This is a genomic window from Nocardioides sp. (assembly GCF_025964975.1).
GTDB lineage: Bacteria > Actinomycetota > Actinomycetes > Propionibacteriales > Nocardioidaceae > Nocardioides.
The window spans coordinates 1-56660 of record NZ_JAOPXV010000152.1 but is presented as its reverse complement, the minus strand read 5'-3'; the positions used below and the strand labels follow the sequence as shown (position 1 = coordinate 56660).

The 56660-nt window shown below is 69.9% G+C and carries 53 protein-coding genes and 3 pseudogenes (1 of these 56 running past the window's edge); 21 read left to right on the top strand and 35 right to left on the bottom strand.

Going from position 1 to position 56660, the window contains the following annotated elements:
- Nucleotides 1–1967, top strand: the 3' portion of a protein-coding gene (locus JWN68_RS11915; protein WP_297739006.1) for an Ig-like domain repeat protein. Its footprint begins 859 nt before the window's first position; the window shows 1967 of its 2826 coding nt (coding positions 860–2826); its start codon lies beyond the left edge, outside the window; it ends in the stop codon at nucleotides 1965–1967.
- Between the two features lie 82 nt (nucleotides 1968–2049).
- Here the strand turns inward: JWN68_RS11915 and JWN68_RS11910 are convergent, their stop codons facing one another.
- Entirely contained in the window at nucleotides 2050–2880 is an 831-nt protein-coding gene (locus JWN68_RS11910) for a resuscitation-promoting factor (RefSeq protein WP_297739003.1), read from the bottom strand.
- Nucleotides 2881–3270: 390 nt separating this feature from the next.
- On the bottom strand, nucleotides 3271–4227 hold the full coding sequence (locus JWN68_RS11905; protein WP_297739000.1) for a proline iminopeptidase-family hydrolase: 957 nt from the start codon (nucleotides 4225–4227) through the stop codon (nucleotides 3271–3273).
- 81 nt (nucleotides 4228–4308) lie between these two features.
- Here JWN68_RS11905 and JWN68_RS19340 point away from each other — a divergent pair.
- Nucleotides 4309–4614 (top strand): annotated as a pseudogene (locus tag JWN68_RS19340) (alpha/beta fold hydrolase); the annotation flags it as partial.
- 428 nt (nucleotides 4615–5042) lie between these two features.
- Here the strand turns inward: JWN68_RS19340 and JWN68_RS19335 are convergent.
- Nucleotides 5043–5459 carry a rhodanese-like domain-containing protein gene (locus JWN68_RS19335; RefSeq protein WP_366519797.1) on the bottom strand — a complete coding sequence of 139 codons (417 nt, stop codon included), beginning with the start codon at nucleotides 5457–5459 and terminating at the stop codon, nucleotides 5043–5045.
- An 87-nt stretch (nucleotides 5460–5546) separates the two neighbouring features.
- Here JWN68_RS19335 and JWN68_RS19330 point away from each other — a divergent pair.
- A pseudogene (locus JWN68_RS19330) lies at nucleotides 5547–5882 on the top strand (peptide-methionine (R)-S-oxide reductase); the annotation flags it as partial.
- A 51-nt stretch (nucleotides 5883–5933) separates the two neighbouring features.
- On the opposite strand, the gene JWN68_RS11900 reads toward JWN68_RS19330, so the two are convergent.
- From JWN68_RS11900 to JWN68_RS11855, 10 genes and pseudogenes are all read right to left on the bottom strand, one after another.
- Entirely contained in the window at nucleotides 5934–6068 is a 135-nt protein-coding gene (locus tag JWN68_RS11900; RefSeq protein WP_297738997.1) for a hypothetical protein, read from the bottom strand.
- A gap of 74 nt (nucleotides 6069–6142) precedes the next feature.
- Nucleotides 6143–6571 (bottom strand): hypothetical protein, encoded by a 429-nt coding sequence (locus JWN68_RS11895; RefSeq protein WP_297738994.1) that lies wholly within the window; start codon nucleotides 6569–6571, stop codon nucleotides 6143–6145.
- Between the two features lie 4 nt (nucleotides 6572–6575).
- The gene (locus JWN68_RS11890; protein WP_297738991.1) at nucleotides 6576–7001 is read right to left on the bottom strand and encodes a sigma-70 family RNA polymerase sigma factor; all 426 of its coding nucleotides are present in this window, start codon (nucleotides 6999–7001) and stop codon (nucleotides 6576–6578) included.
- A gap of 110 nt (nucleotides 7002–7111) precedes the next feature.
- Nucleotides 7112–7762, bottom strand: a complete 651-nt coding sequence (locus tag JWN68_RS11885; protein ID WP_297738988.1) for a response regulator transcription factor — start codon at nucleotides 7760–7762, stop codon at nucleotides 7112–7114.
- The gene (locus tag JWN68_RS11880) at nucleotides 7759–9039 is read right to left on the bottom strand and encodes a sensor histidine kinase (protein ID WP_297738985.1); all 1281 of its coding nucleotides are present in this window, start codon (nucleotides 9037–9039) and stop codon (nucleotides 7759–7761) included. Before JWN68_RS11880 ends, JWN68_RS11885 begins: the two co-directional genes overlap by 4 nt.
- A gap of 2 nt (nucleotides 9040–9041) precedes the next feature.
- Nucleotides 9042–9482, bottom strand: a complete 441-nt coding sequence (locus JWN68_RS11875; protein WP_297738982.1) for a hypothetical protein — start codon at nucleotides 9480–9482, stop codon at nucleotides 9042–9044.
- A gap of 157 nt (nucleotides 9483–9639) precedes the next feature.
- Nucleotides 9640–10677 (bottom strand): NAD(P)-dependent alcohol dehydrogenase, encoded by a 1038-nt coding sequence (locus JWN68_RS11870; RefSeq protein WP_297738979.1) that lies wholly within the window; start codon nucleotides 10675–10677, stop codon nucleotides 9640–9642.
- Nucleotides 10678–10764: 87 nt separating this feature from the next.
- The gene (locus tag JWN68_RS11865; protein WP_297738976.1) at nucleotides 10765–11226 is read right to left on the bottom strand and encodes a MerR family transcriptional regulator; all 462 of its coding nucleotides are present in this window, start codon (nucleotides 11224–11226) and stop codon (nucleotides 10765–10767) included.
- A 44-nt stretch (nucleotides 11227–11270) separates the two neighbouring features.
- A pseudogene (gene pepN / locus JWN68_RS11860) lies at nucleotides 11271–13289 on the bottom strand (aminopeptidase N); the annotation flags it as partial.
- Between the two features lie 12 nt (nucleotides 13290–13301).
- Entirely contained in the window at nucleotides 13302–13697 is a 396-nt protein-coding gene (locus JWN68_RS11855) for a hypothetical protein (RefSeq protein WP_297738973.1), read from the bottom strand.
- A gap of 330 nt (nucleotides 13698–14027) precedes the next feature.
- On the opposite strand from JWN68_RS11855, the gene JWN68_RS11850 reads away from it, so the two are divergent.
- From JWN68_RS11850 to JWN68_RS11840, 3 genes are all read left to right on the top strand, one after another.
- Entirely contained in the window at nucleotides 14028–14378 is a 351-nt protein-coding gene (locus JWN68_RS11850) for a YciI family protein (RefSeq protein ID WP_297738972.1), read from the top strand.
- Between the two features lie 45 nt (nucleotides 14379–14423).
- Nucleotides 14424–15698 carry a sigma-70 family RNA polymerase sigma factor gene (locus JWN68_RS11845; RefSeq protein ID WP_297738969.1) on the top strand — a complete coding sequence of 425 codons (1275 nt, stop codon included), beginning with the start codon at nucleotides 14424–14426 and terminating at the stop codon, nucleotides 15696–15698.
- A 223-nt stretch (nucleotides 15699–15921) separates the two neighbouring features.
- Nucleotides 15922–16152, top strand: coding sequence for a hypothetical protein (locus JWN68_RS11840; protein ID WP_297738966.1), 231 nt, complete (start codon nucleotides 15922–15924; stop codon nucleotides 16150–16152).
- 69 nt (nucleotides 16153–16221) lie between these two features.
- Here JWN68_RS11840 and JWN68_RS11835 read toward each other — a convergent pair whose 3' ends face one another.
- Nucleotides 16222–16962, bottom strand: a complete 741-nt coding sequence (locus tag JWN68_RS11835) for an aldolase/citrate lyase family protein (protein ID WP_297738965.1) — start codon at nucleotides 16960–16962, stop codon at nucleotides 16222–16224.
- Between the two features lie 75 nt (nucleotides 16963–17037).
- Here JWN68_RS11835 and JWN68_RS11830 point away from each other — a divergent pair, with 75 nt between their 5' ends.
- From JWN68_RS11830 to JWN68_RS11820, 3 genes are read left to right on the top strand one after another with little or no spacing between them, the layout of a single operon-like run.
- Nucleotides 17038–17379: a metalloregulator ArsR/SmtB family transcription factor gene (locus JWN68_RS11830; RefSeq protein ID WP_297738963.1), complete on the top strand. Its 342-nt coding sequence runs from the start codon at nucleotides 17038–17040 to the stop codon at nucleotides 17377–17379.
- Between the two features lie 2 nt (nucleotides 17380–17381).
- Entirely contained in the window at nucleotides 17382–17888 is a 507-nt protein-coding gene (locus JWN68_RS11825) for an SRPBCC family protein (RefSeq protein ID WP_297738959.1), read from the top strand.
- 52 nt (nucleotides 17889–17940) lie between these two features.
- Nucleotides 17941–18654: a hemolysin III family protein gene (locus JWN68_RS11820; protein WP_297738956.1), complete on the top strand. Its 714-nt coding sequence runs from the start codon at nucleotides 17941–17943 to the stop codon at nucleotides 18652–18654.
- Between the two features lie 9 nt (nucleotides 18655–18663).
- On the opposite strand, the gene JWN68_RS11815 is transcribed toward JWN68_RS11820, so the two are convergent.
- Entirely contained in the window at nucleotides 18664–19215 is a 552-nt protein-coding gene (locus JWN68_RS11815) for a class F sortase (protein WP_297738953.1), read from the bottom strand.
- Between the two features lie 76 nt (nucleotides 19216–19291).
- Nucleotides 19292–20770 carry a hypothetical protein gene (locus tag JWN68_RS11810; RefSeq protein ID WP_297738950.1) on the bottom strand — a complete coding sequence of 493 codons (1479 nt, stop codon included), beginning with the start codon at nucleotides 20768–20770 and terminating at the stop codon, nucleotides 19292–19294.
- A gap of 322 nt (nucleotides 20771–21092) precedes the next feature.
- Here JWN68_RS11810 and JWN68_RS11805 point away from each other — a divergent pair, with 322 nt between their 5' ends.
- Entirely contained in the window at nucleotides 21093–22235 is a 1143-nt protein-coding gene (locus JWN68_RS11805) for an aminotransferase class I/II-fold pyridoxal phosphate-dependent enzyme (RefSeq protein WP_297738947.1), read from the top strand.
- A gap of 30 nt (nucleotides 22236–22265) precedes the next feature.
- Nucleotides 22266–23456: a nucleotide sugar dehydrogenase gene (locus JWN68_RS11800; RefSeq protein WP_297738944.1), complete on the top strand. Its 1191-nt coding sequence runs from the start codon at nucleotides 22266–22268 to the stop codon at nucleotides 23454–23456.
- A 103-nt stretch (nucleotides 23457–23559) separates the two neighbouring features.
- On the opposite strand, the gene JWN68_RS11795 is transcribed toward JWN68_RS11800, so the two are convergent.
- The 5 genes from JWN68_RS11795 to JWN68_RS11775 all read right to left on the bottom strand — a co-directional run bounded on the left by JWN68_RS11795 (nucleotide 23560) and on the right by JWN68_RS11775 (nucleotide 30205).
- Nucleotides 23560–25053, bottom strand: coding sequence for a glycosyltransferase (locus tag JWN68_RS11795; RefSeq protein WP_297738942.1), 1494 nt, complete (start codon nucleotides 25051–25053; stop codon nucleotides 23560–23562).
- Complete coding sequence (locus tag JWN68_RS11790) at nucleotides 25050–26759, bottom strand: hypothetical protein (protein WP_297738939.1); 1710 nt, start codon at nucleotides 26757–26759, stop codon at nucleotides 25050–25052. Before JWN68_RS11790 ends, JWN68_RS11795 begins: the two co-directional genes overlap by 4 nt.
- Nucleotides 26756–27715 carry a hypothetical protein gene (locus tag JWN68_RS11785; protein ID WP_297738936.1) on the bottom strand — a complete coding sequence of 320 codons (960 nt, stop codon included), beginning with the start codon at nucleotides 27713–27715 and terminating at the stop codon, nucleotides 26756–26758. Before JWN68_RS11785 ends, JWN68_RS11790 begins: the two co-directional genes overlap by 4 nt.
- Nucleotides 27715–28779, bottom strand: coding sequence for a sulfotransferase family protein (locus JWN68_RS11780; protein ID WP_297738933.1), 1065 nt, complete (start codon nucleotides 28777–28779; stop codon nucleotides 27715–27717). The genes JWN68_RS11785 and JWN68_RS11780 overlap by 1 nt, the downstream gene beginning before the upstream one ends.
- Before the next feature lie 61 nt (nucleotides 28780–28840).
- Nucleotides 28841–30205, bottom strand: a complete 1365-nt coding sequence (locus JWN68_RS11775; protein WP_297738930.1) for a GH1 family beta-glucosidase — start codon at nucleotides 30203–30205, stop codon at nucleotides 28841–28843.
- Nucleotides 30206–30366: 161 nt separating this feature from the next.
- Here JWN68_RS11775 and JWN68_RS11770 point away from each other — a divergent pair, with 161 nt between their 5' ends.
- The 3 genes from JWN68_RS11770 to JWN68_RS11760 are packed head-to-tail and all read left to right on the top strand — an operon-like array spanning nucleotide 30367 to nucleotide 32281.
- Nucleotides 30367–30963: a hypothetical protein gene (locus JWN68_RS11770; RefSeq protein ID WP_297738927.1), complete on the top strand. Its 597-nt coding sequence runs from the start codon at nucleotides 30367–30369 to the stop codon at nucleotides 30961–30963.
- Complete coding sequence (locus JWN68_RS11765) at nucleotides 30960–31382, top strand: hypothetical protein (protein WP_297738924.1); 423 nt, start codon at nucleotides 30960–30962, stop codon at nucleotides 31380–31382. The genes JWN68_RS11770 and JWN68_RS11765 overlap by 4 nt, the downstream gene beginning before the upstream one ends.
- Complete coding sequence (locus JWN68_RS11760) at nucleotides 31379–32281, top strand: hypothetical protein (protein WP_297738921.1); 903 nt, start codon at nucleotides 31379–31381, stop codon at nucleotides 32279–32281. Before JWN68_RS11765 ends, JWN68_RS11760 begins: the two co-directional genes overlap by 4 nt.
- 1 nt (nucleotide 32282) lies before the next feature.
- On the opposite strand, the gene JWN68_RS11755 is transcribed toward JWN68_RS11760, so the two are convergent.
- Entirely contained in the window at nucleotides 32283–33206 is a 924-nt protein-coding gene (locus tag JWN68_RS11755; RefSeq protein WP_297738916.1) for a hypothetical protein, read from the bottom strand.
- 17 nt (nucleotides 33207–33223) lie between these two features.
- Here JWN68_RS11755 and JWN68_RS11750 point away from each other — a divergent pair, with 17 nt between their 5' ends.
- A complete protein-coding gene (locus tag JWN68_RS11750; RefSeq protein ID WP_297738913.1) occupies nucleotides 33224–33949 on the top strand; it encodes a pirin family protein in 726 nt (241 codons plus the stop codon).
- Here JWN68_RS11750 and JWN68_RS11745 read toward each other — a convergent pair.
- Nucleotides 33939–34829 carry a diacylglycerol kinase family protein gene (locus JWN68_RS11745; RefSeq protein WP_297738910.1) on the bottom strand — a complete coding sequence of 297 codons (891 nt, stop codon included), beginning with the start codon at nucleotides 34827–34829 and terminating at the stop codon, nucleotides 33939–33941. The two genes, JWN68_RS11750 and JWN68_RS11745, sit on opposite strands and share 11 nt — an antisense overlap.
- A complete protein-coding gene (locus JWN68_RS11740) occupies nucleotides 34830–36401 on the bottom strand; it encodes an FAD-binding oxidoreductase (protein WP_297738907.1) in 1572 nt (523 codons plus the stop codon).
- Nucleotides 36402–36418: 17 nt separating this feature from the next.
- Here JWN68_RS11740 and JWN68_RS11735 point away from each other — a divergent pair, with 17 nt between their 5' ends.
- Nucleotides 36419–36997, top strand: a complete 579-nt coding sequence (locus JWN68_RS11735; protein ID WP_297738903.1) for a TetR/AcrR family transcriptional regulator — start codon at nucleotides 36419–36421, stop codon at nucleotides 36995–36997.
- Nucleotides 36994–38541: a glycerol-3-phosphate dehydrogenase/oxidase gene (locus JWN68_RS11730; RefSeq protein ID WP_297738900.1), complete on the top strand. Its 1548-nt coding sequence runs from the start codon at nucleotides 36994–36996 to the stop codon at nucleotides 38539–38541. Before JWN68_RS11735 ends, JWN68_RS11730 begins: the two co-directional genes overlap by 4 nt.
- On the opposite strand, the gene JWN68_RS11725 is transcribed toward JWN68_RS11730, so the two are convergent.
- A complete protein-coding gene (locus JWN68_RS11725) occupies nucleotides 38491–38961 on the bottom strand; it encodes a hypothetical protein (RefSeq protein WP_297738897.1) in 471 nt (156 codons plus the stop codon). The genes JWN68_RS11730 and JWN68_RS11725 overlap by 51 nt on opposite strands.
- A gap of 20 nt (nucleotides 38962–38981) precedes the next feature.
- The gene (locus tag JWN68_RS11720) at nucleotides 38982–40421 is read right to left on the bottom strand and encodes an NAD-dependent succinate-semialdehyde dehydrogenase (RefSeq protein ID WP_297738895.1); all 1440 of its coding nucleotides are present in this window, start codon (nucleotides 40419–40421) and stop codon (nucleotides 38982–38984) included.
- A gap of 571 nt (nucleotides 40422–40992) precedes the next feature.
- Between JWN68_RS11720 and JWN68_RS11715 the strand changes: the two genes are divergently transcribed.
- On the top strand, nucleotides 40993–41562 hold the full coding sequence (locus JWN68_RS11715) for a YceI family protein (protein ID WP_297738893.1): 570 nt from the start codon (nucleotides 40993–40995) through the stop codon (nucleotides 41560–41562).
- Between the two features lie 106 nt (nucleotides 41563–41668).
- Here the strand turns inward: JWN68_RS11715 and JWN68_RS11710 are convergent, their stop codons facing one another.
- Nucleotides 41669–43444 (bottom strand): DEAD/DEAH box helicase, encoded by a 1776-nt coding sequence (locus JWN68_RS11710; RefSeq protein WP_297738891.1) that lies wholly within the window; start codon nucleotides 43442–43444, stop codon nucleotides 41669–41671.
- 112 nt (nucleotides 43445–43556) lie between these two features.
- On the opposite strand from JWN68_RS11710, the gene JWN68_RS11705 reads away from it, so the two are divergent.
- On the top strand, nucleotides 43557–44471 hold the full coding sequence (locus JWN68_RS11705) for a GNAT family N-acetyltransferase (RefSeq protein ID WP_297738889.1): 915 nt from the start codon (nucleotides 43557–43559) through the stop codon (nucleotides 44469–44471).
- A 52-nt stretch (nucleotides 44472–44523) separates the two neighbouring features.
- Here JWN68_RS11705 and JWN68_RS11700 read toward each other — a convergent pair whose 3' ends face one another.
- The 4 genes from JWN68_RS11700 to JWN68_RS11685 are packed head-to-tail and all read right to left on the bottom strand — an operon-like array spanning nucleotide 44524 to nucleotide 51557.
- The gene (locus JWN68_RS11700) at nucleotides 44524–47610 is read right to left on the bottom strand and encodes an FtsX-like permease family protein (RefSeq protein WP_297738887.1); all 3087 of its coding nucleotides are present in this window, start codon (nucleotides 47608–47610) and stop codon (nucleotides 44524–44526) included.
- Nucleotides 47610–49949: a hypothetical protein gene (locus JWN68_RS11695; protein ID WP_297738885.1), complete on the bottom strand. Its 2340-nt coding sequence runs from the start codon at nucleotides 49947–49949 to the stop codon at nucleotides 47610–47612. The genes JWN68_RS11700 and JWN68_RS11695 overlap by 1 nt, the downstream gene beginning before the upstream one ends.
- Nucleotides 49946–50602, bottom strand: coding sequence for an ABC transporter ATP-binding protein (locus tag JWN68_RS11690; RefSeq protein WP_297738884.1), 657 nt, complete (start codon nucleotides 50600–50602; stop codon nucleotides 49946–49948). The genes JWN68_RS11695 and JWN68_RS11690 overlap by 4 nt, the downstream gene beginning before the upstream one ends.
- 52 nt (nucleotides 50603–50654) lie before the next feature.
- The gene (locus JWN68_RS11685) at nucleotides 50655–51557 is read right to left on the bottom strand and encodes an ABC transporter ATP-binding protein (RefSeq protein WP_297738882.1); all 903 of its coding nucleotides are present in this window, start codon (nucleotides 51555–51557) and stop codon (nucleotides 50655–50657) included.
- A gap of 69 nt (nucleotides 51558–51626) precedes the next feature.
- On the opposite strand from JWN68_RS11685, the gene JWN68_RS11680 reads away from it, so the two are divergent.
- Together JWN68_RS11680 and JWN68_RS11675 are read left to right on the top strand one after the other, a co-directional pair.
- Nucleotides 51627–52313 carry a response regulator transcription factor gene (locus JWN68_RS11680; RefSeq protein WP_297738880.1) on the top strand — a complete coding sequence of 229 codons (687 nt, stop codon included), beginning with the start codon at nucleotides 51627–51629 and terminating at the stop codon, nucleotides 52311–52313.
- A gap of 57 nt (nucleotides 52314–52370) precedes the next feature.
- Nucleotides 52371–53867 carry an SDR family NAD(P)-dependent oxidoreductase gene (locus JWN68_RS11675; protein ID WP_297738878.1) on the top strand — a complete coding sequence of 499 codons (1497 nt, stop codon included), beginning with the start codon at nucleotides 52371–52373 and terminating at the stop codon, nucleotides 53865–53867.
- Here the strand turns inward: JWN68_RS11675 and JWN68_RS11670 are convergent.
- The 4 genes from JWN68_RS11670 to JWN68_RS11655 form a co-directional block, all read right to left on the bottom strand.
- On the bottom strand, nucleotides 53825–54466 hold the full coding sequence (locus JWN68_RS11670) for a hypothetical protein (RefSeq protein WP_297738876.1): 642 nt from the start codon (nucleotides 54464–54466) through the stop codon (nucleotides 53825–53827). The genes JWN68_RS11675 and JWN68_RS11670 overlap by 43 nt on opposite strands.
- Before the next feature lie 42 nt (nucleotides 54467–54508).
- Nucleotides 54509–54922, bottom strand: coding sequence for an antitoxin (locus JWN68_RS11665; RefSeq protein ID WP_297738875.1), 414 nt, complete (start codon nucleotides 54920–54922; stop codon nucleotides 54509–54511).
- Nucleotides 54923–55119: 197 nt separating this feature from the next.
- Nucleotides 55120–55770, bottom strand: a complete 651-nt coding sequence (locus tag JWN68_RS11660) for a CE1759 family FMN reductase (protein ID WP_297738873.1) — start codon at nucleotides 55768–55770, stop codon at nucleotides 55120–55122.
- Nucleotides 55767–56660: CE1758 family FMN-dependent luciferase-like monooxygenase (locus JWN68_RS11655; RefSeq protein ID WP_297738871.1), on the bottom strand; the 894-nt coding region annotated here is incomplete at its 5' end. The genes JWN68_RS11660 and JWN68_RS11655, both read right to left, overlap by 4 nt.

Below are 56660 nucleotides of genomic sequence, written 5' to 3'. Positions count from 1 at the left end.
TCGTCACCAACCGCAACAGCGACAACGTGTCGGTGATCGACCTGAGCGACAACTCCGTCGACGGCACCGTCGCGGTCGGTGACTTCCCGGTGTCGGTCGAGGTCGATCCGACCACCAACCGCGCGTACGTCGCGAGCGGCGACAACAATCTCACGGTGATCGCGCTGCTCACCACGCAGGAGATCACCTTCACCTCGCTCCAGCCGGCCGAGCCGGTCGTCGGCACGACGTACACGGCGACTGCCACCGGTGGGGGCTCGGGCAATCCCGTGACCTTCAGCACCGCCAGCACCGCGTGCACCGTGACGCCCGAAGGCGTGGTGACCTTCGAGCACGTCGGCGAGTGCAAGGTCGATGCGGACCAGGCCGGCAACAACAGCTACTTCGCCGCCCCGACCGTGAGCCAGACCATGACCGTCGGGAAGGCCCCTCAGGCCATCACCTTCACCTCCCAGCCGCCGTCGCCCGCAGTGGTGAGCGGGAGCTACACCGTCGAGACCACTGGTGGTGGTTCCGGGCAGCCGGTCACCCTCTCGATCGACGAGGCGACGACCAACGACGCCTGCTCGCTGGTCGGTGACGTGGTCAGCTTCGATCACGCCGGAAGCTGCGTGATCGAGGCAGATCAGCTCGGCAGCCCCGACTACGACGGCGCTCCGCCGGCGTACCAGCAGGTCGACGTCGTCCGTGAGACGACCACCGCCGTGGTGACGCTGTCGAACAGCAACGTCGTCTACGGCCAACCGGCGACGGCCACGGTCCGGGTGGGCGACGTCCGGGACGGCTCGGTGCAGTTCACCCTCGACGGCTCTCCGATCGGCGAACCCGTCGTCACGGCCGCAGACGGCACCGCCACCAGCTCCGAGCTGACTCGCTCCACGCTCGCGGTCGGCTCCCACCCCGTCGGAGCGGTCTTCACGCCCACCGACACCAACCGCTATGCCACCTCCAGCGCCACCCCCGTGACGCTGACGGTCAGCAAGGCAGCGACCACCTCCACGGTGAAGGTCACCGGCAACGTCGTCACCGCGGGCGTAGCTCCGGTCGCACCCGGCGCCGGCGACCCCTCCGGCACCGTGCGGTTCTACGTCGGCGGATCCGAGGTCGGGAGCGCGAGCCTCTCGGGAGGTACGGCGACCCTGACCTACGAGGTTCCTGCCGGCAGCACCCGCGAGGTCTCGGCGGTCTACGCCGGCGATGCCTCCTTCTCCGGCTCCTCAGCGTCCACCGCTCGTCGTGACCCGACGATCACCGCAACGGTGTCGAGCAGCAAGGCTCGTCAGAACGGGTGGTACGCCGCCCCGGTGACCGTCACCTTCTCCTGCACCGAGTCCGGCGCACCACTGACCGAGGCCTGCCCGGGCCCGGTCACCCTGTCCGCCAACGCGGCCGGCCAGTCGGTCACTCGCACGATCATGGCGACCGACGGTGGTGCTGCCACCGCGACGGTGAGCGTCGACATCGACGCCGTCCGGCCCACGGTGCGACTGACGAAGGTCCGGGCCGGGGCGACGTACTTCGCCCACGGGCCCGTCGCCGGTTGTCGCGCGACCGATCGCCTCTCCGGGGTCGCCACCTGCAAGGTGACTCGCAAGACCCAGGGCCACCGGGTGATCTACCGGGCTGTGGCGACCGATCAGGCAGGCAACACCAGCACCACTCGCCTGGTCGCCCGGACGACCGACCTGTCCATCCGCGGCGCGGCCATGGAGAAGGGCCACTTCGTGGTCCACCGTGGCCGTACCTACACGGTGCTGGTCAAGTCGGCGACGCGTCCCAGCTATGTCTTCGCCGCGTACACGCCGCAACGCCCAGCCGGCGGCGGCGTCCCCTTCAAGCGCATCGGCAAGGACACCTGGGCCCTCGGCGTGACCTTCGAGCACGCCATGCGCCACCACACCTGGTGGAACATCGGCGTCCGCGTCGGGCCACGCATGATCGTCACGACCGTGAAGGTCGTGCGCTGACCGTCGACTAGCAACGCAACCGCCCCTGTCTCGCTTCGATGCGGGTCAGGGGCGGTGGTGCGTCCGGGTCAGCGGACCTGGCTCAGAGCAGGCGACCGCAGTTGGGCCACGGGGAGCGGCCTCGCGAGGTGTAGAGCAGCTTGGCGCGGTAGGTCTGCTCCTCGGCGGATGCGTGGTGCGGCATACCGGACCCACCGACGCTGTTCCAGGTCCCGACGCTGAACTGGTAGAGGCCGTAGTAGCCGGCCGGGTTGACGGCGCGGGGGTTGCCCCCGGACTCGCACCGCGCGAGGGCGGCCCAGTTGAGGCCGTCGGCTCCTGGGACTGACCACGGCTCGCGACCGACGAGGACCCTGCGGGACCGGGGCTCACGGACGACCTTGCGAGCCACGACGCGGAACGTCACCGGCTCACCGTTGTGGAGGGTTCGTACGGCGACGACCTGCCGGACACCGGGGCGGCCCTCGCGGACCACCTTGCGGCGACCGGGAGCGAGCTCGGTGGTGGGGACCTCGACCGTTCCGGCGGGGACCTTTGCGGTGCGCGTCTTGCGCTGCTTCTCGACGTCGACCAAGCGAACGGTGTCGCCGTCGCGGACCCGCTTGGCGCTCGCGTCGACGACCAGCCGACCGTCCCGGACGACCTTGACCAGGTCGTTGCCGTCGACCGGGACGCCGGCGCGCTTGACCAGGCGGGTGGGCCAGACGCGCGGGGCGACGGCGATCTCGACGGGGGGCTGGGTGGCGACCTTCAGCCGGACGGACACGGGAGAGGCGGCGTCGGAGTAGTTCTCGGTCGCCTCCTGCGCGCTGGCAGCCCCGGGGGCGAGGGTGAGCGCCAGGACGGCCGCTGTGGTGCCCGCGGCGAGCTGACGGAAACGGGCTGGGAGAACGCTGGTGGTTGCTGGGCGCACGCGCAAAGGACCTCACGTAGTTCGGGGCGCCGTCGGGGGCGCTCGGACGCGACAGCCACGGGGGTGGACCGTCGAGGCCGCAGGGTGCAACGCCTCACATGGGGTAGGCGCCTCTCGGGGAGGGCACACCAACGACCCCTTCACCACAACATGAGGTCGGCGCCGAAGTCGAATCGGGCCCAGCCGTATTGGGCGTCGAGGGATGGCGCTTCCCCCAGTCCCCGTGTCAGTCACGTGCCTAGACAGGCGTCCTCGGCCCATATCAACAGTGCGTGACACATCGCCGATCCAGCCTGCTGCCGACATCGGCCTGGTCCTTGGGGACGGGTGGGCTCGTTGAGCCAGTCGTGGGGCGTGACCATGTCTCACCTAGCCGCGAATACCCGCGCCTCAGAGTGACTGAAGGAACTGGATCAACCCCGGGAAGTAGTGCTGAGGGTCGTCGAACTGCGCGAGGTGGCTGCCGTCCGGGCAGTGCAGGTAGCGCCCCTGCGGGAGCTGCTCCGACATCCATCGCATGTGCTCGGGATCCATGGTGTCGTGGGCGGCGCCGATGACCAGCGTCGGCACGTCGATGTCCGCCAGGTCGCCGGAGCGGTCCCAGGTCTCCAGGGTGCCGCTCATCCCGAGCTCGCTGGGGCCTTGCATCGGCACGTAGATCGCGGGGTTGATGTGCGCGAAGCACCGGTTGACCGGGTCGGGCCACTCCCCCACTGGCAGTCGGCAGACGTGCAGTGCGTAGTGGTGCTCCGTCAGCAGCTGCTCGTAGCGCGGGTCGTGGGTGGTGCCTTCGGCCTCGAACCGCTTGATCTCGGCCAGCACGTCCTGGTCCATCGCCGGCATCAGGACGTCGGTGGCGTACTGGTTGTAGAGCGGCGAGCTCGACATCATGTTCGAGATCACCAGGCCCTTCAGCTTGTCCGGGTGGCGCACGGCGTACTCCATCGCCAACAGTCCGCCCCACGACTGCCCAAGAAGCACCAGGTTGCTGCTGTCCAGCTCAAGCGCCTGTCGGACCTGCTCCACCTCGTCGACGAACCGGTCGAGGTCCCACAACTGCGGGGCGTCGGGCTGGTCGCTGCGGAAGGACCCGAGCTGGTCGTAGTAGTAGTACTCGATACCGGCCGCGGGGAACCACGCGTCGAAGGACTCGTACTGCTCGCCACTTGCCCCCGGGCCGCCGTGGAGCAACAGCACCTTCAGGTCCGGGTTCGTGCCGACCCGCTTGGTCCACACGCGGAACTCGCCGACCGGCGTGCTGATGGGCACCAGGCGTGAGCCGCCGGAGATGGCGTCGCGCGGGTCCCACGATGACGTGTCGAAGTACGAGGCCGGTGAAGAGTCCATGGTCGCAACCTACTCCGGTGCGGTTCCGCGGATCGCGGGCGCCGCACCCCCTTGCCGGGCCGCTGTGCCTACGCTGCCCTGGTGGCGGAGCTCGACGGGATCTGGTGGTCGACCACGGGTGATGGACCCGTGGTGGTGGTACCACGCCTCAACATCGACTGGACTGCGGTGGACCTGTCGGCGATACGGGATCGGTTCCGGATGGTGACAGTGGCACCGCGAGGCTTCGGCCCGAGCGCTCGACCCGGCTCATATGCCGGAGAGGGATTCGCCCGCGACATCGAGCGGGTGCTGAACCACCTTGATGTCGAGTCCTACGCAGCGTTCGGATACTCCATGAGCGGGGTGATGGCCGCTCAACTAGCAGTAGGCGACCCACGGGTCACAGCCGTCGCCTGCGGCGGGTTTCCGCTCACCGCCGACCTCAGCCGGATGGGGCACCGGGTGCGCGCTCGCAACGCAGAGGCACGTCGAGACCCGGACACGTGGACCGAGGTGGTCGCGGCCTTCGACCCGGACGCCGAAGTCGCGTTCTGGGACGCTGTGGGGCGCCTGCCTCGTGCGTCCCTGGCCGAGCTTCCGTGTCCTGTGCGCGCGTGGTGGGGCGAGCTGGACGACAACCTTGCCTCGCTCATGTCGCCCCACGAGCTGCAACGAGACCTCAACGCACGCCATGTCGCGTACGACGTGGTGCCCGCGCTCGACCACGATGGAATGCTGCACCGTCTCGGCCTCGTGCTGCCGAGCATCGCTTCCTGTCTCGAGATCGATTCAGCGAGAAGCGCGGCTCAGCCTCGTGAATGCAGCCCCGGCGGTCACCCACGAACGTCAGGCCGCCCGTCGAACAGGGGCAGTCCGGCCCGTATCCAACCCTCGACGCCATCGATCACGTCAGTCGCGTCCACGCCCAACCGACGAAGGTCCGCTGCAGCGAACGACGAGCTGTATCCCTGTCGACAGATCACGATGACTGACGGCCTGGCGCGCGCTTCGGGGATGCAGTGTTCGCTGGTGGGGTCCAACCGCCACTCCAGCACGGTGCGGTCGATGACCACGACACCTGGCAGGTCACCCTGACACTCTCGTTGGGAATCAGTCCTGGTGTCCACGAGCAAGGCGCCAGCCTCCTGCGCGCCGCGCGCCTCAACTGGCCCGAGTCGGGACAACCCCGTCCGCGCCCGCGCAAGAGCGGCGCCAACCCGACTTTGGTCCAGGCTCAACGCAATGGTCATGCGGCCCTCCTCACTGGTACACCGCTCGTACCCCGGGAGGGCCTGCCGAATGCCTGCCACTCGGGCCTCGGTCCCTAGGCTGTTCCCATGTTCAAGCGGCGCTCGCGACCCCGGCCCCAGCTGGTGCGCACCGACGCCGAGTGGCAGACGAGCCTGGGACCAGAGGCCTATCGTGTGCTCCGCCGGTCGGGTACGGAGTCCCCGGGGAGCAGCCAATATGCGCACCTGCCAGCTGATGCAGACGGCGTCTACCGGTGCGCGGTCTCGGACTCGGCGACGCGCGATGCTGTGCTGGTTCGCACCGACTTCAAGCTGCTGTTTCCGCGCCGCGAGGCCAGGTGTGCGCGCTGCGGCGGCCACCTGGGGCACGTCTTCGCCGACGGTCCCGTGCCCACCGGCCAGCGTTGGTGCATCAACGGCGCTGCGCTCACGCTCGACGAAGGTTTGCCGGAACCGACCGATCCGCACGTGCAGTCAGCGCACGAAGCCGTCGAGCTCCAACGACTCCTTGGCCTGCCCCTCGTCGGTCATCTCCTCACTGGCCAACGTGGCGTCCACCTCGAGCTCGAGGACCGGGGTCGGGTCGCACGAGGCCCGGGTGACACTCACCGTGCCGGTGCTGCCCGAGCCGCTGACAACCTCGTTGCCGTCCGGGGCGCCCTCCGTGTCGGCGATGAAAACGGTCAGGGAAGTGACTCCGAGGAACCGTCAGCGTTCTCGATGGGCAGCGTGAACGTGCGCGGCTGCTGGAGCTTCTTCACGTCGGCCTCGATGAGCACGAAGGGCTGGACCACCTGCTCCCCCTCGATGAGGATCGGGCTGGAGAGGTAGACCCGGCTCAGGTTCCCTCCACCGGCTCCGCCACCCGCTGGAGCGGGCGGGTCACAGCTGACCGTCACGACACCCTCACGACCATCGTCCGAGCCACCCATCGACACTGCGGCGTCGCCACCGACCGCGGCTGCGGCGACCGCGGTGCCAGCAGCGGCACCGAGCCGACGGCGCCGACGTCGTGCACCTATGCGCTTCTCGACCCGGTTGAGCGCGTCCTGCGGCGGGCGCAGGGCGGAGTCGAGCCGCTCGTACCCGTCCTTGATCTGTTCCTCGGTCATCGCGTCATCCCTCTCGTGTGGTCAGCAGTCCGCGGCCGCGTGCGTGCTCGCGCAGGCGCTCGGTGCCTCGGGACAGGTGGCTCTTGACGGATCCCTCCGAGCCGCTCATCCGCTCGGCGATCCCCCGCACGTCGAGGTCCTCGACGTGCCGAAGGGCCAGCGCCGTGCGCTGGCGTGGGGACAGGCTGGACAGCGCCTCGACGAGCCACGGGGCCATGCCGTCCAGATCCTCGACGGGCGCGGCCACCTCCGGCCCGGCTGTGGAGCGCGGCAGCTCCCGGCGCAGCCGGCGGATGCGGTCGATGTTGAGCCGGACCATCACCGTGCGGGCATAGGCCGCCGGTGTGTCGTACGTCGTCCGCTCCCATCGCTCGCCCATTCGCGCCAACGTCTCCTGGGTGAGGTCCCAGGCTCTCGTCGAGTCGTCCACCCGGCCCCTTTCCTGTCGCAACCATCTCCCCGTCGCCCTCTTGACGAGGAGCCGCCCGAGAACGTTGAGGGCAGCCCCGAACGAAGCCGTCCTCGTGCGCGCCGAATGGTTCAGAGTTGGTGTCGTTGAGCCCAGAGTGCTGCCTGGGTGCGGTCGTTGACACCGATGCGTTGGAACACCGAGGTGAGATGGGCCTTGACGGTGCGTTCGGTGATGCCGAGCCGCGTGGCGATCTGCTTGTTGAGCAGGCCGTCGACGACCAGGAGGAGGACCTGCTTCTCCCGGGGGGACAGCTCGACATGGTCGGAGTCCGTGCGTGAGCGAAGCAGCAGCCGGGCAGCCTTGGGGTCGAGCGGTGACTCGCCGCGCGCCACGGCGCGGATGCCGTCGAGCAGGTCACGCGGCTCGGCGTCCTTGAGCAGGTAGCCCACCGCCCCGGCGTCGATGGCAGCGACGATCCGGCTGGCGTCGGAGAAGGACGTCAGCACCAGCACCTCGGCGCCGAGCTCTTCGTCCACGATCCGGCGGGTGGCTTCCACGCCGTCGACACCAGGCATCTGCAGATCCATCAGGACGACGTCCGGACGGTGCTCGCGCACCAGGTCGATGGCGCTTTGACCATCAGCCGCCACCCCCACCACGGTGAGGTCGTCGGCGTTCTCGATCAGTCCGCTCAGGCCACGGCGCACCACCGCGTGGTCGTCGACGATCACCACACGAGTGACGGGGCCGTCCCGACCGGCGCTGGGCGGGTCGGTCATGACGCCGGAACCTCGAGGCGGACAGTCGCGCCAGACCCCGGTGTCGAGGTCACGACCAGGGTCCCGCCGGCGTCGCGGACGAGGCTGTTGAGGCCGCGGAGCCCGAGGTGCCCTGCCGACTGCGCAGCGGCGGGGTCGAACCCGGTGCCGTCATCGACCACTTCAAGAATCAGGTGATCGGCCTCGCGGCGTACGGTCACCGACATCCGCTCGGCGCGGGCGTGGCGAGCGACGTTGCGAACCGCCTCCTGAGCGACCCGCCAGACGAGGGCAACTGCAGTCTCCGAGGCCTCGTCCTCACCTGTGACGTCGAGGTCGACCTGAGTGCCGGTCGAGACCACGGGCGCGACCAGGTCGGTGAGCGCCGCAGCGAGGCCCTCGGTGTGCAGGTCAGGGGGATAGATCTCCACCAGCAGCGACCGCAGCGCACGCATGCTCGCGCGGAGCGATCGGCTGACCTCCTCCAGCTCGTCAGCCATCGGTGCGTCCACGCCGGCCCGCGATGAGATGGTCGACAGCGCGTACGACGAGCCGGCCAGGTCCTGCACCACGCCGTCGTGCAGGTCCCGCGCGATCCGGACCCGCTCGGCGTCAGAGGCCTGGATGGCGGACTGCAGCAGCACCTCACGTTCCTGGCCCGACCGGGCGACCCTGCGGGTCAGCAGCAGCATCAGCGGAGTGGTGATGAGTACGAGCGCCAGCAGTGCCCCGACGGTGATGGGACGGAACCGGTCGAGCACCTGTGCGCGCTGCGCCTCGATCTCGGCGGCCGAGTAGTAGGCCTCGAAGAGCAGGGGTTGTCCCTCGGGGGACTCGATCCGGGTGTAGACCTCAAGCACCCCGCCCAGATCGCTCTCGAAGCGGTTCTCGGGCCGGTCGGCGTCCGAGATCTCCGCGTCGATGCCGCCGTCGTCCAGGATCTCCAGCTCGTCGTCCCCCAGCGGATAGCTGCTCGCGACGAGCTCCGTCTGGTCGCTGTAGAGGACGGTTCCGTCCTCATCCCAGATCTTGATGCGGAGGACGTCCTCGACCAACAACTTGTCGAGCACCCGGCGGTCGAGCTGGTCGATGGCGGCAGCGTCACCGGACACCAGACCGGGCGGGATCGCCGGTTCAGCCACGGATTGCGCCAGGACCCGGGTGAGCGCCTGGGCGTCCTTGATGGCCTCGTCGTCGGCAGCGTCACGACTGAGCCTGCTCGTCACCAGGATGACGAGGACCAGCGTCACGAACCCCGCGGCCAAGAACTGCGCCACGGGGTTCCTGAGCAGGCTCACGATCAGTAGTTGATCATGCCCTGGCACACCTGTCCGGCGTGCACGGCACGGAAGCCGACCCGGTCGGTGCCGGCCAGGTCGACGATCGTGCGTTCGATGCTGAACGAGCCGCTCCGCCCGAAGGTCTGGGCCGCTCCTCGTGCGGACACAGATCCGTTGTGGGTGATCGTCCAGGTCCACCGCTGTCCGGTCCGGTTGCTGTCGATCTCGCCCTCTACCTCGAGCCGCCCGTCGTCGGTCTTCACCTTGAGCTTCCAGTCGGCGGCACCGTTGCATTGACCAGTGATGATCACGCGGTCATCGCCATCACCGCCACCGCCACCGCTGCCACTGCCGCCGCCGTCGTCGTCGCCGTGACTTGCCAGCGCGGGTGCAGCCGCGCCCAGAACGGTGAGCAAGGTCGCGGCCGTCAGGGACGAGAGGGATCGCTTCGAGTGAGTCATTGTTTCCTCCTAGGGTTGATGAGACCACCCTGCTCGGAACCATGCCCTCTGCGTCAGTTGTCCGATGGTGCTAGCACCCTCACAGTTCAAGGAGGCGTGGAATCCCGTCGTGTGAATGAGCTTGGCGGGGACGCCGCCGACGATGGCGTTGGCCCGCTCAGATCGTCGAGGTGTCGATGACGAAGCGGTAGCGGACATCAGAGGCCAGGACGCGTTCGTAGGCTTCGTTGACCTGATCGGCGGTAATGACCTCGACCTCGGACGCGATGGCGTGCTCGGCGCAGAAGTCCAGCATCTCCTGCGTCAGGGCGATGCCCCCGATCATCGAGCCGGCGAACGAGCGGCGTGCCCCGATCAGGGACATGGCGTCGACCTGGAAAGGCTCCGGCGGGGCGCCGACATTGACCAAGGTGCCGTCGACGGCGAGCAGCCCGAGGTAGGCGTTCACGTCGATGCCCGCGCTGACGGTGTTGATGATCAGGTCGAAGCTGCTTTCGAGTGCCTCGAAGGTGTCGGGGTCGGACGTGGCGTAGTAGTGGTCAGCGCCGAGACGTAGTCCGTCTTCCTGCTTCTTCAGCGACTGGGAGAGCACGGTGACCTGGGCCCCGAGAGCGTGGGCGATCTTGACGGCCATGTGACCCAGGCCGCCGAGACCGACGACTGCGACCCTCGTGCCCGGTCCGGCGTCCCAGTGCTTGAGCGGGGTGTACGTCGTGATGCCGGCACACAGCAGCGGAGCGGCGGCGGCGGCATCCAGGCCTTCGGGGATCGAGAGGACGAAGTCGGCGTCGACCACGACGTCGGTGGAGTAACCACCCTGGGTGGTCGTGCCGTCGCGGTCGGTCGCGGCGTAGGTGCCGACCATGCCGTTGAGGCAGTACTGCTCGTCGCCGCGCAGGCAGTTGGCACACTCGCGGCACGCGTTGACCATGCAGCCCACGCCGACGCGGTCGCCGACCTTGTGGGTGGTGACCTCGCTGCCGACCTCGGTGACAGTCCCGACGATCTCGTGACCGGGAACGAGCGGGAACGGTTGAGGTCCCCAGTCGCCGTTGACGGTGTGGATGTCGGAGTGGCAGATGCCGGCGTACTCGATGCCGATCAGGACGTCGTTCGTTCCGACGGCTCGGCGTTCGATGGTGGTGGGGGCGAGCGGGGCACCTGCCTGGGGTGCGGCGTAGGCGTTGACCTTCATAGGGGTTCTCCTGTTGGTGGTGAGAATGGAGGTGTGGTCCGGGCGCGACTGCACAGCGGACTGTTGGTGCGCTGCGCCGCGGCTCGGCTACTGGTGCTTGGCGTGCTTGAGCTTGTCGGCGAGGAGCCGCGCCTCACGCGAGATGAGCTCGGCTCGTTCTTCGTCTCCCGCGTCGACGGCGTGCCAGTAGTCGATCTTGATGCGGACGTAGCGCTGACGGAGCGCGAGCTGCTGGGCCTCGGCGGCAAGCCGCTGCTGCTGCGCCGTGAGCAGCTGGACCTGGTCCTGGGCGGCCCCTGGACCGAGCTGCCCGTTGGCGACGTACTGCCGCATGTCGCCCACGGACATCCCCGTCGCGGCCAGACAGGCGATCCACATCAGCTGGTCGAGGTCGGACTCGTCGTACACCCGGTGCTTGCTGCTCGCCCCACGGGCGATCGGTGCGATCACGCCGATCGACTCGTAGTAGCGCAACGTGCTCGCCGGCAGGCCGGTCAGCGCTGCCGCCTCCTTGATCGTGTACTCGCGCTCTGAGGTTCCTACGTCCATGTCTACGACCGTAGGAACTTCACGTACTTGAGGTCAAAGGCCGATCACAACGCCCTTGCGCGCAGCATCCTCAGCACCTCTTCGGAACGCTCGGTGAGCCCGCTGACCACCACCGGCGCGCATTGGGTGGCCCCCATCTCACGCGCACGCCGCACCCACTCCTCGTCGATGGCGAACACCGGGAAGAGGACCTTGGAGAGCGTCAGGGCCGGGATCATCCCGCCTTCATGGAGGGTGGGCAGCACCTTGAGATAGCGCTCGGCGTACGGCGCAAGCACATCTTCCTGGCCGGGCTGCCAGAAGGCTGCCGCCAGCGGACCTGACGTCTCGATGGGAACGGTACGTTCCACCATCGCGGTCCATGCCTCCTCCTTCAGCTCGGCGAAGGGTGAGCTGGCTCGCGCGCAGAGCGCCCGGACCCAGGCGTCGGGATCGAGGTCGCGCTCCTGCAGGGCTTGGAGAGCGTGGGTCTCCACCTCGCCGAGCTCGGCCCTGCGTTGCAGGACGTACCACTGCAGGTCGAGGTCGTCGCCGGCCTGCCCGCGCACGCTGGCGAGGTGGTCGTCGCCTGTCGCCGTACGCGCAAGCACGCGCAGCGCCGAGTGCCTCGACACCCCTGCGTCCACCATGCGCTGCGCCGTGTCGCCCACCTGCGCCTCCAGGCCGGCCCGTTCGGACTCGGGAGCCCACAGCTGTGCGGCGGTGAGGGCGAGCGTCAAGCACGGCTCCGCGACCGTCTCGACCGTCTCGACCGACAACACGTCGGTGAGCGCGCCCACGGCCTCGGCGGCCGTCGCCTCGGCGTTCGAGAGCATGTCCCACACGGTGGCCATTGCCACGGCGCGGATCAGCGTCGTCGGCAGACCGGAGGGTCGACCGACCAGGATCTCCCGTCCGGCCGCGTCGGGGCGAGTGGTGGCGAAGGTGGTGTCGTCGTGGTTCACGAGGTAGAGGTCCGCCTGGGGCAGTCCCTCGACGGCGGTGCGCTCACCGTCCACCTCCACCAGGACCGAGCCCACCTCCTCCAGCTTTTCTCCGGCGCGGCGGTAGGCGCCCACGCCCACCACCTGCGGGTGTGGGGCACCATGCGCGCCGACGGCCGTGAGCACCAGCCCGTCGTCGGTGTGCTCGATGCCCAGCCGGTCGACGCCGGCGGTCTCCAGCCAGGCGGTGCGCCACGGCTGGAGGTCGCGACCGCTCGCCTGCTCGAGGGAGGTGACGAGGTCGTCGAGGGTGGTGTTGCCCCAGGCGTGCTCGGCGAAGTAGGCCCTCATGCCCACGCAGAAGGTGTCCTCGCCGACGAAGTGCATCAGCTGCTTCAGGACCGCCGCACGCTTGGGGTAGGTGATGGCGTCGAAGATCGACTCGGCGTCGGCGACGCTGGGCACGGCCTGACGGATCGGGTGCGAGCTGGGGCCCTGATCGGCGAGGTAGGCGCGGAGCTTGTCGACGACGAGGTTGTTGGCAGCCGTGTCGCCGTACGCCGTGGCCCGCTCGGCCGCCCACATGCAGGCGAACTCGGCGAAGGCCTCGTTGAGCCACAGGTCGTCCCACCAGCGCATCGTGACGATGTTGCCGAACCACATGTGCGCCATCTCGTGGAGCAGCACGTTGGTGAACAGCTGCCACTCGCTGACGGTGGGCTCGTGGCGGCGCAGGATGTCGTCGGCCCAGGTGACGCACCCGTAGTTCTCCATCGCCCCGCCGAACTCGGGCAGGAACACCTGGTCGTACGAGCGCTGCGGAAACCGCATGCCGAAGCGCTCGCCGAAGAATGCGAGCCCCTGTGCGGTGATCGTGAACAGCTGTTCGGCGTCGCGCTCGAGTGCGGGGGCCAGGGTCTGGCGGGCGTACAGGCCGAGCTCGTAGCCGTCGACCTCCCGACGCACCTCCACGAACGGCCCGGCCACCACCACGGGGTTGTAGGTGGAGAGCGGGGGCGTGGGAGCGAACGTCCACCGGCGGCCACCCTCCACGCCCTCGATGACGGGGTCGCCCGAGTTGCTGACGACGGTCCAGGTCGCGGGCGCGGTGAAGGTGTGGGGTGCCTTGAGATCGGGCTGGTCGAAGCAGGCTTACGCGTAGCGCGCCTCGTCGGGCTCGAAGGTGGTCCAGAGGTAGACGTTGTCGTCGCCGGGGTCGACCGCGCGGTGGACCCCGCGCCCGTGCGCGGTATCACTCTGCACGGTGGCGACCACCAGCTCGTTCTCCTCGGCGAGATCGGCGAGCGCGATCCGCCCTTCCTCCGCAGCCGGCAACGGCTTGCCGTTCAGCGTGGCCGAGACCACCTCTGCACAGCAGTCGACGAACGTCGACGCCCCGGCAGTCCCGGCGAACCGCACCGTGCTCACCGCCCGGAAGGCCGGACCGTCGACCAGGTCGGTGAGGTCGATGTCGATGTCGTAGGAGCTGACCGACATCAGGGAGGCACGTTCGAGGGCCTCCTCCTGTCGAAGACTGCGGACGGCCACGGGCGTGATCCTCACTCAGGGGGCTGCGGAAGCCGTCCGAGACGAGCGACCGGTGCAGCCTAGGACGCGGGTGTGTGCGACGCGGCACGGCCGGGGCTGTGTGGTTGCCGCTGGTGAGAACGCGTGATGCGATCGACTAGCAGTCTCCGTCGAGGATGGCGTCGGCGATGGCCTCCTCGAGCACTGGGGGGTGCGTTGGCGAAAATACTTCGGCACGCGATGTCGAAGGCGCAGGATGTCGTTCGACGTACGGGTGAGTCAGCCACCGAGCAGCGGTGGTGCCGAAGCTTGAGGAGCAGAGCAATGCCACGGTTCATGGGATTTGTCAGGATGCAAGAAGACATCGGCGCGCCGCCCCAGGCGTTGATGGACGCGATGGACGCCTACATCGGCGACCAAGCGCAGGGAGGCCACTTCCTCGACGGGGGCGGCCTGTACGGCACCGAGGACGCGATCAACTTCGTCGTCCGCAAGGGCGACACGACTCGGGTGGACGGTCCGTATGCAGAGGCCAAGGAGGTCGTCGGTGGGTGGGCCCTGCTCCAGTTCGACAGCGTCGAGGAGGCCGTCGCCGGACAGCTGGAGTTCGCCGAGCTGCACGCGAAGTACTGGCCCGAGTGCGAGATGGTCGCCACCTTGCGCCAGATCTCGGAAGCGCCGTCCGAGGCGACCGAGGCCTGAGGTCTCACCAGGTTGAGGCCGTGCGGCCGGCCCTAGGCTGGCCGCATGGCCCGGACCACGCGCGAGACCATCACCGCCACCTGGCGTGAGGAGTCCGCGCGGCTGGTCGGAGCACTGGCGCGCATGACCCGCGACCTCGACCTCGCCGAGGACCTGGCCCAGGACGCGCTGGTCAGCGCACTGGAGCAGTGGCCCACGCATGGCATCCCCGACAACCCCGGCGCCTGGTTGATGACAGTTGCCAAGCGCCGAGCCGTCGACAGCTTCCGACGCGCCGACAACCTGCGTCACAGGACCGAAGAGCTGGGCCGCGGCCTGAGGGAGGAGGACCCGATGTCCGACCTCACCTCGCAGGTGGACTTCATCGAGGACGACGTCCTGCGACTGATCTTCCTGTCCTGTCACCCGAGGCTGACCGCCGAGTCGCGGGCGGCGTTGACGCTTCGCCTGGTCGGGGGTCTGACGACCGCGGAGATCGCCCGTGGCTTCCTGGTGGGCGAGACCGCCATAGGTCAGCGGATATCTCGGGCGAAGAAGACGCTCAGCGAGGTCGGGGTCGACTTCGAGCTCCCTACGGGTGCCGAGCGCATCGAGCGGCTCGACGACGTGCTGGCCGTCGTCTACCTGATCTTCAACGAGGGTTACACCGCGACCGCGGGCAGCGACTGGATGAGGCCCGAGCTGACGAACGAGGCGATCCGCCTGTCCAGGATGCTTGCTGAGCTGATCCCGGACGATCCTGAGGTGCACGGTCTGCAGGCGCTGCTGGAGCTGCAGGCGTCGCGCGCCTCAGCCCGCGTCGACGCCGAGGGCACGCCGGTGCTGCTCGACGACCAGGACCGCAACTTGTGGGACGAGCTGCTCATCCGCCGCGGCCTGGCCGCGTTGCAGCGGGCGGAGAGCCTCGCCGGACGGGGGAAGTCCGTCGGTCGCTACTACCTCCAGGGCGCGATCGCCTCCCACCACGCCCGCGCTGCCAGCGCGGCGGAAACCGACTGGCATGCCATCGCCAGGCTCTACGACGTGCTCGCCGAAGCGGCCGCCGGTCCCATCGTGGAGGTCAACCGGGCCGTCGCCCACGGTCGGGCATTCGGCGCGAGCGCAGGACTCGCGATCCTCGATCGTCTCCCGGTCGGCGCACTCGTCGGCTCCCACCTCCTGCCCAGCGTCCGCGCTGACCTGCTCGTGCGCGCAGGTCGTCATGTCGAAGCAGCTGCGGCGTTCCGCGAGGCAGCGTCGCTCACCGCCAACGATCGCGAGCAGTCGTTGCTGCTGGGTCGAGCGGCAGATTCGCAGCTTGCAGCCCCCGAATCTCCGTGACCTGTCCCGTACCTACGGGCACAGCAGCGCCTGGCGGATTGAGTCCCGCGCCCCAGGGGTGACACCGACGGACACCGGCGCGCCTGACGCAAGGATTTCCGGCGCTCGGCCCTTCCCACTGGACAAACCGGGGGTTACGTTCGCCCTCCACCTGTCCAGAGGGGCTCTCCTCCATGCGTGATTCTCGGGTGCGCGGTTCGCCGCGCTCAGCACCATCAGCTCAGTGCGCGGCGATCGGGAGGACCACGCCACCGGCGGCCTGAAGGTTGCGCTCGGCATGTGGCTGAGCGCCGCGCCGGTGATGAGCGTCGCCGCGGGCCGCCAGGACGCCTCGCTCCGGGTGCCGGTCGCGGCCTACGCGACGATCCTCTGCGCGATGTTTGCCAGCTCCCGGAGCCTCGACCCGTCCTTGATTCGTTCGTCATGGCGACCTACACGGCGGGCCAGGGCCTGATCGCGGCCGGAGTCGCGAGCGCGACGAATCATTGAGCCGCGGGCGGGCCAGCCTGCCCCGCGGAGCATCTCACTGCGCGGGGTGAGCAGGCGGAGTCCGCGCGACGCCGAGGTGGTGCGCCATGGCCTCGCCCAGCGAGACGGTGTCCACAGCGACGGTCACGATCCTCGCGCCCTCTGCGGCGAAGCGGGCGGCGTCGTCGCCGTTGTAGGCGTGCACTCCGATCGGCACTCCGGCGGCAACGGCACGGGCAATGATCGCGGACAGCACTCCGCGCAGCTCGCCCGAGCGGCCCTCGCCGGTCAGGTCCAAGGACAAGGAGAGGTCCCCCGGCCCCACGTAGATCCCGTCCAGCCCCGGCACGCCCAGGATCGCGTCGAGGTCCTCGAGGGCGGTCGCGGTCTCGACCATGACGATGACCAGCGGCTCATCGGCTCCGCCGGACAGGCGCCCGATCGACCGCCCACCGGCGGGGGCGTACTGCGTGGCGGCCACGATCTCGCGTGCGTGCTCGGCATTGCGCACGTTCGGCACGATGACTCCGCCGGCACCGAGGTCGAGGGGCCGGCCGACGTCGGCGAACAACGAGCTGCGGGTCCTGACCAGCGGCACCGCGCCCGCCGCCCTGATCGCCGCGGCGACGCCAGGTACGTCCGCCTCCGTCGCGGCGCCGTGCTGCAGGTCGACGACGACGTAGTCCGCCCCTGTCCGTGCGAGCATCTCGGCGCTCACGACGCCCGGCAGCAGGCTCCACAGCCCATGGCACGGCTCCCCCGCGGACCACCGCTGTCGCACATCAGACTCGTTCATCGGGCCACCCTAGGTCGCTGTACGCACCGGGCCTTGCTCCTGTCTGACATTCCTGTATAGGCATATGTTTCCTCCATGGCACGAGCGGCAACGACGTCAGACGTCTTCAACGCGATCGCCGAGCCGCAGCGCAGGCAGATCCTGGTGCTGCTGCGAGCCGGGGAACGACCGGTGACGGAGCTGGCACAGGAGCTCGGCATGACCCAGCCGGGGACCTCCAAGCATCTCCGGGTGCTCCGGGAGGTCGGACTGGTGCGGGACCGCGAGGCAGGCAAGCAGCGGCTGTATGGCCTGAACGCCGATGGGCTGCGACCGATCCACGAGTGGACCGGCGGGTTAGAGCAGTTCTGGAACGACAGCCGCGACCGCTTGGACCGGTATGTGCAGGACCTCAACGACTCACAACAGGAGGAGTGACCATGGCATCGACCCAGCGGGACGCACCGGCTCAGTCAGCGACGGCCGACCGAGAGATCGTCATCACCCGGGTCATCAACGCCCCCCGCGAGCTGGTGTTCGACGCGTTCACCGCGGTCCGGCACCTGGCGCAGTGGTGGGGGCCAGAAGGCTTCACCACCACCACGCGGGCCTTCGAGTTCCACGTCGGTGAGGCGTGGGACTTCGTCATGCACGGACCCGACGGGACGGACTACCAGGAGTGGATCACCTGGACCGAGATCACCACACCCACGCGGATCGCCATGTTGCACGGCGAGTCCATCAATGACCCGAACGCCTTCGAGTCGACCCTGACGTTCGCGGCTGACGGCGCGGCGACCCTCATCGAGATGCGCACGGTGTTCCCCAGCAACGAGCTTCGCGACGAGGCAGTCGAGAAGTACCACGCGATCGAGGGTGGCCAACAGACGCTCGGCAACCTGGCGGCGTACGTCGCTGAAACCGCGCAGGCGGGGACAAAGTCCTGACGATCTGGGCATGGGTTCGTCCAATGCTCCAACGAGGACCACAATGGCGATCGTGACCAAGTTTCTCGACCACGACGCGGCCCTGATCGTGATGGCCGACAAGATGGCTGAGCTCAAGCCGCGCCTCCGGGGCCAGATCCACGCGTGGTCGATCCCCGTGGTGGCGGCCGGCGGGGTCGTGCTGATCGTGCTGTCACCGTCAGTCGCTACGAAGGTCGGCTCGGGGGTCTTCATCGCCTCCGCGCTGCTGTTGTTCGGTGTCTCGGCGACCTACCACCGCGGCACCTGGCAACCGGCCGTGTGGGCGCTGCTGCGCCGGCTCGACCACTCGAACATCTTCATCCTCATCGCCGGCACCTACACCGCCTTCGCCATGCTGTTGCTCGACGGGTCGGCTCGCGTCTGGCTGCTCACCGGCATCTGGGGCGGGGCCCTGCTCGGAGTGCTGTTCCGGGTCTTCTGGACCAACGCACCGCGGTGGCTCTACACCCCGATCTACATCGGCCTCGGTTGGTTCGCCGTCTTCTTCATCCCCGACTTCATCGACGGCGCCGAGCGTCTGAGCACGCCGGTCGCGGTCTCGACACTGAGCCTGGTCGTGGCCGGCGGCGTGCTCTACACCCTCGGCGGAGTGGTCTATGCGCTGAAGAAGCCCAACCCCAAGCCGGAGTGGTTCGGCTTCCACGAGGTGTTCCACACCTTCACGATCCTGGCCTTCGTCGCGCACTACGTCGGCGTCTCGCTGGCGACCTACGCGCTTCGATGAGCAGGTGCGTCAGCCGGCGGCCTTCGGCCGGACCTTGCGGGCGTACACAAGGATCCGCGTCGCGTAGACGCCGGTCGCAGCGGATCGGTCACCGCAGGTGATCAGGACGACCCGTGCCGGACCACGGTCGGAGAAGATGTCGCGCACCGCCCGGGGGCGCAGGCCCCTCACCTTGCGCACGCGGCTGACCTCGAAGACCGCCCGACCGACCGAGAAGCGTTCGCTCACCTTCAAGGCGCCGAGGTTGTCGAAGATGCCCGGGCCCCTGGACCAGGTGTGGCCGGCGATGACGGCGCTGCCGGGTTGACCGGGACGGACGCCGCGGTTCCAGGTGTAGGCCGCCCTCACGCTGGGACCGACGGCGAGTTGACCTCGGACGTTGATCCCCACGGGGATGATGCGTGCCCTGCGGATACCGAGCTTCGGCACCGTGAGCGGGGCGATGGCGGCGACGCGCTCGGAGGGTGCCCCCGCCTCAGCAGTCGCGGCCTCGGCGGCGCCGGCAGTGCCGACGCCGCCCAGGGACAGCAGGAAGACCAGCAAGGGAAGGATCCGCTTCATCGTCCTGCTCCTTGTCCGTGCCAACTGGTGGAGCGAGCGCCGGCGACGATCAGAGTCGCCGGCGCTCTGGTGTGTCCTACGACTGGCGCAGGCCCGTCTCGGGCAGCACCTCGGGAACCCCACATGAACCGGGGATCCGCTTCTTCGCGAGCACCTTGTTGCCCAGCATCAGCTTGGCCACGGCGCGGTTGGCACCGGTGGTGGTGAAGCGGCGGGTGCTCTCGGCCTTGACCCGGACGGTCGTGACCTTCTGGCCCACGACCACCTTGTAGGCGACAGCGCGCGTGCTGTTGTTGCGCATGGTGACGCGCACCGTCCGCTGGCAGCTGGTGTAGAGGCGACCGGTCGCCTTGCCCTGCTGCTGGCCGAGGACCTCGGTGGTCGGCGTCGGGGCGGGTGCGGGGGTCTCGCAGACCTTCTGGTCGTTGTAGGCGTAGTACGTCACGACGGCGGGCTTGGCGTCGTTGTTGCTGACGGAGCGCTCCTGGAAACGGGTCCAACCGGCAAGGGCGGGCTCGCGGATCCACGAGGCAGCGGCAGCGTCAGGCGACGGCGCGCCACCGGCCACGTAGTACTCGGTGTAGCCGGGGATAGCCGCAGAGTCGACCACGGTCTTCTGCTCGCGGGGCGACCCGACCATGCGGAGGTTCGCCGGGTTCGTGTCGCCGGTCTGACCGTCGGGATCGGCGGGATCTGCGGAGTTGGTGCTCCAGGGCGAGTAGCCGTCAGCGACCCACGGGCTGAACGATGCGGGGACCGCCTGCTTGTCGACGACCTTCACAGGACCAGACTTGCGGTATTCCTTCGTGGTCGTGTTGGCCGGGAGCGTCGGGTCGCTGAGGTACGGGTTGTTCCCGTAGGACGTCCAGGCAGACCACGCGCCGTAGTTGTTGACCGTCCTCGTGCTACCAGTGCGCTGGTACTCGTAGAATGTCGTGTAGTACCACTCGCCGTTGTATCTGTGGATGAGATTACCGCGACCGGGCCCAGGAGCAGTCGGAGCAGTCGCGGTCGAGGTCCAGACGGGAGCAAGACCATAGTCGCGCCACCTGTACGTGGTGTTGTCGTAGTCGTAGCTGATCGGGCCGATGTACGTGTTGCCGCTCCATCGAGCCTTCTGGTACTGAACCTTCTTGTCCCACTCGTACTCCGTGGTGGGAGTGTTCGTGCGAGTGCGCTGCTCAGCGGTCCACTCGTTGTGGCTGACCTCCGCCTGGGCCGGAGTGTAGGTGCGCTTCAAGAGCGGCCAGCGGTATTCCTGGTGGTTGACCTCGGCGACCGCGGGAATGTCCCGCTTGTAGCGATACTCGGAGTGGAAGGTCTCGGCCACGGCGGGCACGGTGTGCGTCCACGTCGTCGTGGTGGCGCAGTCCGTGGTGGTGGAGCCCGTCTGCGTCGAGCCGGCCGGCACGGCGCTCGGGCTCGCGACCTGGATCGGGTTCTCCGGAGTGGATCCGGCGCCGGAGTCGGCCGAGGCACTGCTCAGGACCAGTCCTGAGCCCACGACAGCCAGCGCAGCGCCCCACACGCTCACGCTGCGAATCATTCGCTTCATTTCATTCTCCTTGATGAAGGGCATCCGGTTGGTGTTCGGTCGCGCTGACAGCGCGGCATTTCAGGACAGTCAGAGGTCCGACTGCTTAGGCGGAGCTGTTGACAAACGGTGGTCCACGGTCGTCAATCACCCGAGAGGATGGCGTTCCGCGGTGTCCGAGAGGGCCGCCCGAACGGCTTGTGCACATTCGTACACTCTTGGGGGAAAAATGGCTAGCAATACCTATTGACTTCACCCGGACGGGTGGGGCAGTGCCCCCGAACGGGCCATCACGGTGGCCCGTTCGGGCCAGCATCCAGCGTGGCGCGCCTAGAGTTTGTCCATGATCCGTGACCTGACCGACGAGGAGGCCCGCGCGGCGCTCGTCCTCAAGTGGGGCATGACCGATCCCGACGTCCTGCCCGCCTGGGTGGCGGAGATGGACTACGCCGTCGCCGACGTCGTCACTGAAGCGGTGGTGGACGCGGTCCGCGCCGGGAGGACCGGCTATCCGGCGTTCGAGTTCGGCGGCGAGCTGGGCCAGGCGTACGCCGACTGGGCCGGTCGGCACCTCGACCAGTCGGTCGACCCCGATCACGTCGTGCCCGTCGTCGACGTAACGGCCGGGATGCGACTCGCCCTCGACGTACTCTGCGAGGACGCCCCCGTGGTGATGCCGATCCCGGCCTACTCACCCCAGCTGGAGATCGCGCAGGTGACCGGGCGCCGGCGCGTGAACCTCGTGGTGGACGTCGACGATGAGCGGTCCGGCATCGACCTCGACTCTCTCGACCGGCACTTCGCAGCCGGTGCTCGCACGCTGATCCTCACCCAGCCGCACAACCCGTGGGGACGGGTCTTCACCCGTCCCGAGCTCGAGGGGATCCGGGACGTCGTCGCCCTGCACGGCGCCCGGGTCGTCAGCGACGAGATCTGGGCACCGCTGGTCCTGCCAGGTGCAGAGCACACGTCCTACCTCGCCGTCGACGGCACCGCCCAGCACGCCGTCGCTCTGGTGGCTGCCTCGAAGGCGTTCAACATCGCCGGGCTCAAGTGCGCCCAGATCGTCACCGGGGACGACGAGACCCGGGACAGGCTGTTCGCCGTGCCGATGGCGCGCAACGACTCGTGGTCGACGATCGGGGTGGTGGCCGCGATTGCGGCGTACGACCAGGGAGACCCGTGGCTCAAGGCGCTCTTGCAGCGCCTCGACGAGCAGCGCACGCTGTTGGCCGAGCTCCTCGCGGCCGAGCTGCCCGAGGCGCGGATGCGGCGGGTCGAGGGGACCTACCTCGCCTGGATCGACCTGCGTGCATACGGCCATCGCAACCCTGCCCGCGTGTGCCTCGAGCGCGGCCTCGTCCGTCTCTCGGCCGGGCACGAGTTCCACCCCGGCGCGGCCGGACACGTGCGGCTCAACTTCGCAACGTCACCCGAGCGACTGCGGGAGATCGTCCACCGGATGGCCACAGCACTCGCCGCCTGAACCGCGTCGCCACCGGGCACAATGGCCATCGTGACCACCAAGATCGCCGTCGTCGGCCTCGGATATGTCGGACTGTCCATGGCGTGCCTGCTCGCGCGCCACAACGAGGTCGTCGCCTTCGACCTCGACGAGGACCGGATCCAGAAGCTGCGCGCGGGGCAGAGCCCCATCCACGACGGGGACGTCAGCCGCTTCCTCGCCGACGAGGACCTCACGCTGACCTTCACCACCGACCCCGCAGAGGCCTACGCCGGCACGGAGTTCGTCATCATCGCGACCCCGACCAACTACGACGAGGTGACGAACTACTTCAACACCCGCTCCGTCGAGCAGGTGATCGGCGACGTCATGCGCCTCGCCCCCCAGGCCACGATGGTGATCAAGTCCACCATCCCGGTCGGCTTCGTCGACGACGTGCGCAAGAGGCTCGGCACCGACCAGGTGATCTTCAGCCCCGAGTTCCTGCGCGAGGGTCGCGCGCTGCACGACAACCTGCACCCCGCGCGGATCGTGGTCGGCGAGGACAGCTCGCGGGCCCGCCGGTTCGCCGAGCTGCTCCTGAAGGGCGCCGACGAGGACGACGTACCCCTCCTCTTCACCGAACCCACCGAGGCCGAGGCGATCAAGCTCTTCGCCAACACCTACCTCGCCATGCGCGTCGCTTTCTTCAACGAGCTCGACTCCTTCGCGCTCTCGCGCGGCCTCTCGTCGCGGCAGATCATCGACGGCGTCGGCCTCGACCCACGCATCGGGACGCACTACAACAACCCGTCCTTCGGGTACGGCGGCTACTGCCTGCCCAAGGACACCAAGCAGCTCCTCGCCAACTACTCCGAGGTGCCGCAGACCCTGATCTCGGCGATCGTCGGCGCCAACACCACGCGCAAGGACTTCGTCGCCTTCGACATCCTCGGTCGCAAGCCCCGGGTCGTGGGCATCCACCGGTTGTTGATGAAGGCAGGCTCGGACAACTTCCGCGAGTCCTCGGTGCAGGGCATCATGAAGCGCATCAAGGCCAAGGGCGTGCAGGTCGTGGTGTATGAACCGGAGCTCACCGCTGCGCAGCTCGACACCGAAGGGACGTTCTACGGCTCCCCCGTGCTGGCCGACCTCGACGGGTTCAAGGCGCTGGCCGACGTCATCGTCGCCAACCGGATGGCCCCCGAGCTCGACGACGTCCGCGACAAGGTCTACACGCGCGACCTCTTCGGCTCGGACTGAGCCACTGCCCTCTCTGCACCCCTCCCTTGGGTAGTCCGGTGGCAACCGGTCGACGGATGACCCATGTCACGACCGTTTGCCACCGGACTACCAAGCCGAGGGATCAGCGACGTCGCCCGAACAGCCTCGACCGTGGCTCGGGATCGGGATCGGGATCTGGCCGCTCGACCGGAGGCTTCATCTTCCCCTCGTAGCGCGCGACCTCCCGCTCGGCGACCGGCACCCAGCCGGCCTCCCCGCCGGCGAGACGGACCAGGCCGTACGCCGCATCGAGACCCTCGTCCGTGAGCGTGCCGTGGACCCTCCGCACCCGGGAGACTGCCGCCGTTCGCTCGACCCGGCCGACTCCCTCGATGACCGCAGCGCCGTCGTGGTGCCGCTCGAGGTCGTCGAGCAGAGCCTCGATCGCGTCCTCCCGCGGCGCCACGGACACGCCGTCGAGAGACAGGCGCCAGGGCGACCTCCGCGCGGCGGGCGCCTCGGCACGCAGCTCGACCCGTTGGTCGCGGGCATAGGTGCGGTGCACGATCCGCTGCTCGATGTGCGGGTCTCCCAGCGGTGACTGGCGCGCGTCGGTGAGCGTCCAGTCGCCGAGCACCACGACTCGGAGGTCGTCGAGCGAGGAGTCGAGGAGGGAGTCCACGACCCCGATCACGTCCTGGGCGAGTGCCCCGCGCGCGTCGACGACGACCTCGAGGTAGGGCACGTCGTAGCGCCGTCCGCGTCGGTTGCGCTTCGGCCTCATCGTCGGCACGAGGTTGGCGAGGAACGCGTCGTTGTAGCGGTTGATCTGGTCGCGGTGCTCCATCACGTGCGTACGGCCGAGGTGCCAGGCGCGGGACGCGTGCTCGGGGATCAGCACCCCGCCGGCCTCCGAGAGCCGGTGCCCGAGCTCCATGTCCTCGCCGAGGCGGAGCTCCGTCGCCATACCGCCCGACGCCGTGTAGAGCGCACGGTTGAGCGAGCCCGTCGCACCCACGTGCGCGCGGAAGGCACGGGGCCCGGCGAGCGTGAGGTCGTCGGTACGCCGCCACATCCCCTCGACCCACTTGTGGGTCTCCTCGGCATCCCAGTCCCACGCCGTTGCAATCTCGCCGCTGGCGACGGCGTCGCGGACGGCAGTCGTCGGGCGCTCGCCGAGGATCGCGGGGTCGACGAAGCGCTTCGTCCCGAGCACCACCGCGTAGTCGACCTCGTGGTGCCACCGCAGCTGCGCCTCGAGGTGCTCGCGAAAGGCGAGCATGTCGGCGTCGAGCCAGGCGATCACGTCACCCTCGCTGGCCAGGGCGCCGGTGTGGCAGGCGTTCGCGCGACCCCAGCCCGCGGTGACCCGGACGAGCCGGGTGTTCTCCGGGCGGACCTCGGGCAGCACGACCGGGGTCGGGTTGCCGTCGTCGACGACCACGACCTCGAGCAGGTGGGCGGGGTAGGTCTGCGCCGCGAGGCCGGCCAGCACGCAGGGCAGCGTCGCCTGCGCACTCCAGGTCGGGATCACCACGCTGACGGACTTCGTGGGCGTCCAGCGGCCGAGGTCGGGCGGGGTCAGTGACCGCCACTCGTTGCGGCGTACCAACGGCTGGGTGCTCGACTGGCTCATGGCAGGTCTGCCGGATCCAGCTCGAGGTCACTGCTGGCGTGGAAGCCGGGCCACTCGCGCTCGAGGATCTCGGGCCGGCGGAACGACTCGGGGTCCGACTGCCAGGTGTGCCCGGCGGCCGTGCGTCGCAGGACGTAGCCGAGGCCGTGGGTGCGGTAGATGCGGCCGCCGCTGGCCTCGACGGCATTGAGGAGCTGCGCGTCGACGAAGCGCCGGACGCGTCGGAAGCCGCCCACGCTGCGCAGCACGTGCCGGTCGATCATGATCGTGCCGCCCGCCACGAACCGGTTGTAGACCTCGGTCGGGTGGTTGCGCCGGGCCGTGACGCCGAGCTCCTCGAGGTAGACGAACTCGCTGGGCATCCCCACCACCTCAGCACCGGTGTAGCGACGCGCCAGGAGGAGGTCGGCGATGGCGTACGGCGAATACCAGTCGTCGTCGTCGACCTTGAGCAGCACGTCACCGTCGGCGACGCCCGCCGCGTCGTTGAGCACGTCGCCGAAGAACTCGTCCTTGTCGTGCGCTCGGACGATCACGTCGTGTCCGGGAAGCCGGGCGCGAACCTCGTCCTCGGTCACCCTCCATCCGTGGGTCCCGAGGACGACCTGCAGCTCGACGCCTCGCTGCCGCGCGAGCTGACGCATCGCGAAGTCGAGCTGATAGGGGCGCACCGTCGCCAGCAGCACGCTCACCCGGGGCTGGGCCACGAACCGGACCCCCGCGCGATGCGCGAGGCCGGAGCGCCAGGCGTGCGTCGAGTGGGTGTCCAGCGCGGCTCGTCGGATGGCGACACTGTGCTCCTCGCGCGAGAGGGCGTCGTCGAGGTCGACGGTCCTGCTGAGTGCCCGAGCCAGCGGCTCACTCAGCTGGGGGTTGGTCCCGGTCGCCACGAGCGGGACTCCTGCCATCGCCAGTCCGGCGACGGTGCGCGGGTCGGCAGCCGACAGGTCGACCCGCAGGCCCTGGACGTCGCGGAGGTCGGCGATCGCGCCCTCGGTGAGCGCCTGACCCGGGACGAGGTCACGCAGGGGCTCGGCCCAATCCTTGCGCCAGCCGCGCGGGTTGACGACGCGCTCGTCGACCGGTTCCGGCGCCGGCGCCACGACCACCATCGGGGCCCGGTCGATGACCGGGTGGACGTCCGGGTCCGCGGGCGTGGTCGCGAGCACGACGTCGGGTGGGACGTCGCGCTCGGCGTCTCCAGAGGCTGCCGGGTCGTCGAAGAAGAGGGCTCGTACGTCGAGGCCGTCAGCCGCCCCTCGGCCCGCGTAACCGACCACCAGCCCGCCGTGCCCGGCGTCGGCGTCGACCGCCTGCCGGGCGCACTCGACAAGCACCTGGTGGGCCGCGACCGGCGCGGCGAACCGCAACACCGTCAGTACCCCGTGCCCGGCCTCGCGTGCCATGGCGCTGGTGATGGCGGGCCACTCGGGACGGGGCCGCACCACCAGCGGGACGGTCGAGTCGGTCAGCCAGACCGCGACGACGCGGACCTGGCCCAGCCGCGGGACGGCGGATGCCAGGCGACGCAGCGAGGAGCGGTCGGCGGTCATCCACAGGATCGACTTCCAGCCGCGCCCGATGTCGGTGGTCGCGGCCAAGGTGAGGAACGTGGCCCCGTCCGGGGCCAGGTCGGCACTCGACTCGTCGTCGCCGATCACCAGCAGCGGCGGGGGCGAGGTGAAGCCATCGAGGGGATGCGTCACGAAGGAGCTCCCGTCCGGGGGGCCCGTTCCCGCAGCGATGCGGGTAGTGAGTGCTTGACGAGCGGCCGGGGCTGCTCACGAAGCCACGTGCGGGTGACGAAGTCGATGATGTGAACGCCGGGCGGGGCGTCGACCCGGACGAGTCCCCCCAGCGCTTCGGCGCGACCCGAGCGGATGGCCTCGTCCACCTCGAACTCGCGCAGCTTGCGGTAGAGCCGGGTGTTGGTGAAGTCCACCCCGTCCTTGCGCCAGTGCGCGTACTCGTCGGCGTCGAGCCACTTGACCTCCACGCAGAGCCCCTGCTGGAGGACGAGGCGCTCGGTCGCCGGCGGATATTCGCGCAGCTCCCAGTCGAAGGCCTTCACGAAGGTGAAGTCCGGGCCCATCGGGTAGACCCATGGCTCGAGGAAGCGGAGCGAGAGGTCCAGCCAGCCGGTCGACTCGTCGACCACGGTCAGCGGGTGGCGCGGCATCGCGACGATCGTCTGCGTCGACTCGAGCTGCCAGGACAGGTCGAGCAGGATGCCGGCGCCCTCGGGGGTGAGCACCATGTCGCCGTCCCACTTCATCGAGTAGGTCGTGCGGACCTGGCTGAAGCACCAGTTGTAGAAGTGCGTCAGCGAGTGGACGCTGGTGGCGGGCGTGGCGAGGTGTTCACCGCCGGCCCGCGCGACCCGGTGGGGATAGCTGAGTCCGGTGAAGCGGTCCGCCGCCCCGCACTTCTCGGCTATGTCGGTGGCCACCTCGAGCGTGCCGTCGTCGGAGCCGTTGTCGACCAGCAGGACGTGCTGGACGGCATCCAGGATCGGCGGCAGCACCCAGGGGAGGTTGCGCGCCTCGTTCTTGACCCGGAAGACACACGTCAGGCCGGGTGCGAGGCGCTGGCCGTCGCTCCACGGCCACGTCACGTCGTAGTCGCTGAGGCCCTCGAGCGAGGCGATGTCCGGGTGGGACATCAGTCCTCCCGGGGGCGTTGTCTGTTGAGGGCCTTGCGAAGGCCACGACGGGCGCCTTCAGGCACCAGAGCGCGTACGGCGTGCGGCACGCGCTCCACGCCGCGACCGGGAGCCGCGGCCCCGCGCTGTTCAGATGGCCCCGGCTCGCGCCGGGTCGCGATGGCGCTCTCGCGTCGGGCCGCCAGCGAGGTGGAGTGGGCGAAGGCCTCGGCGTCGGCATACATCTGGTCGTAGGCAACACGGAGCCGGTCGCTGGCCTCGTGCGCAGCGGGGGTGTCCCCGCCGTCGGTGGCCAGCCCGTCGAGCACCTGCCACGTCTCCTCGGCCAGGTCCTGCAACGCCGGGGGCACCTCGACGTCGTCCCAGGTCAGGGTCACCCGACGCAGCGAGGGGTCGATGAACTTGTGGACCTGTGCGATGTCGTTGGCCATGGCCGTCTTGACTGCCCGGAGGTCGAAGCCCTCACCCAGCGCGTAGACCGGCTGCGTCCAGTCGGTCAGCAGGTCGGCGTACCGCACGAAGCGTCGCGCCTGCCCACGCGTGGCGCGCTCGGTGTGGAGCATCATGTTGATCCACGCCGCGGTGCGCGTGATGTCGCCCTGGCGCTGGTCGTAGTACTTCTTCTTGGAGCCGACCACCTCGGTCACCGGGCGGAGCATGGTGACGTAGGAGGAGGTCGCGTCGCACCGGTCGGCGCACGCGCGCCACAGGCCCATGAACCACGCGGCACGCGGGTCCTTGATCACGAGCTCGTCGCCGCCAGCGACGAACTGCGACTCCAGCCACTCCGTCACCCGCTGGCGGGTGGCGTGGTCGGCGCTGAGCTTCCCCGCCTCGAGCCAGGCCCGCGGGCGGGCGTCGGACACCTGGACCCCCGAGCGCCCGAGCAGCTCGTGGTGCAGGTCGACCACCCACTGCGGCTCCCCGAACCCCTTGGGGTTGGTGGCGTCCGCCTTGACCTCGGGCTGCGGCACGTGCAGGCCCAACGTCTGGAGGGCGCCACTCATGGTGCTGGTGCCGCTGCGGCCCGAGCCGACGACAAACACGACCCGGCGATTCGACATGCGCGGCAGCCTATCGGCCGAAGCTGGTTCAGCCGCCCCGCCTTCGAAGGCCGGGCTCGGTTCAGCCGGTCGCGGCGCTCGGGGCCTGGGCGGCGATGAGTGCGGCGTACCACTCGAAGGACTTCTTCGGGGTGCGCTCAAGGGTCTCGAAGTCGACGTGGACGAGTCCGTAGCGCTGGGTCAGCCCCTCGGACCACTCGAAGGCGTCGAGCAACGACCAGCAGTAGTAGCCGCGCACGTCCACGCCGCGCATCACCGCCTCCTGCACGGCGCGCAGGTGGACGGCGAGGTAGTCGATGCGCATCTGGTCATCGATCACGCCGTCCGGACCGGGCTCCACGTTGTAGGCGGCGCCCGACTCGGTGATCACGATCGGCGGCAGGGCTGCGCGGTAGCGAGCTCGGAACATGATCAGCCACTCACGCAGCGCGTCGGGCACGACCGGCCAGCCACGGTCGGTGTGCGGGTAGCCGAGCACCTCGCGGAACTCCCACGGCATGTCCGCGTCCTCGTCGCCCGCGGCGACGCGCATGGGGTTGTAGTAGTTGACGCCGTAGAAGTCGAGCGGCTGGCGGATCGTGGCCATGTCGCCTGGCTCGGCCAGGCCCTCGAGGAGCGGCATCAGGTCGGCTGGATAGCGCCCGAGCAGCATCGGCTCAAGGAACATCCCGTTCCACAGGGCGTCGAAGATCTTGCTCGCGCCCACGTCGGCGTCGGCGTCGCTGGCCGGCCAGACCGGGGCGTGGTTGTTGGCGCAGCCCACGCTCTTCGCACCGTGGCGGCGCAGCTCGATGACCGCGCGGCCGTGTCCGATCAACATGTGGTGGGAGACCCACAGGGAGTCGAACATCAGGGTGCGTCCGGGCGCCTGCTCGCCGATTCCATAGCCGAGGAAGGAAGCGACGTTGGGCTCATTGATCGGGATCCAGTGCTCCACCCGGTCGGCGAAGCGCTCGCCCGCGATCGCGGCGTAGGCCGCGAAGGCATCGACCGTGGCGCGGTTGAGCCAACCGCCGTCGTCCTCGAGTGCTTGGGGGAGGTCACCGTGGTACAGCGTCACCATGGGGGCGATGCCGTTCTCGAGCAGCATGTCGATCAGCTGGTCGTAGAAGGCCAATCCCTGCTCGTTGACCGGGCCACTGCCCGTCGGTTGGATCCTCGACCAGCTCAGCGAGAGGCGGTAGTCCTTGGTTCCCAGCCGCTTCATCAGGGCGACGTCCTCCGCGAAGCGGTGGTAGTGGTCGCTCGCCACAGCGCCGCTGCTGCCGTCGATGATCCTGCCCGACTGTGCCGCGAAGGTGTCCCAGATGCACGGTCCTCGACCGTCCGCGGCCGCAGCACCCTCGACCTGGTAGGCCGACGTGCTGATCCCGAACCGGAAGCCGGCGGGGAACGTCGGAAAGATTCCGACATCGGGGGAGGTCACCTCGTGACGATATCGGGAATGAAGCTCCGCTGTACGCGGGTTGGGGCAGGTCGTCCGATCGCCTTGGACCGCGCCGTCCACGACGCGCATGTTTCAAACGGCGCCCACGATGGAATGGGGCTGATCGTGACACACCTACGTTCGACTTCTCTGGAGCTGCGATGACATCCACCGCTACCGAGTCCCGGATCCAGCACCTGACCGGACTCCGCGACTCGACCTGGTTCACGAGCCGCGCCGAGTGCCGCGGCGTCGACGAGAGCACCGGCGTAGCCGTCACTGCTGACGTCACGGGGTGGGTCCTCGAGATCGACGTCCCCGAGATCTCTCCCTCGCTACGCACCGGCGAGGGCTTGGAGTCCGCCCTTCGCGCGGCCCTGAGCGCAGCGATGGACATCCACCGCTTGGACAACGCCGCGCAGCGGACGCTCACCGATGAGGAACGGGCGCGAGCCCAGGACCACCTGGCCGGCCGGGCCCAGGTCCGCGCCCCCCGCGTCCCGCGTCCCGCTCCCCTCACGATCCCGACCAGCCCGGTCCAGGCCGTGCGTCACCACGCGGACGAACGACTCAGCCGCCGATGGCAAGGACGCTCCCGCGACGGCGAGATCGAGGTCCTCATGTCACTGTCCGCGGGGCTGGAAGAGATGCGCGCCGACCCGGCCTTCCTCACGACCACCGACGCCGAGACGTTGCGCTACGCGCTGCGCGAGGCATTCCGAGACGCTGAGACGGCCTACGAAAGAGGGCAGGCATGACTGTGCACACACCCGAGCCGGTCTATGGCCCGTTCCCGCAGCCGCAACAGCCTGAGCACCATTCCCCTCCTGGACACGGGGACCCGCATCCACCCTCAGGCGGTTTCTCCGCCGACGCAGCTTCCCTGATCACCGTGGCCAACTGCTGGGACGACATGTCCGAAGCCTTGAAGAGCGCCTGGGACTCGGCCATCAAGGGCTGGGGCTACCCCACGATCTTCGGCATGCAGGACACCCTCTACGTCGCAGGACGACTGCACATGGAGATCAACAAGACCGTGGTCAATGCCTTGGCGGACGGCGCCGCCATCACGAGCCTGCTGGCAGACGGTCTGGTCGAGACGGCCAACGATTTCTCGAAGACTGACGCGTCACAAGGTGCCGCGTTCCGCACGCTGGAAGCGAGGGCCGGAGAGTGACCAGCACCGAGGCGAGCCAGGACCCCGAAGTCTTCCTGACCCAGGTCGACGACGCCCTCGAGGAGGTGGTCGAGAAGATCAACGAGTTCCTCGAGGCCTCCGAGACCCTGTTCAACACCGCCATCAAGGGGGCGCAGGCACACATCATGGGGGGCATCCCGGGTGCGATCGTCGGGGGCATCAAGGGACTCCTGACCGGCGGCATCCCCGGCGCGATCCAGGGACAGATCGAGGGCTACATCGACGGACTGCTCCAGGAGTTCAACGAGGGAACGACCGAGATCCACGTCCAGTGGGAAGAGGCCGAGGCGGCGATCAGGCAGTCCATCGGCAGCCTCGCAGGTGACCCCCTGATGATGTCGGCCATCTCTTCCGCCTACCGAGACGCAGCGGAGGTGCTCGGCAACCAGGGCAACGAGATCATCTCGGCCAACAAGTACGTCGCGGCGAGGTGGTCGGGTGATGCCTACATCGCCTACGAGAGCACCGCGGACCTTCAGCTGAAGGCTCTCTCCGCCACCCTCGACACCATGCTCAACGCTGCCCAGCTGATGGATGACCATCAGGAGGCACTCCTCAACTACTGGTCCGGCCAGCTGAAGAACCTCGTCGACCTGACCGTTGCCATCACCAGCGAGATCGCGGAGCTCGGCGATGCGGGCAACTGGCTGAGCGGGGGCGTCGGCCCCCTCATCAAGGCCTTCGCCTCGACGATCGGTGGCGCCGCAACGATCGTCGACACCGCCGTCACCCACTGGACGGGTCTCAACATCGGCAAGGCCGGCGACTGGGACGGCCTCCAGGCCTACATTCCCGAGGCCGGGTTGGAGAACAACGTGTGGCCGGAGTTCACCCATGTCGACAGGTCGAAGATCAACGGCCCGTGGCAGAAGAGCTGACCTACGGCCTCAGGTCACCGCGGCCGGTGATGGACACGTCGCCGGCTGCGGCCTCGATGCGCAGGACTTCTGGACCGGGCACGACTGCTGGATAGATCGCGAGCTGCTGGAACCGGCCGGCCCCGATCTCGGTGTCCGTCGCCTCGAGGGGCGGGGATCCGTCCAGCGTCGTGGTGAGGGAGGGAGTCCCGGTGCCGCCGGGGACCCTTCCCTCCACCCGCACGACCGGCCACAGCTGCCCGTCGGGTGCCCATCCCTGCGACGCCACCCAGGGCAACCAGGCGATGTCCGCGCGGCAGAACGGCTGGAGCTCGGCAGGGCGGCAGTCGATGCTGGTCTCGGACGTCGGGATCTCGTCGTAGAGGACGGCCGCTCGCTCCGGCACCTCCCTGATCTCCCCTCCGGGCCCGACACTCTGCGTGACGCCGTCGAAGGTGACCTCGAGCATGACGTCGTTCTCGTCGACGACCGCCACCAGCGCTGAGCCCTGCACCAGGGTGGCTTCCTCAGGCGACAACACGGTGCGCACCCCACCGCTGATCAGCACGAGCTCGACGGCCGGGTCCCCGACCGTCGCCTCGCCCACTGCAGCCGGGGTCCCGGGCTCGCCGAGACCCACCTGCCAGGCCACGACGAGGAGGACGGCGTCGTCGGCTGCCACCACCTCGTCGCCGTCGTCGTCCACGACCGCCTCGACGCCCTGCGACTCGGCGTGGTCCTGTGCGCGCACCCATGCCACCTCGAGCTCGCCGTCGGGCAGGAGTGCGTCGAGTCCCGAAGCGTCACCGAGGTCGGCCACGGACGGGTAGGACGCCACCCCGGCCGACTCGCCCGCTTCCAGCTCCTCGGGCCCGATGGTGCAGCTCGCCAGCAACGTCGCCAGGAGCACGCAGCCCCCTGCAGAGATCGTCCCGAGTGTTCTCATGGCGCCATCCTTGCAGCGTGACTTGGGAGTATGGCGACATGCCCATGACCATCCACGCGGGTCCCCACAGGTTCACCACCGCCGAGCCCGGCCGCATCACCCACCACTCGTTCTCCTTCGGCCCGCACTACGACCCGGCAAACCTCGGCTTCGGGCCGATGATCTGCCACAACGACGACCGGGTCGACCCTGGCGGCGGCTACCCGGACCACCCGCACGCCGACCTGGAGATCGTCACCTGGGTGCTGGAGGGGGTGCTGCTCCACACGGACGACCACGGCAACACAGAAGCGCTGCGGCCAGGAGACGTGCAGGTGATGAGCGCCGGGTCGGGTGTGCGGCACTCCGAGATCGCGGATGCGGCGAGCGGTCCGACCCGTTTCCTGCAGACGTGGATCGCACCCGACGAGCCGGGGACGACACCGACGTGGCACACCGAGCACGTCGAGCCAGGTCCGGGGCTCACGGCCGTCGTCGGAGAGGGAGGCCTGTCCATCGGCACTCGCGGAGCGTCGCTGCGGATCGCTCGACTGACGGCCGGGACCACGGTCGACCTGCCCCCCGCCGGACGACAGCACCTCTTCGTCGCCGTCGGAGCGGGGCGCATCCACGACGAGGTGCTGGGCGCAGGCGACGCCGTACGCCTGACCGATCAGCCCGGCGGTGCCTTCGAGGCGACCGCCGACACCGAGCTGCTCGCCTGGTCGTTCCCAGAGCGCTCCAAGGAGTCGTTCAGGAGATGACCGTGAGCGCCGCCGGGAGCACCGAGATGGTGGCTGGTTCCGCAGGCGGTGCGGGGAGCACGCCCAGACCCTCGCCGTCACCGCCGACGGGCACGGGTCGGCGCGACGTGGCAGCCAGCGTGACGGAGCGCCCGGTGAAGACGTGCACCTCGTCCCGGTCGACGTGCCCGCCGTCGTAGACGCTCGGCAGGGCGCGGAGCAGGGCGAGCTTCGAGGCCGCCTCGATCACGATGATGTCGAGAAGCCCGTCGTCCAGGAGCGCGGCCGGCGCGATCTTCATCCCCTTGCCGTAGTAGCCCGAGTTCGCCACGACCACCGTCGCCCCCTCGATCTCGTGGGCGGTCCCGTCGATCGTCAGGTGGTAGCGAGCCGGGGTGTACGTCGCAAGCGACCGCACGGCGGCGAGTGGGTACTGCGCGAGCTTCGGCACGAACCGCGCTCGGTCGACGATCTCGGCCGCGCGCGCGTCGACGCCGGCATAGACCGACCCGGCCAGGATCCGCCCGCCGTAGGAGATCAGGTCGACCTCGCGGCGTCGGCCGGCGAGCAGGACGTCGGCCTGGGCCAGCGGGTCGTCGGGCAGTCCGAGCATGCGGGCGAAGTCGTTGCCCCGCCCGGCCGGCACGATGCCGAGCGTGCCACCGAGGCGCGCCACCTCACCGGCGAGCGAGGAGAGCATCCCGTCACCGCCGACGCAGACCACGACGTCACCGCGGCCGACCGCCTCAAAGACCAGGGCGGCAGCGGCGTGGGGACCGGGTGAGTAGGTGACGTCGACGCTGGCGCCGCGGTCGCGGAGCCGACGGGCGATCGGGACGACCGCCTCGGGCGCAGCGCCGCCACCTGAGGCTGGGTTGACCAGGAAGGAGAAGGACGTCACTCAGATCAGCACTCCCGGGTTGAGGATCCCCGACGGGTCGAGCGAGTCCTTGATCGCCCGCAGGGTCTGGACCCCGACGGGACCGATCTCGCGCTCGAACCACGGCTTGTGGTCGGTGCCGACGGCGTGGTGGTGAGTGATGGTCGCGCCGGCCGTGATCATCGCCTCCGACGCGGCAGCCTTCGCTGCCGCCCACTGCACGAGCGGGTCGCGTGCCTCCCTGACCGCAATCGTGAAGTACAGCGAGCACCCGGTCTCGTAGACGTGGGAGATGTGGCACAGGACGATCGCCTTCTTGCCGAGCGACGCCTCGAGGGCGGTCTTCACGTCGGCGTACAGCCCCGAACGGTGGGACCAGAAGGTGGCGGTCTCCAGGGTCTCCACCAGCACTCCGACGTCCAGCATCGCGTCGCGGAGGTATGGCGCATTGAAGCGGCCGTGCGCCCAGGCCTCCCCCGGCTGCTCTCCGAGGTCGGTACCGCCGAGCTCGGTGAGCACCGACGTCACGGCTGCGCGCTTGGCGACGACCGCCGGCGGCGTCCCCTCGAAGCCGGTGATCATCAGGCACCCGGGGTCGTCGGCGCTGCCGATCGATGACGGGTCGGCGAGGTTGATGGCGGTCTCGGCCTCGTCGGAGAGACGGATCACCTCGGGCAACATGCGTGCCTGCGCGAGCGCGCGCATGGCGTCCGCGCCGGCCTCGAAGGAGGGCCAGCGCCAGCCGAGGTAGAGCTTCTCGGCGGGGAGGCGGCGCACCCGGACGGTCACCGCGGTGATCACGCCGAAGGCGCCCTCGGAGCCCAGGAAGACCTGGCGCAGGTCGGGGCCGGCGGCACTGGCGGGGGCGGAGCCGACGGTGAGGGTGCCCGAGGGGGTCACCACGGTGAGCCCCATGACGAGGGAGTCGAAGCGGCCGTAGCCCGCGCTGGACTGACCACTCGAGCGGGTCGCCGCGTAGCCGCCGATGGTGGCGTACTCGAAGGACTGCGGGTAGTGCCCCAACGTCAATCCGTGCTCCGCGAGCAGCGCCTCGGCCTCAGGGCCGCGCAACCCGGGCTCCAGCGTCGCGGTCATCGACTCGGTGTCCACCGCGAGGAGGGACTTCATCCGGACGAGGTCGAGGCTCACGACACCGGCGAACCGCGCACGGTCGGCCACGAGCCCGCCGGTGACCGAGGTGCCGCCGCCGAAGGGGACCACCGCCAGGCGGTGCGTGGCAGCCACGGCCAGCAGCGCCTCGATCTCGGCCTGGCCGCTTGGGCGGACGACGACGTCGGGAGCGTCGCTCAGGTCGCCGGCGCGCGCCTTCAGCAGGTCGAGAGTCGACTTGCCCCGGGTGCGCAGCATCCGGGTGGTGTCGTCGGTGAGGACGTTGTCGGCGCCGAGCACGTCCACCAGGGCGGCGAGCGCGGCGACAGGGGTCTCGCCGGTCGGTGGGGTCGCGCCCGCGACCGCCGGGCAGTCGGACAGGCCGAAGGCGAGCTCGACCAGCCCGCGAGCCGAATCAGGGAGTGGGGTGGCTGCGTCGGGGTCTCCCCAGCGCTGCGGATGCATCTCGGACTGACTGATCATGTGTTACAGTGTGACACATGACGTCACTTCGTCACAATCCCTCCGCCAAACCGGTCGCGATCGACGCCTACCTCGACGCGGCGCGCGACTGCATCCTTGACGTGGGCTGGCGGCGGACGACGCTGACCGAGGTGGCTCGCCGCGCGGGTGTCTCGCGGATGACGATCTACCGGTCCTGGCCGGACATGCCCCAGCTGCTGAGCGACCTGATGACCCGGGAGGGGACGACGATCGTCACGACCAGCGTTCCTGTGGCACCGCTCATCGACCGGATCATCGGCGCCGTCCGGGCGATCCGGGACAACGAGCTGTTCGTCCGCATCGTCGAGCTCGACCCGGAGCTCCTCCTGCCCTATCTCCTCAACCGGCGCGGACGGTCGCAGGACCTCATCATCGAGCTGATCGAGGGCGCCGTGCGAGAGGGTCAGGCCGAGGGCACCGTGCGCCCCGGCAACCCGACCGCGATGGCGCGCGCGCTGGTGCTGGCCGCCCACGGCTTCGTGATCAGCGGACACACGATGGTCGACGACGAGGTGAGCGAGGACGACCTCTACGACGAGGCGCGACTGCTGATCTCCCGGGTCCTCGCGCCGTGACCAGGTCTGGCAGAGGGCGTCGCATCGGCCACGGGGCCGCGGGGCTCCCCGACCACGTCGACGTGCTCGTCATCGGGCTCGGCATCACGGGCGCGGGCGTCGCCCTCGACACCATCACGCGCGGCCTGACCACCCTGGCCGTGGACGCCCACGACCTCGCCTTCGGCACCTCGCGCTGGTCCTCCAAGCTCGTGCACGGCGGCCTGCGCTACCTCGCGAACGGCCAGATCGGGGTGGCGCACGAGAGCGCCTTCGAGCGCGGCATCCTGATGGAGGTCACGGCCCCCCACCTCACGCACGCGATGCCCATGCTGGTGCCGCTGATGTCGAGCGTGTCCCCCGTCGTCGGCGGCCTCACCCGGGCCGGGCTCGTCGCCGGCGACCTGCTTCGACGCTCCGCGCGCACCTCCCGCGAGACCCTCCCCGGGCCACGTCGGGTCTCCGCCACCGAGACCCTCCGGATCGCCCCCGGGCTCCGCCCTGAGGGGCTGCGCGGCGGGTTGCTCTCCTGGGACGGTCAGCTCGAGGACGACGCCCGGCTCGTGGCCAACGTGGCGCGCACCGCAGCGGCGTACGGCGCCCACGTCCGCACCCGGGCCCGGGTGGTGACCGCCACCGGCACGGGCGTCGAGCTCCGCGACGAGCTCACCGGGGAGACGCGGACCATCACGGCGAAGGCCGTCATCAACGCCACCGGCGTCTGGGCCGGCGAGCTCGTCGACGAGATCACCCTGCGTCCGAGCCGCGGGACGCACCTCGTGCTCCGGTCGGGCACCTTCCCCGACCTGCGCGCCACCGTCGCGGCCCCGGTTCCGGGCTCCACCAGTCGCTTCGTCCTCGTCATGCCCCAACCCGACCGGACGATCTACGTCGGCCTGACCGACGAGCCGGTCGAGGGCGAGATCCCCGACGTGCCCACTCCGTCGGAAACGGAGATCGGCTTCCTCCTCGACGTGGTGTCGGCAGCATTCACCCGACCGCTGCGACGCAGCGACGTCGTCGGCGCCTTCGCCGGTCTCCGGCCGCTCATCGACGCCGGTGACGGGTCCACGGCCGACATCTCCCGCAAGCACGCCGTCCTCACGAGCCGGACGGGCGTCGTCACGATCGTCGGCGGCAAGCTGACGACCTACCGCCGCATGGCCCAGGACGCCGTCGACTGTGCCGTGGCGACCGTTGGCCTCGACGCCGGCCCCTGTGTCACGGCGACGAGGCCGCTGCTGGGGGCAGCTCCTCGCGACGAGCTGGCGCGCCTCGAGCACCCCGAGCGTCTCGTACGCCGCTTCGGCACCGACGCCGCCCTGGTCCTCGACAACGCGCGCGCGGTGAGCGGACTGGGCGACGACGAGCTGCTGGCGCCCGTGTCGGACGACATCGCCGTCACGCTGGCCGAGCTCGTCTTCGGCGTCACCCACGAGGGGGCCGTCGACGTCGACGACCTGCTCGACCGGCGGACCCGCATCGGCCTGGTCGCGGCCGATCGCGAGGCGGCGCTACCGCTGGCCCGTCGCGCCCTCGAGCTGGCCTGCGGGGTCGCGCACTAGTCCCAGGACGACGGCGACCAGCGCCAGTCCGAGCAGCACGATGGGCGGCGGCGGCAGCAGGAGCACGCTGATCAGCACCGCCGGCACGAGCACGAGTCCGAGCAGGACGAGGACACCGCGCGTCCCGTGCGACAGGTCGGGAGCGGCACCGCGGACGAGCAGGGTCAGCGACCCGAGACCGACCAGCATCAGCGCCATCATGAGACTGAACCCCATGAACAGCTCCCAGTGACTGCGTTCGATCCCTGCGATGGGCACCGCCGTCGCAGCCGTCACGTCGCGGACCGGACGTTCAGAAGCAGGCACCCCAGCGGCCATGCTGACTCCGACCAGCGTGGCGTGGCCCGCGCCGGTGGCGACGAGCACGTGGCGGACGTACTCGCCGGACTCGGGGCGGAGGACGCCGAGGCGCGGGCGCACTGGCGCCCTGATCGCAGGCCTCAGCCGGCCGGCAGTGCGACGTACGTCGTGTCCAGGTATTCCTCGATGCCCTCGAAGCCGCCCTCGCGCCCGAAGCCGCTGGCCTTCACGCCACCGAAGGGTGCGGCCGGGTTGGAGACGAGCCCGGTGTTGATCCCGAGCATGCCGAACTCCAGCCGCTCGGCCAGGCGGAGCGTGCGCGCCAGGTCGCGGGTGTAGGCGTAGGAGGCCAGGCCGTACTCGGTGTCGTTGGCCGCGGCGATCGCCTCGTCCTCGGTCGTGAACGTGGTGATGGGGGCGACCGGGCCGAAGACCTCGACGGCGTTGATCGCAGCAGCCGGAGGTACGTCGAGGAGGACCGTCGGCGGGTAGAAGTGGCCCTTGCGATCGGGTCGCTCACCCCCGGTCACCACCCGCGCACCGTCGTCGACGGCGTCGCTCACCAGCTTGCTGACGGAGTCCACCGCGGCCGCGTCGATGAGGGGCCCGACCTGGACGCCGTCGTCCTGGCCGCGACCGACCCGGAGGGCTCCCATCCGCTCACCGAGGGCGGCGGCGAACTCGTCGGCGACGTCGGTGTGGACCAGGAAGCGGTTGGCCGAGGTGCAGGCCTCGCCCATGTTGCGCATCTTGGCCACCATCGCGCCGTCGACCGCGGCGGAGATATCGGCGTCCTCGAAGACGAGGAACGGCGCGTTGCCGCCCAGCTCCATGCTCACGCGCTGCAGGTTGTCCGCGGACTGCTTGACCAGCACCTTGCCGACGCCGGTGGACCCGGTGAAGCTGACCTTGCGCAGCCGGGGGTCGGCCATCAGGGCAGAGACGACCGGGCCGGCGCTGGTCGTGGGGACGACGTTCAGGACTCCCGCCGGGAGTCCGACCTCCGACAGCAGCTCGGCGAGCTTGAGCATCGTCAGCGGCGTCTGCTGCGCCGGCTTGACCACCATGGTGCAGCCGGCGGCCATGGCGGGGCCGATCTTGCGGGTGCCCATGGCCAGCGGGAAGTTCCATGGCGTGACGAACAGGCACGGCCCCACCGGCCGCTTCGCCGTGAGCAGCTGGCTCTTCCCGTCGGGTGCGGACATCCAGCGGCCGTGGATGCGGACCGCCTCCTCGGAGAACCAGCGGAAGAACTCGGCGCCATAGGTCACCTCGCCGGCCGCCTCGGCCAGCGGCTTGCCCATCTCCAAGCTGATCACTCGGGCGAACTCGTCGCGACGCTCGGTCATCAGCTCGAAAGCCGAACGCAGCAGTTCGCCGCGCTCTCGAGGCGCGGTAGCGGCCCAGGCTGCCTGCGCGGCGACGGCCGCTTCAAGCGCGTCGGCGGCGTCGGACTCGCCGGCATCTGCCACCTCGGCGAGGGTGCTGCCGTCGGCAGGATCCTCCACTGTGAAGCGCGCGCTGTCCTCGGCCTCGCGCCACTCACCGGCGATGAACAACAGCTCAGGCACTGATTCCATCCGGCCATCCTGCCACCGGCTGGTGCCCCCGTCATGTGCTGGAGATGACCTTGCTCACATCCGTGCCACAGCTGGCAAAACAATCGGGATCTGGCGGACACCGGCCCTGCGCAGGTGAGAAGGTTCTGCTCGCGATCCCCTTGCTGACCCCATGCGGCAAGGGGCTCGCTCCCCCCTCTTCCGAGAGACCTCTCCCAGCGCACGGCGTCGGCAGTTCGAGGCTTCGCCGTACGCTGCGCGCGTGCCGCCGGGGCAACACGGGCGAACTGCCGACGTCAAAGGATTCGAGTCAGCACCGGCCGTCCGGCTGCACCCCGACATGCGGCGAGCCATCATCCCCGTGGAGTCATGGCTCGCTGGTCTCGTGGGGGCGCCTCAAGCGGCGTCAGCGACCGTGGCCGGCTCCCCAGCGTGCCTCCACGTGGGCGCGACCGCTCGTGTCGGTCACCAGCAGCCAGTGGCAGACAAGGTTGATGGTCGTCGCGGTTTCCTCATGTGAGGTCCGGGGAATATCTGGTGCAGGAGGTGGTTGAAGGTTGTACTACCCGGCACGACCGACCCAGGAGATCCCATGACCCAGCAGTTCGACATCCCGACCAACGCCATCGACGACATCACCGGTGACTACGCCATCGATCCCTCCCACTCCCGCCTCGGGTTCGTGGCCCGGCACGCGATGGTCACCAAGGTGCGCGGACAGTTCGGCACCTTCGAGGGCAACGCCAAGATCGACGCCGCCAACCCGGCCAACTCCTCGGTCGAGCTGACCATCGACGTGACCTCCGTCAACACCGGCAGCGAGGACCGCGACGGCCACCTCAAGTCCGGCGACTTCTTCGACGTCGAGTCCTTCCCGTCCATCCGCTTCGTCTCCACCGACGTCAAGCGCGCTGGCAACGATTGGGTCGTCACCGGCGACCTGACGATCAAGGACACGACGCGTCCCGTCACCATCGACTTCGAGCAGACCGGCTCCGCGCTCGACCCCTTCGGCAACACCCGCGTCGGCTTCGAGGGCGAGACCGTCGTCAACCGCAAGGACTTCGGCCTGACCTGGAACGCCGCGCTCGAGACCGGCGGCGTGCTGGTGTCGGACAAGATCAAGCTCGAGTTCGACGTCTCGGCGATCAAGTCCGCCTGAGCGAAGGCCCTCAGGTCCGACGCAGTCGGACCTGAGGGCCGTGCGAGCCCCGACGCAGAGAAGCCCCGTCACCGAGTGGTGGCGGGGCTTCTTCGTGCGGATCTCGTCAGCTCTTGTGGCGCGGCTTCTTCGCGCGGTCGCTGTCGCCGTACGACGACGTGCGTGCCTGGCTGCGCGCGGCCGGGGCGCCGTTGTCCTGGCGGATCTCGATCAGTTTGCCGGAGATCCGGGTGGACGCCAGCCGGTCCAGCGTGCCCGGGGGCAGGTCGCGAGGCAGCTCGACGAGAGAGAAGTCGGGACGGATGTCGATGTGCCCGAAGTCGCCGCGCGAGAGACCACCCTCGTTGGCGAGCGCGCCTACGATCTGGCGGGGCTCGACCTTGTGGCGCTTGCCGACCGAGAGTCGGTAGGAGGTCATCTCGACGTCCGTCCGTCCGCGCGGGCGACGCTCGGGCTTGCGCCCGCCGCCGCTCTCGGGACGCTGGTCGCGGGTGTCGAAGGACCGCTTGGCCGGCTCGGGGGTGGCTTCCATCAGCAGCGGCTGGTCGCCGTGCATGACCGAGGCCAGCGCGGCCGCCACGTCTGCCTCCGGCACGTCGTGCTCGGAGATGTAGTGGGCCACGACTCCACGGAAGAAGTCGAGCTTGTCCTGGTCGCCCGAGAGCGCCTGGGTGATCGCGTCGTCGAAGCGGGAGAGCCGCGTCGAGTTGATGTCCTCGATCGTGGGGATCTGCATCTGCGTCAACGGCTGGCGCGTGGCCCTCTCGATGGCCTTGAGGAGGTGCCGCTCGCGGGGGGTCACGAAGGCGATCGAGTCGCCCTTGCGGCCCGCGCGACCCGTGCGCCCGATGCGGTGGACGTAGGACTCGGTGTCGGTCGGGATGTCGTAGTTGATGACGTGGCTGACCCGCTCGACGTCGAGGCCGCGAGCGGCGACGTCGGTGGCGACGAGGATGTCGAGCTTGCCGGACTTCAGCTGGTTGACCGTCCGCTCGCGCTGCACCTGCGGCACGTCACCGTTGATCGCCATGGCGGAGAACCCACGGGCCCGCAGCTTCTCAGCCAGGAGCTCGGTCTCGTTCTTGGTGCGGACGAAGACGATCATCCCCTCGAAGTTCTCGACCTCGAGGATGCGGGTGAGGGCGTCGACCTTCTGCGGGTAGGAGCAGATGAGGTAGCGCTGGGTGGTGTTGGCGCTGGTCGTCGTCTTGTTCTTGACCGTGATCTCGACCGGGTCCTGGAGGTACTTCTTCGAGATCCGGCGGATCTGGCTCGGCATGGTCGCGGAGAACAGGGCGACGTGCTTGTCCGCCGGGGTGTCCGCGAGGATCGTCTCGACGTCCTCCGCGAAGCCCATCTTGAGCATCTCGTCGGCCTCGTCGAGCACCAGGAAGCGCAGCTCGGAGAGGTCGAGAGTGCCCTTCTCGAGGTGGTCCATGATGCGACCGGGGGTGCCGACCACGACGTGGACGCCACGACGGAGCGCGGAGAGCTGGACGCCGTACCCCTGGCCACCGTAGATCGGCAGGACGCGCACGCCCTTCATGTGGGCGCCGTAGCGCTCGAACGCCTCGGAGACCTGCAGCGCCAGCTCGCGGGTAGGCGCCAGCACGAGGGCCTGGGGCGTCTTCTGCGCCATGTCGAGCTGGGAGAGGATCGGGAGGGCGAAGGCGGCGGTCTTGCCCGTGCCGGTCTGGGCGAGGCCGACGACGTGGCGTCCCTCGAGCAGCGGCGGGATGGTCTGCGCCTGGACCGCGGAGGGTGACTCGTAGCCCACGTCCGCGAGCGCCTTCATCACCTGCGGGGACAACCCGAGGTCGGCAAAGGTCAGCTGGGCAGCATCAGAGGAGTCGGGGCTGTCGGTCTGGGGAAGGTCACTCACGCTGCCAAGATAGTGCGTCCCGCGGCCGGCCGCCGCTTCGTCGCCGGCGCGATCCCTGTCACCCCGCGGAAAAGCGGGCGACAACCCCACGGTGGCGCCACACAATCGGACCATGTCCAACGCCTCGCCCTCGCTGCCCGAAGGCCTCACCACCCGCCCGCTCACCACCGCCGACTCGCGGATGGTCTACGACCTGATGGCCGCCCAGGAGCGCGAGGACACCGGCATGGTGCAGGTCGAGGAGGCCGACCTCGTCAGCGACTGGGCCAAGCCCAGCCACGACGTGACCGCCTCGTCCGTCGGGGTCTTCGACAATGAACTCCTCGTCGGCTACGCCGAGCTGATGTACGCCGACCGAGCCGACGCGGCCGTGCTGCCGTCCCACCGAGGACGCGGGATCGGCACGTGGCTCGCCGACTGGCTGCGCGCCCTCGGTCGTTCACGGGGCAGCTCGGTCATCGGCATGCCCGTACCCGAGGGTTCGCCCGGCGACCGGCTGCTCGCGGCGCTCGGCTACCACGTCCGCTGGACGAGCTGGGTCCTCCAGCTGCCGCAGGGCACGACGATCCCGGCGCGCGACCTGCCCGCGGGCTACGCCATCCGCGAGGCCGTCGAAGCCGACTCCAAGCCCGCGCACGACGTCCTCGAGGACGCCTTCCTCGAGTGGTCGGTGCGCGAGCGGGAGTCCTACGAAGACTTCGCTGCCGCCACGTTCGGGCGCCCGGGCTACGAGCCGTGGAACCTCCGCGTGGCCACCGATGCCGCCGGGGAGGTCGTCGGGGTGTCCCTCGTCTTCATCTCCTCCGAGTCGCCGATCGCCTACATCTCGCGCCTCGCCGTACGCCCCGACCGGCGCAACAAGGGCATCGCCCAGGCCCTCCTCGTCGAGTCCTTCGACGTCGCCCGGGAGCACGGCGCGACGGTCTCCGAGCTCAACACCGACTCCCGGACCGGTGCGCTCGGGCTCTACCAGAAGGTCGGCATGGAGACGACGGCCTTGTGGGTCAACCGCGCCGTCGACCTCTGAGGGTCGGCCCAGCTGGCCGCCTCCTACCCGGGACCCGGGATATCCAGGCCACTCAGCGCGCCGTCTCGCGCAGCGTCGAGCCGCGGGCACCGCGCACGGTGAGGGCGGCCGAGATGTAGGCCGCGACGCCCAGGACGACCACGGCGATGAGGGCGAGCGCGATGAGGCGCAGCGGGGAGATCGTGGCCACCAGGTCGGGGGTCGAGCTCGCGTCGAGGGTGCCGAGGGTGATCGTCCGCAGGACGACGTACTGCGCGAGCGAGCCGGCCAGGATGCCGGCCACGGCGGCACCGCCAAGGACGACGATGAACTCCCGCGCGACGGCCGACATCACCGAGCCCCGGGCCACCCCGACCACACGCAGGGCGGCGGCGTCGCGCCGGCGAGCAGGCAGCTGGACGGCTGTCGAGACGAAGAGCCCGGCCAGCGCCATGAGCAGGACCAGCGCGGCGACGACGGCGTAGAGCCGGAGCGCCAGGGCGTAGGCACTCTGGTCGAGCATCCGCTGCTGTGCCGCGAGGGTCGTCTCCACGGTCAACCCCGCCTCGGTCAGCGCGGTCGACATCGACTCAGGCGCCCCGTCCTTCATCAGCACCCGGGTGTCGAAGAGGTTGTCGTAGACCACCCGGTCCGACACGAACGAGGAGTAGTCGACCAGCAGACCAGCCGGGCCCACGAACGGCATGCCCTCGACGGTCGAGACGGGGTCGACCGGGATCGCCCCGGACGTGTTCTGGTCATCGAGGTCGTCCACAGCCCGATCAGGGACGTCGGCGCCGCGCGCGGCAGGTCGTTGAAGCGGGATGCCGCCGGCGGTCAGCCGGGCCATCGCCAGCCCGACCGACCGGTCGAGGGTCAGGTCGATGGTGTCGCCGGAGCTGTCGATGGTCGAGATGGAGGAACGGGCGCCGCTGTCGGCCGACGGCACCCACGCCGCCCGGTCGATCGCAGCCTCCACGACATCACCGTCCACCGCGATCGCCAGCACGCGCGCCGCGCCGCCCATCTCCATCGTCGTCCCCGCCCCACCGCCGAGGGTGAGTCCCTCGAGCGGACAGCCGGTCAGGCAGGACGCGGGCAGCCGGACGCTTCGCGTGCTCTCACCCGCTGGGAAGGGTCCGAGGTAGCCGCGCTCGGGAATGCCGCCGAGGCTGCCGAACCGGGCCTCGATGCTGAGGTCCTTGGACGTCTGCGCCTGGTTGTCCACGGTGATGTTCAGTCGCCGGCCGACGAGCTGGGGTACGGCGCCCGGCAGCGAGATGTCGTCCGCGACCTGCTCGACGGTGCGCCCGGGGCTCCAGGTCTTTGGCCAGGTCGCGACGGTAGGCAGGCGGGCGGCATCGACCACGGCGAAGCTTGCGCCGGGGTTGAGCACCGACGCCGCCGCCATGAGGTACTCGCCCTCGGGGTCGAGGCGGTGGGTCAGGTCGCGGGTCTCGCGCATCGACAACGATGAGGTCCACGTGGTCGCGGCCGGGGAGACCGTGGCGGCCACGCTGGTGCGCCACGTCGCGGCCGAGTCGTAGACGCCCACCCCGAAGACCGCCACCGCGACGGCGGCGGTGATCGGGAGGATCACCAGCGTGCCCTCCTGCCGTCGCGAGATCGCGCGCGCGGCCACGAACCCGCTCAGTGACTTCGTCATACCTCGGCGCCGGGTCCACCACGTCGCCGCCGCTGCGGTCAGTCGCGTCGCCGCGAGTCCTGCCACGACCGCCAGAAGCACCGGCAGCACCATGTCGGTGAGGTCGGGATCGCTCTGGCCGGAGGACGACAGCTTCGAGACGAGTACGGCGAGGGCCAGCGCCACCAGCATCAGCTGGGCGACGACCGCCCACCGCCGCGACTGCTGCGGTCGGCGTACCCCCGAGAGCTGGGACGCGAGCGTGTCCCGCACGACCATCCCGACCGCCACGCAGGCGACGGCGATGGCGGCGACCAGCACCAGGGCTGCGGCCACCCAGCTCTGCCACGGCATCGGAAGGGGCAGGCCCGGCACGAGCCACTGCTTCGTCAGCACGGCCGCGAGGCCCACACCGAAGCCGATGCCGAGCGGGACCGCGGCGGCCAGCACGACCAGCGGCTCCGCCAGGCCCAGCAACCAGAGACGGCCCGAGGAGACGCCGCGCAGCGAGGCGAGAGCGAGCTCGGGCACCCGGATCTCGCTCGCCGCCGTGAGCAGCCGCATCAGCAGGGCGAGGGCCACCAGCACCAACGACAGCACCGCGGGCGCGATCGACTTCCGCGCGGTCGACTGCTGGGTACGGACCTCGGCGTCGAGGGTCTTGAGGTTGTTGATGATCGGCTCGACCCCGGCCAGCTTCCCGCCCTCGACGTCGTCGGTCCTCTTCAGGGTCTGGGCGGTGGCGACGGCCTGGGCCAGGTCGGCGGGGGTCGCGTCGGCCGGCACGTCGAGCGGGGTGTCCACCCGCACGGTCCACGCCTCGGGGCCCAGCGTCTGCATCGTCTCGGTCGTGGTGAGCAACGGTGCCGGTTTGTAGGGCTGGTAGCCGCCGTTGATGGTCGACTGCTCGTTGGTCGCGCGCAGCTCGAGGGGGTACTGCCACACGTCGTCCTCGATCGGGGTGGCATAGGACCCGACCACGACGACCTCGGCCAACGGCGAGCGTGGGTAGCGGCCCTGGATCTCTGCCGGCTCGAAGATGTTCGTCTCGAGCGGCCGACCGACCTTGGCGCCGGTCTTGACGACGTCGCCGGCCAGCATCAGCACCTCGCCCGGCGCCGACGGACAGCGGCCCTCGATGACCAGGCCGGCGCAGACGTCGTCCCGGGACCAGAACGTCACGGCACCGCGCAGCGCGCTGTACTGCTCGGACTGGAGGGTGGCGCTCCCGCTCCCCCACGGGCCCCGGTTGAGCGCGTCGGAGGCGGCCGTCGCGCGCTCGACGGCGACGTCGGGCTCGGTCGGTGCGTCGGGGATGAACACCCTCGCCAGCCCGGTCGAGGCGGCGGGGGCCTCCTGCAGCCGCGTCACGACGTAGGAGTTGGTGACGGCCTCGGAGAAGATGGGTCCGAGGACGGCCGAGCCCAGCGCGAGCGCTGCCAGCACGACCGAACCGAAGCTGAGCAGGGCGCGCGAGCGCACCCCGCGGACGATGGCGCCGAGCAGGGAGGTCATCAGCCCTCCTCCTCGCGCAGCATCGAGGGCCGGGTGGCGTCGGGGCGTACGGCGCGAGCCCGCCCACCGATGACGAGCATGGAGATCGCAGCGAGCACCGCCGGCAGGACCACGGTCATCCACGTTGCCTCGTTGTCGACCGGCAGCGAAGCCGGCCGGACGGTCACCAGCGGCAGCCCGTCCAGCAGGAGCTCCACCGCCAGCAGTCCGCCGGCCGCGACGGCGAGCAGCACGACCACGGCCAGCGCCATCAGCTCGACGCGGCCGGCCCGACGAGCCGCCCTCAGGCCGACTCCGAGCAACCGGAGGGAGGCGACGTCGTGGCGATAGCTGCGCAGGTGGCGGGCAACCCCGGCCGCGAGGGCGATCAGGGCGATGAGCGCGCAGAAGGAGGCCATCAGTGCGTACGCACGCGCTTGGTCCACCCCGGTCGCGGCGCCGAGCGTTCGGCGGACGTCCTCGAGGGACCGGGCCTCGGTCCCGGTGGCGCGGATCAGGTCGGCGACCATCGAGTCGGGAGTGTCGGCCGCGAGCACGATCGAGGTCTCCGCGTTGGGCACGGTCGCACCGGAGCCGACCATGCTGGTCGGCAGGTCGGAGAGCTGGCCGACGGTGCCGAGCAACGGCAGCGCGTCCAGCCGCGTCACCTCGCCCAGCACCCGGTCGTCACCGGAGACGTCGAGGGGCGTCGTGGGCTCCGCGCCGGCGACGAGCACCGGCGTCGGCCTCGCTGCCGCGTCGAGCGTGAGGGGCAGGTCGGAGTTGGGAAGGGGCTCGACCTCGAGGCCGTCGAACCGGTTGGCGAGGGCTCGTCGGTCGAGGTCGAGCGAGCCGGGGGCGAAGCGGTTCTCCTGGGCCTGCTCGATGGCACCGGGCTCGGGCCGCCATCCCGCCGTCGCCAGGTCGCGGTCACCGACGCTGATGCTGGTGAGGAGCACGCGGTAGGGACTGGGGTCGAAGCCGAAGACGTTGCCCCCGTCGTCGGTCAGGATGCGGGTGACCGACATCCCGGTGATCTGGCAACCGCCCTTGCAGCCACGCAGCGGGACAGACGCGCTGGTCGCGTCCCCCCGGTCAGCCAGCCGCAGCTCGACCTCGGCCGATGAGCCGTCGTCGGCGGCGGTGACGTAGTCCAGCCGGACGGTGAGACCGATGGTGAATCGTTCCTGCGACTCGAGCAGGCGCCCCGAGACGGACAGGCGGCCGGCCGTGGTGGCCATGTCGGGGTTGACGGTGGCCAGGCCCGGCACGGCTCCCGCAGCCGCCTCGACCGGGGTGCCGGCGTAGAAGTCGCCTGCCACCGACTCGAAGCGTGCCGCGTCGACATAGGCCCGGCGCTCCCCCAGCCGCTGCTCGTTCGGCACGACGGCGATCGCCATCAGGTGCTCGCCCTCCGGGTCCAGGACGCGGGTCAGGGCCATGGCTTGTACGGCGCCGTTCTCGACCGGCACCGCCATGGCGCCCCCGGCCGCGATCCTCGCCTCGCCGTCAATCCACTCGGTCACCGAGGACGCGCCCGACAGCGCGATCACTCCCACGACGGCCGCCGCCACCAGCAGGCGCATCGGCGTGACGAGGTCGTCCGCGCGCGAGAGTCGACGCGTGGCCATGAAGCCCGACAGCCCCGACCTGGCCGACGCCCCTGTCGCCCCCCGGGCCAGCACGCGGAGCACCCAGGCGGCGACCTGGCCGAGGGCGAGACCGACGAGCGCGGGGCCGATGAGCACCAGGGCGTCCGGCTGCCCGTCGACGCCCGCCTTGCTGGCGTACGCCGCCACCACCGCACCCACGATGACGAGCACGCTCGCGAAGACCACGAGCGTCGTCGCCCGCCGCGGCCGCGTCCGCATCGCCACCTGGGTCGACAAGGGCTCGCCGACCGTCGCCCAGCTCGAGAGGAGGACGATCGCCAGGCTGCCCGCGGCCGTGCCCAGCGCGACGTAGACAGCCGTCGCTCCGAGCTCGTGGGTGCCGGCGTCGAGCCAGGCGCCACCGGTGGTCCGGGCGACCAGCCAGCCGAGGCCGAGCCCGAGGGCAGTCCCGACCAGGATCGTGGCGAGGGGTTCGAGGAGGAGCACCGAGCCCAGGCGCAGGCCGCGGATCCCCCGCAGGCGCGCGAGCCCGATCTCGGCGCGGCGTGCGGCCGCCAGCTCACGACCGATGCTCGGGATCGCGACGGCCCCGACCAGCAGGAGGGGCGACAGGAGCCAGGTCGACGTCTTCGCGGCCTCCGCGAAGCCGAGCACGCCCACCGCCCCGCCCACCACGACCGTGGTCATGGCGAGGAGGGTGAGCAGCGCGCCGCGGCGACTCCAGGCGCCCCGGAGGCTTCGAGTCATCCCTGGACCAAGGTGCTCTGGACCAGCCTGCCCTCGTCGAGGGCGAAGTGGAGGTCGCACGCCTCGACCACCGAGGGGTCGTGGGTCGCGACGACGACGACGGAGCCCCGGGCGGCTTCCGCGCGGAGCTCGGCCAGCACCACGCCGCGGTTGCCCTCGTCGAGCTCGGAGGTGGGTTCGTCGGCGAGCAGGATGCCGGCGCCGACGACGAAGCCACGGGCGCACGCGACGCGCTGCATCTGGCCCCCCGAGAGCTCCTCGACCTGTCGGTCGCCGAGGTCGGCGATGCCGAACCGGCCGAGCGCGGCCTCAGCCTCCTCGTCGGCTGCACCGGGGTCGATGCCGCGGGCGCGGAGCGCGATCGAGACGTTCTCGCGGGCGGAGAGGATCGGCACCAGGCCGTAGACCTGCAGCACGAAGGCCACGTCGGGACGTGGGTCGCCGCTGCCCTCCCACATCGACGCGTCGGCGTACGACGTGGTGCCCTGGGTCGGCTCGAGGAGACCGCCCGCGACCGAGAGGAGGGTCGTCTTGCCCGACCCGCTGGGTCCTGACAGCGCAGTGACCTTGCCGGCGGGGAAGGTCAGCGACACGCTGTCGAGCAGGGTGCGAGCGGCGACATACGTGATGTCGCTCAGGATCAGGTCACTCACAGTCCTCTTCGCTCGCTCGCTCGCTCGCTCGTTCCTCGCTCGGCTCGGTCGGTCACAGCAGGTTCGCACCTTCTCCGCTCGAACGGGTGATGACGAGGCGGCCCTGGTCGTCGTCCTCGAACTTCACCAGGGTGCCGGGAGGCCACTCGGCGGCGACGTGACCCGGCAGGTGGAGGACACCGTCCTCGCCGACCACGGCGTATTCCGAGCCGTCGCGACCCTCGGCACCGACGCGGCCGCCCTTCATGGTGACGGTGCGCGGGAAGGTGGCCGCCACCTCGGGCTGGTGGGTCACTACGACGATGGTGGTCCCGAAGTCGTCGCCGAGGGAGTGGATGAGGTGCAGGACGTGGTCGCGGTCCTCGTGGCTGAGCTGGCTGGTCGGCTCGTCGGCCAGCAGCAACCTGGGCGCGGTGGCGACCGAGCAGGCGAGGGCGAGCCGCTGGCGCTGACCGCCCGACATGGTTGAGACGACCTGGTCGGCCTGGTCCTCGAGTCCCACCCGGGAGAGCAGCTCGGCGTCGAGCATGGCGCCGCGGCGTTCGGAGGCGCTGAGGGCGAGCCGGGCGAAGGAGATGTTCTGCCGCGCGGTGGCGTACGGCAACAGGTTGCGGGTGGCACCTTGCAGCATGGTGGACACCGACCGCGACCGGATCCGAGCGAGGTAGCGCTCACCCATCCGGGAGATCTCCTCGTCGCCGAGGAAGATGCGGCCGGCGCTCGGCTTCTGGATGCCACCGAGGAGGGTCAACAGGGTCGACTTCCCGGATCCGGAGGGACCGAGGAAGGCCACGCGTTCACCGGGAGCGATGGCGAGGTCGACGCCGCGCAGCGCCACCACGTCGTGGCCGCCGAAGGTGCGGTAGAGGTGCACCACGCCCTCGCAGCGGACGCCCAGTCCACCCTCGCCGGCAGGTGCGTCAACGCGCTGTGACGGCGTCGTCGTGTCCTGCATCTCCACCCCCTTGTCCCGGAGTCCCGACAAGATACCTGGGCCGAGGCAGGAGGGTACTAAGGTGTGGGCATGCCGATCCACGTCGCCCTGGTGAACGATGACGAGATCATCGTGCGCGGTCTCGACGCCATGCTGCGTAACTACAGCGACCGTGTCCAGATCGTCGAGCTCAGCGCTTCCAAGCCCGTCGCGTCGAGCGTCGACATCGCGCTCTACGACACGTTCGGCATGGGACAGACCAACGGCCCCAGCGTGGCCCGGCTCCTCGCCAACCCGCGCGTGTCCAAGGTCGTGGTCTACACCTCGAACTTCCAGCCCTGGCTGGCGCGCGAGACGATGGCCCTGGGTGTCCACGGCTATCTCTCCAAGAGCCTCTCGGCGGCCCAGCTGGTCGAGGCCCTCCAGATGGTGCACGCCGGCCAGAAGGTCCTCTCGCCGTCCCCCGGTCGCCGTGGCCAGGTCGGTGGCGACTGGCCCGGTCGCGAGGAAGGCCTGACGGCCCGCGAGGCCGAAGTCCTCTCGTTGATCACGATGGGGCTGAGCAACCTCGAGATCGCCGAGCGCACGTCGCTGTCGGTCAACTCGATCAAGTCCTACATCCGGTCCTGTTACCGCAAGATCGACGTCGACAGCCGCTCCAAGGCAGTGCTGTGGGGCGTGGCTCACGGCCTGCGCCCCGATCGCGTCCGCATCCAGGGCTCGCCCGCCCAGGACGCCGCGGACGCAGCCGCCCGGCGCCCGCACCTCACTGCGTGAGGCCGCCCGTCCCTCGACGAATCATCGGTGCGTCGCCCGTCGCCGTACCATCCTTCGGTGACTGACGAGCCCGGCATCGACCCCGAGGACCTGGCAGCCACCCTCCGGGTGCTCGAGCAGCTCCACCACCTGCCCGGCGACCACCCCGACCACGTGCGGGTCAAGCGGGCCGCGTCGCACATGTACAAGTCGATCAAGGCCGAGCGGAAGCTGCTCAAGCGCGCCGAGGAGCTCGCCCACGACCGGGCGGTCACCGAGCTGACGGGCACGGGGTCCCCGGTCCGCATCGACGACGAGACGTCGGGCATCCCGCTCGTGTCCACGGCACCCGGCGCCTTCGCCGGCGAGCTCATCAACCCGCGCGGCTGCTACATCTGCAAGAACGACTACACGCTGGTCGACGCGTTCTACCACTGGCTGTGCCCCACCTGCGCGACCTTCAGCCATGCCAAGCGCGACCAGCGCACCGACCTCACCGCCAAGCGCGCGTTGCTCACCGGCGGGCGAGCGAAAATCGGCATGTACATCGCGCTGCGCCTCCTGCGCGACGGCGCCCACACCACCATCACGACGCGCTTCCCCAAGGACGCGGTGCGCCGCTTCTCCGGCCTCGAGGACAGTGGCGACTGGCTGCACCGCCTCAAGATCGTCGGCATCGACCTGCGCGACCCGACCCAGGTGATCTCGCTGGCCGACGACGTCGCGGCGGCCGGACCGCTCGACATCCTGATCAACAACGCGTGCCAGACCGTACGCCGCACGCCGGGCTCCTACGCCCCGCTGGTCGACGGCGAGGCCATCGACCTCCCCACCGACCGCGAGCTGCCGGAGATGGTCACCTTCGACCGCATCTCCGAAGCGCACCCGGCGGCCATCGCCGGCGCCCTGGCCGACACGGCTGTCGCGCACCACGAGGGAGAGTCGGCCGCAGCCGCGCTGGCGGCCCACAACGCCGCATCGATGACCGCGCTCGCTCTCTCCGCCGGCCACGCGTCGCTGGAGGCGCACCTCGCCGGAACTGCCGTCGACGCAGGCGGCCTCCTGCCCGACGTCCAGACGAACAACTCCTGGACGCAGACCGTGGGGGAGGTCAACCCGCTCGAGCTCCTCGAGGTGCAGCTCTGCAACTCCATCGCGCCCTTCCTGCTGGTCTCGCGCCTCCGGCCCGCCCTGGCAGCGGCCGCGTCCTCCGCACGATCGGGCCGGGCGTACGTCGTCAACGTCTCGGCGATGGAGGGTCAGTTCTCGCGACGCTACAAGGGCGCCGGGCACCCCCACACCAACATGGCCAAGGCCGCGCTCAACATGCTGACCCGGACGTCGTCGGGCGAGATGTTCGAGACCGACAAGATCCTGATGACGGCCGTCGACACCGGGTGGATCACCGACGAGCGCCCGCACCACGAGAAGCTCCGCATCGCCGCCGAGGGCTGGCACGCCCCGCTCGACCTGGTCGACGGCGCCGCCCGGGTCTACGACCCGGTGGTGCTCGGCGAGGCCGGCGAGGACCTCTACGGCTGCTTCGTGAAGGACTTCAAGCCCTCACCCTGGTGAGATGGCGCGTCGGCCGGCTCCGCGTCGTACCCACCGAAGAGCTGATCGAACCCGCCGGCGTCCAGCTGCTCCCGTCGCACCAGTCCCGTGGCATCGGGGCCCAGCTCGTGGAGACTCTCGACTGAGGCCGCACTGACTCCGGGATCGGTGTCACCTGGTGACACCGAAGCCACACCTAGCCGCGGTCGCGGGCGATGTTGACGAGCCGGCTGATGCCGAACTTGTCGACGAGCATCCCGAACTCGTCGCCCCACGGCGCGGGCTCGAGGGGCTGCGTGACCTGGCCACCGTTCGGCGAGACCGGCGAAGTGTGCGCGCAGCCACTGGGCGTCCTCGGAGCCACCGGACAGGCTGACGGAGATGTTGTTCCCCATCGTCACCGACATCATCTCCGCCGGCGCGTCCGCGACCATCAGTGTGTAGCCGTCCGGGGTCTCCAGCTGACCGTGCATGACCTGGGCCGCGAACCGGCCCTCGGTGCCCATGTCGCCGAAGGTCATGATGGTGAGGTCGCCACCGAAGACGGACTGGTAGAACTCGAGCGCGTCGCGTGCCTTGGCGTCGAGCACGTTGAGGTACGGGTTGAGCCTGCTGGTCATGAGACCGCCATGGCGAAGTCGATGACGTGGTCACCGACCAATCTAGGAGCCGGTGCCGGGCTGGTCGAGAGGGTCGACCGGGCTGTCAGCGGAGTCCGCCGGTGCGGACGGTTCGACCGGTTGCTCCGGGGGCTCGATCTCGTCGACGGGCCAGACGGGTGCTTCGTCCGCCGGACGCTGCTCCGCGAGCTTGCTGACGCCGGTGAGGACGGTCTCGCGCACCTTGTCGACCTGAGCGGCGTACCTGCCTTCGGTGCGCTCGTCGATCGTCGTGCCCACCTTGTCCAGCAGGCGCTCCACCTCGTCGCCGCGCTCGGCGGCCAGGGCGGCGATTTTGTCGCGGGCCGTGGTGAAGGCGGACTCGACCTGGAGGACGAGGTCGTTGACGTGCCGGTCGATGTCGAGCTCGTCGATGGTCTGCTTGAGCTTGTCGCCGATGTTCTTGGGCTCGGTCATCACGTCACCGCGCAATCAGGTTGAGGACGACGGTCAGGATGACCGACGCCGCGATCGAGACGAGGATCATGATGAGGCAGCCGGGGCCTCCACCGAGGGGTCGGATCTGCACAGGACTCATGCCTCGACCCTCGCACGGATCGGTCAGCCCCGGGCTCCCCCCAAGGGACCAACCGTCGTCCAGCAGTCGGGGAGCCTCAGCCAGCGTGCCCACGCAGGAGGTCGGCGAAGTCGCCCACCGGTGCCAGCTCGTTGCCCGAGGTACGGCGACGGGTGCTCGGGTCCGGCGCGAACCCGGCGACGTGGTCGTTGCCGCTGACCACGACGGCGTTGGCGAGCTCGGCGGCCGCCCGGCGGATGCGGTCCTCGAGACCAGTGCCCCCGAAGTCCTCGGTGGCGGCGAAGACCCCGGTGGGGAGCACCACGGCTCGCAGGTGGCTGAACAACGGGCGCATGGCGTGGTCGAGCACCAGCGAGTGGCGGGCCGAGCCCGCGGTCGCGGCGATCAGGACCGGCATGGCGTTGAGCGCGTCCTGGTCGAGCGCGTCGAGGAACATCTTGAACAAGCCGCTGAAGCTCGCGCTGAAGACCGGCGTGACGGCCACGACGCCGTCCGCCGCGGACACCTGTTCGCGGACCCCCGCAAGGCGCGGTGTCGCCACCCCGCCGCTCGTCATGAAGGAGGCGAGGTCCTGGGCCAGCTCGCGCACCTCGACGTACTCGAAGCGGACGGCCTCGCCACGCCCCCGCACGGCCGCCTGCACGGCGTCGGCGATCTGGTCACCGAGCATCCGGGTGGACGACGGCACCGTCAGGCCGGCAGTGAGGACGACGATGGTGCGGGTCATGACTGGACTCCTTCTGCCGCCAGCGTCCTGGCCGGCTCGACGAGGTGGTGCGGGGAATCGGGGCCGGCGGCCACGAGGGACGAGTGGTTGGGCGGGTCGCTCGGGACGTGCGCAGGACGGCGGCGGTCGAACTCCGCCCGGAGGACAGGCACGACCTCGCGGCCGAGGATCTCGACCTGCTCCAGCACGACGGCGAGCGGCAGGCCGGCGTGATCCACGAGGAAGAGCTGACGCTGGTAGTCACCGGCGTAGTCGGCGAACCCCAGCGTGCGTTCGATGACCTGCTCGGGAGTGCCGACGGTCAGGGGGGTGGCCCGGCTGAAGTCCTCGAGCGAGGGCCCGTGCCCGTAGACCGGCGCGTTGTCGAAGTAGGGCCGGAACTGCTTCTTGGCCTCCGCCTCGCTCGTGCCCATGAATACCTGGCCGCCGAGCCCCACGATGGCCTGGTCGGCGGCGCCGTGGCCGTAGTGCTCGAAGCGCTGACGATAGAGGCGCACCATCTGCTCGGTGTGCTCCTTGTTCCAGAAGATGTGGTTGTGGAAGAACCCGTCGCCGTAGTAGGCGGCCTGCTCGGCGATCTCGGGGCTGCGGATCGAGCCGTGCCAGACGAAGGGCGGCGTGCCGTCCAGCGGCGCGGGGGTGCTCGTGTAGCCCTGGAGCGGCGTGCGGAACTGCCCCTGCCAGTTGACGACCGGCTCGCGCCACAGCTTGCGCAGCAGGTGGTAGTTCTCGACGGCGAGCTTGATGCCGTCGCGGATGTCCTTGCCGAACCACGGGTAGACCGGCCCGGTGTTGCCGCGGCCCATCATCAGGTCGACGCGGCCACCGGAGATGTGCTGGAGGAACGCGTAGTCCTCGGCGATCTTGACCGGGTCGTTGGTGGTGATCAG

Coding starts and splice junctions, on each gene's coding strand:
- JWN68_RS11905 (WP_297739000.1), bottom strand. CDS start 4,227: ATGGACTCTTCACCGGCCTCGTACTTCGACACGTCATCGTGGGACCCG.
- JWN68_RS19335 (WP_366519797.1), bottom strand. CDS start 5,459: ATGACCATTGCGTTGAGCCTGGACCAAAGTCGGGTTGGCGCCGCTCTT.
- JWN68_RS11895 (WP_297738994.1), bottom strand. CDS start 6,571: ATGACCGAGGAACAGATCAAGGACGGGTACGAGCGGCTCGACTCCGCC.
- JWN68_RS11885 (WP_297738988.1), bottom strand. CDS start 7,762: ATGACCGACCCGCCCAGCGCCGGTCGGGACGGCCCCGTCACTCGTGTG.
- JWN68_RS11875 (WP_297738982.1), bottom strand. CDS start 9,482: ATGACTCACTCGAAGCGATCCCTCTCGTCCCTGACGGCCGCGACCTTG.
- JWN68_RS11870 (WP_297738979.1), bottom strand. CDS start 10,677: ATGAAGGTCAACGCCTACGCCGCACCCCAGGCAGGTGCCCCGCTCGCC.
- JWN68_RS11865 (WP_297738976.1), bottom strand. CDS start 11,226: ATGGACGTAGGAACCTCAGAGCGCGAGTACACGATCAAGGAGGCGGCA.
- JWN68_RS11850 (WP_297738972.1), top strand. CDS start 14,028: ATGCAAGAAGACATCGGCGCGCCGCCCCAGGCGTTGATGGACGCGATG.
- JWN68_RS11845 (WP_297738969.1), top strand. CDS start 14,424: ATGGCCCGGACCACGCGCGAGACCATCACCGCCACCTGGCGTGAGGAG.
- JWN68_RS11835 (WP_297738965.1), bottom strand. CDS start 16,962: ATGAACGAGTCTGATGTGCGACAGCGGTGGTCCGCGGGGGAGCCGTGC.
- JWN68_RS11830 (WP_297738963.1), top strand. CDS start 17,038: ATGGCACGAGCGGCAACGACGTCAGACGTCTTCAACGCGATCGCCGAG.
- JWN68_RS11825 (WP_297738959.1), top strand. CDS start 17,382: ATGGCATCGACCCAGCGGGACGCACCGGCTCAGTCAGCGACGGCCGAC.
- JWN68_RS11815 (WP_297738953.1), bottom strand. CDS start 19,215: ATGAAGCGGATCCTTCCCTTGCTGGTCTTCCTGCTGTCCCTGGGCGGC.
- JWN68_RS11810 (WP_297738950.1), bottom strand. CDS start 20,770: ATGAAGCGAATGATTCGCAGCGTGAGCGTGTGGGGCGCTGCGCTGGCT.
- JWN68_RS11805 (WP_297738947.1), top strand. CDS start 21,093: ATGATCCGTGACCTGACCGACGAGGAGGCCCGCGCGGCGCTCGTCCTC.
- JWN68_RS11795 (WP_297738942.1), bottom strand. CDS start 25,053: ATGAGCCAGTCGAGCACCCAGCCGTTGGTACGCCGCAACGAGTGGCGG.
- JWN68_RS11785 (WP_297738936.1), bottom strand. CDS start 27,715: ATGTCCCACCCGGACATCGCCTCGCTCGAGGGCCTCAGCGACTACGAC.
- JWN68_RS11780 (WP_297738933.1), bottom strand. CDS start 28,779: ATGTCGAATCGCCGGGTCGTGTTTGTCGTCGGCTCGGGCCGCAGCGGC.
- JWN68_RS11770 (WP_297738927.1), top strand. CDS start 30,367: ATGACATCCACCGCTACCGAGTCCCGGATCCAGCACCTGACCGGACTC.
- JWN68_RS11765 (WP_297738924.1), top strand. CDS start 30,960: ATGACTGTGCACACACCCGAGCCGGTCTATGGCCCGTTCCCGCAGCCG.
- JWN68_RS11755 (WP_297738916.1), bottom strand. CDS start 33,206: ATGAGAACACTCGGGACGATCTCTGCAGGGGGCTGCGTGCTCCTGGCG.
- JWN68_RS11740 (WP_297738907.1), bottom strand. CDS start 36,401: ATGATCAGTCAGTCCGAGATGCATCCGCAGCGCTGGGGAGACCCCGAC.
- JWN68_RS11735 (WP_297738903.1), top strand. CDS start 36,419: ATGACGTCACTTCGTCACAATCCCTCCGCCAAACCGGTCGCGATCGAC.
- JWN68_RS11720 (WP_297738895.1), bottom strand. CDS start 40,421: ATGGAATCAGTGCCTGAGCTGTTGTTCATCGCCGGTGAGTGGCGCGAG.
- JWN68_RS11715 (WP_297738893.1), top strand. CDS start 40,993: ATGACCCAGCAGTTCGACATCCCGACCAACGCCATCGACGACATCACC.
- JWN68_RS11705 (WP_297738889.1), top strand. CDS start 43,557: ATGTCCAACGCCTCGCCCTCGCTGCCCGAAGGCCTCACCACCCGCCCG.
- JWN68_RS11700 (WP_297738887.1), bottom strand. CDS start 47,610: ATGACCTCCCTGCTCGGCGCCATCGTCCGCGGGGTGCGCTCGCGCGCC.
- JWN68_RS11695 (WP_297738885.1), bottom strand. CDS start 49,949: ATGACTCGAAGCCTCCGGGGCGCCTGGAGTCGCCGCGGCGCGCTGCTC.
- JWN68_RS11685 (WP_297738882.1), bottom strand. CDS start 51,557: ATGCAGGACACGACGACGCCGTCACAGCGCGTTGACGCACCTGCCGGC.
- JWN68_RS11680 (WP_297738880.1), top strand. CDS start 51,627: ATGCCGATCCACGTCGCCCTGGTGAACGATGACGAGATCATCGTGCGC.
- JWN68_RS11670 (WP_297738876.1), bottom strand. CDS start 54,466: ATGACCAGCAGGCTCAACCCGTACCTCAACGTGCTCGACGCCAAGGCA.
- JWN68_RS11665 (WP_297738875.1), bottom strand. CDS start 54,922: ATGACCGAGCCCAAGAACATCGGCGACAAGCTCAAGCAGACCATCGAC.
- JWN68_RS11660 (WP_297738873.1), bottom strand. CDS start 55,770: ATGACCCGCACCATCGTCGTCCTCACTGCCGGCCTGACGGTGCCGTCG.